This is a genomic window from Pseudomonas sp. IzPS59, assembly GCF_014863505.1.
GTDB lineage: Bacteria > Pseudomonadota > Gammaproteobacteria > Pseudomonadales > Pseudomonadaceae > Aquipseudomonas > Aquipseudomonas kribbensis.
In genome coordinates, this window is the sequence record NZ_CP062251.1 from 2983022 (window position 1) to 3040692 (window position 57671).

Annotated in this window: 51 protein-coding genes and 1 pseudogene (1 of these 52 cut by a window edge); 21 read left to right on the plus strand and 31 right to left on the minus strand. The window is 60.3% G+C overall.

The annotated features are described in order from the left end of the window. Positions 1-46: 46 nt before the first annotated feature. The 3 genes from IF189_RS13330 to IF189_RS13340 all read right to left on the minus strand — a co-directional run bounded on the left by IF189_RS13330 (position 47) and on the right by IF189_RS13340 (position 2847). Entirely contained in the window at positions 47-571 is a 525-nt protein-coding gene (locus IF189_RS13330; RefSeq protein ID WP_134826739.1) for an AAA family ATPase, read from the minus strand. Next, positions 568-1131: a nicotinamide riboside transporter PnuC gene (gene pnuC / locus IF189_RS13335; protein ID WP_119426166.1), complete on the minus strand. Its 564-nt coding sequence runs from the start codon at positions 1129-1131 to the stop codon at positions 568-570. The genes IF189_RS13330 and pnuC overlap by 4 nt, the downstream gene beginning before the upstream one ends. An 81-nt stretch (positions 1132-1212) precedes the next feature. Beyond that, positions 1213-2847, minus strand: a complete 1635-nt coding sequence (locus tag IF189_RS13340) for a methyl-accepting chemotaxis protein (RefSeq protein WP_134826740.1) — start codon at positions 2845-2847, stop codon at positions 1213-1215. A 304-nt stretch (positions 2848-3151) separates the two neighbouring features. On the opposite strand from IF189_RS13340, the gene IF189_RS13345 reads away from it, so the two are divergent. Together IF189_RS13345 and IF189_RS13350 are read left to right on the plus strand one after the other, a co-directional pair. Further along, a complete protein-coding gene (locus IF189_RS13345) occupies positions 3152-3982 on the plus strand; it encodes an undecaprenyl-diphosphate phosphatase (RefSeq protein WP_114882802.1) in 831 nt (276 codons plus the stop codon). Then, entirely contained in the window at positions 3979-4407 is a 429-nt protein-coding gene (locus IF189_RS13350) for a DUF1294 domain-containing protein (RefSeq protein ID WP_134826741.1), read from the plus strand. Before IF189_RS13345 ends, IF189_RS13350 begins: the two co-directional genes overlap by 4 nt. Positions 4408-4409: 2 nt before the next feature. Here the strand turns inward: IF189_RS13350 and IF189_RS13355 are convergent, their stop codons facing one another. Next, positions 4410-4769, minus strand: a complete 360-nt coding sequence (locus tag IF189_RS13355) for an MmcQ/YjbR family DNA-binding protein (protein ID WP_085708154.1) — start codon at positions 4767-4769, stop codon at positions 4410-4412. After that, on the minus strand, positions 4766-5674 hold the full coding sequence (locus tag IF189_RS13360; protein ID WP_119426161.1) for a LysR substrate-binding domain-containing protein: 909 nt from the start codon (positions 5672-5674) through the stop codon (positions 4766-4768). Before IF189_RS13360 ends, IF189_RS13355 begins: the two co-directional genes overlap by 4 nt. A gap of 128 nt (positions 5675-5802) precedes the next feature. Between IF189_RS13360 and IF189_RS13365 the strand changes: the two genes are divergently transcribed. Further along, on the plus strand, positions 5803-6414 hold the full coding sequence (locus tag IF189_RS13365) for an FMN-dependent NADH-azoreductase (protein WP_134826742.1): 612 nt from the start codon (positions 5803-5805) through the stop codon (positions 6412-6414). A gap of 235 nt (positions 6415-6649) precedes the next feature. Next, positions 6650-7687, plus strand: coding sequence for an alpha/beta hydrolase family protein (locus IF189_RS13370; protein WP_114882809.1), 1038 nt, complete (start codon positions 6650-6652; stop codon positions 7685-7687). A gap of 3 nt (positions 7688-7690) precedes the next feature. Here IF189_RS13370 and IF189_RS13375 read toward each other — a convergent pair whose 3' ends face one another. Continuing rightward, entirely contained in the window at positions 7691-8878 is a 1188-nt protein-coding gene (locus IF189_RS13375) for an MFS transporter (protein ID WP_192553474.1), read from the minus strand. A gap of 139 nt (positions 8879-9017) precedes the next feature. Then, positions 9018-10604 (minus strand): ABC-F family ATPase, encoded by a 1587-nt coding sequence (locus tag IF189_RS13380; RefSeq protein WP_085731070.1) that lies wholly within the window; start codon positions 10602-10604, stop codon positions 9018-9020. A 392-nt stretch (positions 10605-10996) separates the two neighbouring features. Between IF189_RS13380 and lpxO the strand changes: the two genes are divergently transcribed. After that, entirely contained in the window at positions 10997-11896 is a 900-nt protein-coding gene (gene lpxO, locus IF189_RS13385; RefSeq protein ID WP_085708729.1) for a lipid A hydroxylase LpxO, read from the plus strand. A 54-nt stretch (positions 11897-11950) separates the two neighbouring features. Here lpxO and IF189_RS13390 read toward each other — a convergent pair whose 3' ends face one another. Further along, complete coding sequence (locus IF189_RS13390) at positions 11951-12811, minus strand: Ku protein (protein ID WP_134826744.1); 861 nt, start codon at positions 12809-12811, stop codon at positions 11951-11953. A 185-nt stretch (positions 12812-12996) separates the two neighbouring features. Between IF189_RS13390 and IF189_RS13395 the strand changes: the two genes are divergently transcribed. Both IF189_RS13395 and IF189_RS13400 read left to right on the plus strand, forming a co-directional pair. Continuing rightward, a complete protein-coding gene (locus IF189_RS13395) occupies positions 12997-13320 on the plus strand; it encodes a hypothetical protein (RefSeq protein ID WP_134826745.1) in 324 nt (107 codons plus the stop codon). A 50-nt stretch (positions 13321-13370) separates the two neighbouring features. Continuing rightward, complete coding sequence (locus IF189_RS13400; protein WP_192553475.1) at positions 13371-14516, plus strand: PQQ-dependent sugar dehydrogenase; 1146 nt, start codon at positions 13371-13373, stop codon at positions 14514-14516. 5 nt (positions 14517-14521) lie between these two features. Here the strand turns inward: IF189_RS13400 and rimI are convergent, their stop codons facing one another. Further along, entirely contained in the window at positions 14522-15625 is a 1104-nt protein-coding gene (gene rimI, locus IF189_RS13405) for a ribosomal protein S18-alanine N-acetyltransferase (RefSeq protein ID WP_192553476.1), read from the minus strand. A 92-nt stretch (positions 15626-15717) separates the two neighbouring features. Here rimI and IF189_RS13410 point away from each other — a divergent pair, with 92 nt between their 5' ends. Together IF189_RS13410 and IF189_RS13415 are read left to right on the plus strand one after the other, a co-directional pair. After that, entirely contained in the window at positions 15718-17292 is a 1575-nt protein-coding gene (locus IF189_RS13410; RefSeq protein ID WP_134826748.1) for a RimK family protein, read from the plus strand. Between the two features lie 7 nt (positions 17293-17299). Next, positions 17300-18223: a magnesium transporter CorA family protein gene (locus IF189_RS13415; protein ID WP_192553477.1), complete on the plus strand. Its 924-nt coding sequence runs from the start codon at positions 17300-17302 to the stop codon at positions 18221-18223. On the opposite strand, the gene IF189_RS13420 is transcribed toward IF189_RS13415, so the two are convergent. Then, positions 18204-18542 (minus strand): DUF2834 domain-containing protein, encoded by a 339-nt coding sequence (locus IF189_RS13420; protein ID WP_134826750.1) that lies wholly within the window; start codon positions 18540-18542, stop codon positions 18204-18206. The two genes, IF189_RS13415 and IF189_RS13420, sit on opposite strands and share 20 nt — an antisense overlap. Before the next feature lie 251 nt (positions 18543-18793). Here IF189_RS13420 and ilvA point away from each other — a divergent pair. After that, positions 18794-19795: pseudogene (ilvA, locus tag IF189_RS13425) on the plus strand (threonine ammonia-lyase, biosynthetic); the annotation flags it as partial. 15 nt (positions 19796-19810) lie between these two features. Here the strand turns inward: ilvA and IF189_RS13430 are convergent. Both IF189_RS13430 and eco read right to left on the minus strand, forming a co-directional pair. Beyond that, positions 19811-20116, minus strand: a complete 306-nt coding sequence (locus IF189_RS13430) for an NIPSNAP family protein (protein WP_134826760.1) — start codon at positions 20114-20116, stop codon at positions 19811-19813. A gap of 20 nt (positions 20117-20136) precedes the next feature. Next, complete coding sequence (gene eco, locus IF189_RS13435) at positions 20137-20622, minus strand: serine protease inhibitor ecotin (protein ID WP_134826761.1); 486 nt, start codon at positions 20620-20622, stop codon at positions 20137-20139. A 371-nt stretch (positions 20623-20993) separates the two neighbouring features. Here eco and IF189_RS13440 point away from each other — a divergent pair, with 371 nt between their 5' ends. Next, positions 20994-21263 (plus strand): DUF1652 domain-containing protein, encoded by a 270-nt coding sequence (locus IF189_RS13440; protein ID WP_085709758.1) that lies wholly within the window; start codon positions 20994-20996, stop codon positions 21261-21263. On the opposite strand, the gene IF189_RS13445 is transcribed toward IF189_RS13440, so the two are convergent. Further along, positions 21260-21658, minus strand: a complete 399-nt coding sequence (locus IF189_RS13445) for a hypothetical protein (protein WP_192553478.1) — start codon at positions 21656-21658, stop codon at positions 21260-21262. The two genes, IF189_RS13440 and IF189_RS13445, sit on opposite strands and share 4 nt — an antisense overlap. A 91-nt stretch (positions 21659-21749) precedes the next feature. After that, positions 21750-22019 carry a DUF2790 domain-containing protein gene (locus IF189_RS13450; RefSeq protein WP_192553479.1) on the minus strand — a complete coding sequence of 90 codons (270 nt, stop codon included), beginning with the start codon at positions 22017-22019 and terminating at the stop codon, positions 21750-21752. Positions 22020-22511: 492 nt separating this feature from the next. Here IF189_RS13450 and IF189_RS13455 point away from each other — a divergent pair, with 492 nt between their 5' ends. After that, entirely contained in the window at positions 22512-22808 is a 297-nt protein-coding gene (locus IF189_RS13455) for a hypothetical protein (RefSeq protein WP_114882838.1), read from the plus strand. A gap of 57 nt (positions 22809-22865) precedes the next feature. Here the strand turns inward: IF189_RS13455 and IF189_RS13460 are convergent, their stop codons facing one another. Then, on the minus strand, positions 22866-24851 hold the full coding sequence (locus IF189_RS13460; RefSeq protein ID WP_192553480.1) for a type VI secretion system tip protein VgrG: 1986 nt from the start codon (positions 24849-24851) through the stop codon (positions 22866-22868). A 361-nt stretch (positions 24852-25212) separates the two neighbouring features. On the opposite strand from IF189_RS13460, the gene IF189_RS13465 reads away from it, so the two are divergent. After that, positions 25213-26514 carry an OprD family porin gene (locus IF189_RS13465; protein ID WP_114882842.1) on the plus strand — a complete coding sequence of 434 codons (1302 nt, stop codon included), beginning with the start codon at positions 25213-25215 and terminating at the stop codon, positions 26512-26514. A gap of 152 nt (positions 26515-26666) precedes the next feature. Here the strand turns inward: IF189_RS13465 and IF189_RS13470 are convergent, their stop codons facing one another. From IF189_RS13470 to IF189_RS13520, 11 genes are all read right to left on the minus strand, one after another. Further along, positions 26667-27287 (minus strand): hypothetical protein, encoded by a 621-nt coding sequence (locus IF189_RS13470; RefSeq protein ID WP_085709768.1) that lies wholly within the window; start codon positions 27285-27287, stop codon positions 26667-26669. A gap of 44 nt (positions 27288-27331) precedes the next feature. Then, entirely contained in the window at positions 27332-28270 is a 939-nt protein-coding gene (locus IF189_RS13475) for a carbohydrate kinase family protein (RefSeq protein ID WP_192553481.1), read from the minus strand. A 13-nt stretch (positions 28271-28283) separates the two neighbouring features. Continuing rightward, entirely contained in the window at positions 28284-29780 is a 1497-nt protein-coding gene (xylB, locus tag IF189_RS13480; RefSeq protein WP_192553482.1) for a xylulokinase, read from the minus strand. A gap of 14 nt (positions 29781-29794) precedes the next feature. Beyond that, positions 29795-31267: a mannitol dehydrogenase family protein gene (locus tag IF189_RS13485; protein WP_134826767.1), complete on the minus strand. Its 1473-nt coding sequence runs from the start codon at positions 31265-31267 to the stop codon at positions 29795-29797. A gap of 16 nt (positions 31268-31283) precedes the next feature. Continuing rightward, positions 31284-32387, minus strand: a complete 1104-nt coding sequence (locus IF189_RS13490; RefSeq protein WP_192553483.1) for an ABC transporter ATP-binding protein — start codon at positions 32385-32387, stop codon at positions 31284-31286. A 23-nt stretch (positions 32388-32410) separates the two neighbouring features. Further along, a complete protein-coding gene (locus IF189_RS13495; protein WP_085709773.1) occupies positions 32411-33241 on the minus strand; it encodes a carbohydrate ABC transporter permease in 831 nt (276 codons plus the stop codon). 8 nt (positions 33242-33249) lie between these two features. After that, the gene (locus IF189_RS13500; RefSeq protein WP_134826769.1) at positions 33250-34176 is read right to left on the minus strand and encodes a carbohydrate ABC transporter permease; all 927 of its coding nucleotides are present in this window, start codon (positions 34174-34176) and stop codon (positions 33250-33252) included. 93 nt (positions 34177-34269) lie between these two features. Next, positions 34270-35580, minus strand: a complete 1311-nt coding sequence (locus IF189_RS13505; RefSeq protein WP_134826770.1) for an ABC transporter substrate-binding protein — start codon at positions 35578-35580, stop codon at positions 34270-34272. Positions 35581-35807: 227 nt separating this feature from the next. Beyond that, positions 35808-36713: an AraC family transcriptional regulator gene (locus IF189_RS13510; protein ID WP_085709776.1), complete on the minus strand. Its 906-nt coding sequence runs from the start codon at positions 36711-36713 to the stop codon at positions 35808-35810. A 109-nt stretch (positions 36714-36822) separates the two neighbouring features. Beyond that, a complete protein-coding gene (locus tag IF189_RS13515) occupies positions 36823-38112 on the minus strand; it encodes a glycosyltransferase (RefSeq protein WP_134826771.1) in 1290 nt (429 codons plus the stop codon). Between the two features lie 93 nt (positions 38113-38205). Continuing rightward, entirely contained in the window at positions 38206-38571 is a 366-nt protein-coding gene (locus IF189_RS13520) for a response regulator (RefSeq protein ID WP_134826772.1), read from the minus strand. A gap of 263 nt (positions 38572-38834) precedes the next feature. Between IF189_RS13520 and IF189_RS13525 the strand changes: the two genes are divergently transcribed. From IF189_RS13525 to IF189_RS13545, 5 genes are read left to right on the plus strand one after another with little or no spacing between them, the layout of a single operon-like run. Continuing rightward, positions 38835-42320 (plus strand): response regulator, encoded by a 3486-nt coding sequence (locus IF189_RS13525; RefSeq protein WP_134826773.1) that lies wholly within the window; start codon positions 38835-38837, stop codon positions 42318-42320. After that, positions 42320-43153, plus strand: coding sequence for a CheR family methyltransferase (locus IF189_RS13530; RefSeq protein WP_007954533.1), 834 nt, complete (start codon positions 42320-42322; stop codon positions 43151-43153). Before IF189_RS13525 ends, IF189_RS13530 begins: the two co-directional genes overlap by 1 nt. Next, positions 43150-43743: a chemotaxis protein CheB gene (locus IF189_RS13535; RefSeq protein ID WP_134826774.1), complete on the plus strand. Its 594-nt coding sequence runs from the start codon at positions 43150-43152 to the stop codon at positions 43741-43743. Before IF189_RS13530 ends, IF189_RS13535 begins: the two co-directional genes overlap by 4 nt. After that, a complete protein-coding gene (locus tag IF189_RS13540; protein WP_134826775.1) occupies positions 43737-44951 on the plus strand; it encodes a hybrid sensor histidine kinase/response regulator in 1215 nt (404 codons plus the stop codon). Before IF189_RS13535 ends, IF189_RS13540 begins: the two co-directional genes overlap by 7 nt. 44 nt (positions 44952-44995) lie before the next feature. Beyond that, positions 44996-45373, plus strand: a complete 378-nt coding sequence (locus tag IF189_RS13545) for a response regulator (RefSeq protein WP_007954537.1) — start codon at positions 44996-44998, stop codon at positions 45371-45373. Between the two features lie 13 nt (positions 45374-45386). Here IF189_RS13545 and IF189_RS13550 read toward each other — a convergent pair whose 3' ends face one another. From IF189_RS13550 to IF189_RS13560, 3 genes are all read right to left on the minus strand, one after another. Then, positions 45387-47057, minus strand: coding sequence for an ATP-binding protein (locus IF189_RS13550; RefSeq protein ID WP_134826776.1), 1671 nt, complete (start codon positions 47055-47057; stop codon positions 45387-45389). Then, positions 47054-48556, minus strand: coding sequence for an ATPase domain-containing protein (locus IF189_RS13555; RefSeq protein ID WP_134826777.1), 1503 nt, complete (start codon positions 48554-48556; stop codon positions 47054-47056). Before IF189_RS13555 ends, IF189_RS13550 begins: the two co-directional genes overlap by 4 nt. A 139-nt stretch (positions 48557-48695) precedes the next feature. Next, positions 48696-49751, minus strand: coding sequence for a tetratricopeptide repeat protein (locus tag IF189_RS13560; protein WP_134826778.1), 1056 nt, complete (start codon positions 49749-49751; stop codon positions 48696-48698). Positions 49752-49942: 191 nt separating this feature from the next. On the opposite strand from IF189_RS13560, the gene IF189_RS13565 reads away from it, so the two are divergent. From IF189_RS13565 to IF189_RS13575, 3 genes are read left to right on the plus strand one after another with little or no spacing between them, the layout of a single operon-like run. Then, complete coding sequence (locus IF189_RS13565; protein WP_134826779.1) at positions 49943-52078, plus strand: FUSC family protein; 2136 nt, start codon at positions 49943-49945, stop codon at positions 52076-52078. After that, positions 52068-52268 (plus strand): DUF1656 domain-containing protein, encoded by a 201-nt coding sequence (locus IF189_RS13570; protein WP_096820375.1) that lies wholly within the window; start codon positions 52068-52070, stop codon positions 52266-52268. The genes IF189_RS13565 and IF189_RS13570 overlap by 11 nt, the downstream gene beginning before the upstream one ends. Positions 52269-52272: 4 nt before the next feature. Beyond that, positions 52273-53253, plus strand: coding sequence for an HlyD family secretion protein (locus IF189_RS13575; RefSeq protein WP_134826780.1), 981 nt, complete (start codon positions 52273-52275; stop codon positions 53251-53253). A gap of 58 nt (positions 53254-53311) precedes the next feature. On the opposite strand, the gene IF189_RS13580 is transcribed toward IF189_RS13575, so the two are convergent. Together IF189_RS13580 and IF189_RS13585 are read right to left on the minus strand one after the other, a co-directional pair. Next, positions 53312-54733 (minus strand): efflux transporter outer membrane subunit, encoded by a 1422-nt coding sequence (locus IF189_RS13580; protein ID WP_114882879.1) that lies wholly within the window; start codon positions 54731-54733, stop codon positions 53312-53314. Continuing rightward, positions 54730-57671, minus strand: partial view of an efflux RND transporter permease subunit gene (locus tag IF189_RS13585; protein WP_085709791.1) — the 3' portion only. It continues 250 nt past the right edge of the window; only the last 2942 of its 3192 coding nucleotides appear in the window; the start codon falls outside the window, past its right edge; its stop codon occupies positions 54730-54732. Before IF189_RS13585 ends, IF189_RS13580 begins: the two co-directional genes overlap by 4 nt.

Below are 57671 nucleotides of genomic sequence, written 5' to 3' on the forward strand. Positions count from 1 at the left end.
CGGACACTTCTGCCCCGGGACGGGGGACATTGACCCGAAAACCGGGTCAGCCTTCCAGCAAGGTCCGTACGGCGTCGAAGGCTTGGGTCTGCCGAGCGGCCCAGTCGCCCTGAATGATCCTGACGGGCTGGTGATGTTGCTCAAGCCAGGCCTTGGTGGCGTTGAAGAACCCCAGTCGTTCACTCAACTGCGGCTGGCAGCGCTGGCCATCGTCGGTCCAGTCGATCTGCTCCGGGGAGAGCAACAGGTGCAGGTCGTAATGACGCGCCAGCAGTTCCGGTTCCAGCCAGTCCGGACAGTCGCCGAACAGCGTCTGACTCCAGAGAATATTGCTCAACAGATGAGTGTCGAGAATCAGCAACGATGGCTGCTGCGCTCGCGCCTCGTCTTCCCACTGCAACTGGTCGCGGGCAATCTCGGGAATGTCTGCGAGGCAGGTGTCCCGAGGATTCTGCTCGATGAACCAGCGCACATATTCATCCACCCGCAAACCGCCGAACTGTTGCTGCAGGCCGGCCGCCAGCCAGCTCTTGCCGGTGGATTCGGGCCCGGTCAGGACAACGACTTTCATGCGCGCAACGCTGGATCGGCGCGCCATTCCCGCCAGCCCTGCACCGCGATCAGGGTGAAGAGGGCGTACAGCGCAGCGGTGAGGTAAAGGCCCTTATAAAGGAACAGGCCGACGAAGATCACATCCAGCACGAACCACAGCGCCCAGCATTGCAGGCGTTTGTGGGCCATCCAGAACTGCGCAACCAGGCTGAAAGCAGTCAGCGCCGCGTCGAGCCAGGGCTGCGCGGCATCGGTCCAGTGCGCCATGGCTGCGCCTAGCAAAAGGCTGCCGGCGGCGCCGATGGCCAGCCCTTGCAGAATCGAACGGGAGTCGAGCCGGCTGACCTCACGCCCGTCATGCATCGTCCCGGCCCGGGTCCATTGCCACCAGCCGTAGACTTGCAACGCGGCGTAAACCACTTGCAGCAACATGTCCGAATACAGCTTCACCTCGAAGAAGATCCAGCTGTAGAGCAGCACCATGACCAGCCCGATCGGCCAGCACCAGGGGTTCTGTTTGACCGTCAGCCAGACGGCGATCACACCGAGGGCGGCGGCAAACAGTTCGAGCCCGGACATGCAAGATCCTTGGAGGGAGTAAAAGAGGGAGCGGATTGTACCCAAAAACCGGTGGGAGTGAGCTCCCACCGGTGACCGGGATCAGACGCGGAACTGGCGCAGCAAACCGTTCAGTTGTTCGCTCAACTGGCCGAGCCGTACGCTGGCGGCGCTCGATTGCTCGGCAGCCAGTGCGGTACTGTGGGACAGGCCGGCAGCCTGGGTGACGTTCTGGTTGATGTCCTCGACCACGTGCGCCTGTTGCAGGGTCGCACTGGCGATCGAGGCGTTCAGGCCATTGAGGTTGCGCAGCGCCTGGCCGATGGCATTGAGGCTGGCGCCGGCCAGTCCGGCCTGCTCGATAGTCAGTTGCGACGCCTTGCTGCTGTCGCCGATCACTTTCACCGCGGCTTCGGAATGATTTTGCAGGCGCTCGATCATCGACTGGATTTCCGCCGTGGATTTCTGCGTGCGTTGCGCCAGCAGACGAACTTCATCGGCCACCACGGCAAACCCCCGGCCCTGTTCGCCGGCCCGGGCGGCTTCGATGGCGGCGTTGAGTGCCAGCAGGTTGGTCTGCTCGGCAATCGAACGGATCACTTCCAGAACGCTGCCGATCTGGGTGCTTTCCGTCGCGAGCGTACGAATAACTTCGACGGCCTGATCGATGGTGCCGGACAGCTTGTCGATCTGTTGCAGGCTGCCGTCGATGTTGATCTGGCCCTGCTGCGCCTGGGCTTCGGCATCGCGCATTTCGCTGGCGGCATGCTCGGCGTTCTTCGCCACATCCTGCACGCCGTAGGTGACTTCGTTGATGGCCGTCGCCACCAGTTCCATCTGCTGTGATTGTTGCTGGCTGCGTTGTTGGGCCTGGCTCGCGTCGTTGCCCAGTTCAGTGGAGGACTGGCCCAGCGCGCTGGCCGACACCTGCAAATCGCCGATCACCCGGCGCAGCTTGGCGGTGAAGGCATTGAAGTGATGCGCCAGTTGCGTGACTTCGTCCTGGCCGTGGGTATCGAGGCTGCGGGTCAGGTCGCTTTCGCCGCTGGCGATGTTGGCCATGGCGTTCACGGTTTCCTGCAACGGGCGGACGATGCTGCGGGCAATCAGAATCACCAGCACGCCCATGATCAGCGCGATGACCAGCCCCACAACGGACGCCTTGATGACCTGGCCCTGAAACTCGGCCTGCACATCGTCGACGTACACACCGGAACCCAACACCCAGCCCCACGGCTCGAACAGTTTCACGTAGGAGGTCTTGGCCACCGGCTCACTGGCACCGGGTTTCGGCCAACGGTAATCGACCATGCCGGCGCCCTTGGCCTTGGCGATGGCGACCATTTCGTTGAACACCGCAAAGCCGTCCGGGTCGCGGATCGCCGAGAGGTTCTGGCCTTCGAGCTTGGGATTGGTCGGGTGCATGACCATCACGGGTGTGAGGTCGTTGATCCAGAAGTAGTCGTTCTGGTCATAACGCAGGCCGCGAATCGCGGTCAGCGCCTGTTTCTGGGCGGCGTCGCGGGTCAGGGTCCCGGCCGCTTCCAGGCCCTGGTAGTAGGTCAGCAAACCGCTGGCGGTCTGCACCACATGCTGGGTTTTCTGGGCCTTGGCGTGATACAGGTCATCGTGGATCTGCTTGAGCATCAACAGGCCCAGGGTCAGCAGCATGACCACCGCCACAATCAAGATGAGCCACAAGCGTCGGCTGATCGACACACTGCGCAAGCTGTTCATAACGCTGTCACTCCGGTTTCTTTTTCTTGTAATAAATCACCGCCAGCATCCAACCACGTTTCAGTGGCCGGGCATACGCGACCCAAGTCGTAGAGCGCGGCAGCGCGATTACGGCTTGTCTGTTAGGATTTCGGCCCCGTGGGTGAAAACCTGAACCCAAGTTGCCATTTCACGGAATTTTGACCGTTTCGTGTGGATCCTTGGCGCGCGGAATCGGTACAGCAACAAACCGCTACGCTGATCGCAGTGAACGTAAAAAAATACTATCGGGGCATGCCTGAGCGCATCGCTCTTTGGGGGATTGATGGACCTTTGGACCGCCTTGCAGGCACTGATTCTTGGAGTTGTAGAAGGGCTGACGGAGTTTTTGCCCATTTCCAGTACCGGACACCAGATCATCGTCGCCGACCTGCTGAATTTCGGCGGCGAACGCGCCATGGCGTTCAACATCATCATCCAGCTCGGCGCGATTCTCGCGGTGGTCTGGGAGTTTCGCCGCAAGATTCTCGACGTGGTCATCGGTTTGCCGACCCAGCCGAGTGCCCGGCGCTTTACCGCCAACCTGCTGATCGCCTTCCTGCCCGCCGTGGTGCTGGGCGTGATCTTTGCCGATCTGATTCACAAATACCTGTTTAACCCGATCACTGTGGCGACGGCGCTGGTGGTTGGCGGGTTCATCATGTTGTGGGCCGAGCGTCGGCAGCATGAAGTGCACGCCGAAACCGTGGACGAAATCACCTGGAAAGATGCGCTGAAGGTCGGCTTCGCCCAATGTCTGGCGATGATCCCGGGCACCTCGCGCTCCGGCTCGACCATCATTGGCGGCCTGTTGTTCGGTCTGTCGCGCAAGACTGCCACCGAGTTTTCGTTCTTCCTGGCGATGCCGACCATGGTTGGCGCGGCGGTCTACTCGGGCTACAAGTACCGCGCGCTGTTCGTGCCGGCGGACTTCCCGGTGTTTGCCATCGGTTTTGTCACCGCATTCGTTTTCGCCATGATCGCCGTGCGCGGTTTGCTGAAGTTCATCGCCAGCCACAGCTACGCGGCATTCGCCTGGTACCGGATCGTGTTCGGCCTGTTGATTCTGGCGACCTGGCAGTTCGGCTGGGTGGACTGGGCGGCGGCCAAGGCATGAGTGACTCCCGCGCACGCCGTCCGGATCGCGGCCCGTCCGGTGGCAGCATCCAGCATTTGAAGTTGAAGCTGGTGGTGCTGCTGATCGTCTGCGCGTTGCCGCTGTTCGGTTCGCTGTCGATGTGGCTGCGCGGGATCTCGTTGGTGCCGCTGGCGGCCTACGGGATTGTCAGTGTGCTGGCCTTCTTCCTGTACTGGGCCGACAAGCGCAAGGCCCGCGCCGACGCCTGGCGCACTCCGGAAAACGTCCTGCACGCCGTGGAACTGGCGGGCGGCTGGCCGGGGGCATTGGTCGCCCAGCAAGTCTTCCGGCACAAGACGCGCAAGGTGTCGTTTCAGATTCTGTTCTGGGTGATCGTCGCGCTGCACCAGGTGTTCTGGATCGATCAGTTGTTCCTCGGTTCGAACCTGTTGGCGCTGGGGTAGGGTTACAGCAGCAAACCCACCTGGGTTTTCTTCGGCAATTTGCTCACCACCAGTTGATGAGAGCGTTGCAGCAATCCTCGCAGTTCCTCGGCGCCCAAGGGGTAGGGCGGGTGCATGATGATCCACTGCGCCCGCGCCAGATACGGCGCCGGGTGAATGCCCGGTCGGTCGCAATGGCCGAGAAACAGATCCTTGTCGACCTTGAACGCCAGCGACTCGCCGCGCAGCCCCTGCAAGGCGAACATCTTGTTGCCGGCAATCGAGAACACCCGCACACCGCCCCATTTGTAGTCTTCCCGGGCGCCGGGTAATGCCAGGCAGAAATCCGCGACGTCCTTCTCGCTCATCTTTCCTTGTTTCATAACAGTCGCTCTCCACAGGCATTGAACGATTCGACCAGATGATCGATCCACGCGCGCACCGCCGGCATCACTCCACGCCGGTGCGGATACACCGCTTGCAGCCAGCCGCCGGGCAATGACCAGTCCGGCAGTAACTGCACCAGCGTGCCGTTGTTCAGCTCCGCTTCGCAATACATCATCGGCAGCAGAGTGAAACCCTGGCCGGCCAGCACGCAAGCCTTGCGCACGATGAAATCGTCGATGCCCAGCCGGGCCTCCAGCGCCAGGTCGCAACTTTTGCCGTGCTGATCGAGCAGGCGCACATGCACCATGCGATCGGCTTCCAGCGCGCCGAGCACCGGCAGGGTTTTCAAGTCCTGCGGATGATTGATTTCCACGCCCTGTATAAAGGAAGGGCTCGCGACCACCACCATTTGCGCCTGACGCAAGCGACGGGTTACCAGCATCGGTTCTTCGTCGCCGTGTTCGCGCACGCGCAGGGCCACGTCGATGCCTTCAGTGATCAGGTCGACCCGGCGATTGATCAGGGTGACTTCCAGTTGCACCTGCGGGTACTTGCCGAGGAAGTTGCTGATCACCACCGGCAGCATTTCATGGGCCAGCCCTGTGGGGCTCGAAACCCGCAGGCGGCCACGGGGTTCGCTGGACATGCTGGCCACCGTCTCGTCCGCCATTTCCGCTTCCAGCAGCATCGCCTGGCAGTGGCGCAGATAGCGTTCGCCAACCGCAGTAAGCTTCAACTGGCGAGTGGTGCGTTGCAGCAAGCGTGCGCCGAGACGTTCTTCCAGTTCGGCAATTCGCCGCGACAGGCGCGACTTGGGAATGCCCAGCAAGCGGCCGGCCGCGGCGAATCCGCCGGCCTCGACCACTTTGGCGAAATAGTAGAGATCGTTGAGGTCTTGCATGGGGAATTCCGACTGTTCTATCAGTGGGACAAACTATCGCATTGTTGCCGTCTAATCAGCTATTGGTTTCGTAGGTAGGATTGTCTCCATTCCGTCGCCACCGGCGATTCTTTCCAGGAGATTCCACTATGAAACTGCTGCACATCGATTCGAGCATTCTGGGCGACAACTCTGCTTCCCGTCAGTTGAGCACCGAAGTCGTCAAAGCCTGGCAAACTGCCGAGCCAAGCGCTGTCGTGACCTACCGCGATCTGGCTGCCGACGCCATCAGCCACTTCTCGTCGACCACTCTGGTTGCCGCCGGCACCACCGCTGAACTGCGCAATGCCGCACAACAGCACGAAGCCGAGCTGAGCGCCAACACCCTGGCCGAATTCATCGCTGCTGACGCCATTGTCGTTGCCGCGCCGATGTACAACTTCACCGTGCCAACCCAGCTCAAGGCCTGGATCGACCGCATCGCCGTCGCCGGCCAGACTTTCCGCTACACCGAAGCCGGCCCTGAAGGCCTGTGCGGTGGCAAGAAAGTGATCATCGTCTCCACCTCGGGCGGCATCCACGCCGGTCAGGCTTCGGGCGTTGCTCACGAAGACTACCTGAAACTGGTCTTCGGCTTCCTCGGCATCACCGATATCGAAATCGTCCGTGCCGAAGGCCTGGCCTACGGTGAGGAAGTTCGCAACAACGCCATGAGCGCGGCCCACGCGCGTATCAGCGAGCAACTGTTCGCCGCTGCGTAAGGCTTTCGTAAAGAACAGCTCTTGTTCAGGCAACACCCAAAAAACTCTGTATTCTGGTTCTGCAAGGGCCAGATACGGAGTTTTTTGTGTCCGACTGTTACATAATCTGGCCCGGGTTATGCAGTCTTACGATCAACGTCTGAGTGCAACGCCGCGCCGGATCACCGAACCACGGAGTTTCGGGCGTCGAACACAACGGATCTTTCGATTGAGTAACAACAGGGTGGGGCATCCCATGATGCGTCTTTGTGCAACGTTACTGATTTGCCTGCTCGGCAGCCTGAATTCAGTGCACGCAGCCCCCGGCCAGCACCCACGCTGGAGCGTCGGTTATCACGAGATGACGTTCCTCGATCCGCTCGACCTGCAACCGATGCGTGCCATCGCGTTCTATCCCTCCAGCGACCGCGAGCACATGAGCCTGCTCGAGGGCTACTCGGTCGAAGCCGGTGAAGACACCAAAATCGCCCTCGGCCGCTTTCCGATGCTGATGCTGTCCCACGGCAATACCGGCACGCCGCTGGCCCTGCACGACCTCGCCACATCGCTGGCCCGCAAGGGCTTTGTGGTGGTGGCGGTGATTCATCCCGGCGACAACTCCAGGGATCACAGCCGCCTCGGCACCTTGAGCAACCTTTATGGGCGCCCGATCCAGATTTCCGAAGCCATAACAGCCACGCTTGGCGACCGCATGCTCGCGCCGTTCGTGAACGCTGATCAGGTCGGCGTGATCGGTTATTCGGCGGGCGGTGAGACCGCGTTGATTCTTTCCGGCGCGCAGCCTGACCTGGATCGCTTGCGCCGTTACTGCCAGGAGCGTCCGGACGACCGCGACGCCTGCAACACACAGGGTGAGTTGATCGTCGATCGCGATGACTTGCAGCCTGTGGCCGATCCGCGCGTGCATGCATTGCTGCTGATGGCGCCGCTGAGCCTCAAGTTTGGTCGTCACACCCTGGCCGACGTGCATGTGCCGGTGCTGCTGTACAGCGGCGACGGCGACAAACTGGTGGCCTTCGACAAGAACGCCGCCGCCCTGGCGCGCAAACTGCCGACTGCGCCGGACTTCAAGTTGCTGGCCGGGGCAGGGCACTTCGTGTTCATGGCGCCGTGCAATGAAGAACAGATCCGTGCGATGCCGGCGCTGTGCACCGATGCTGACGGGGTGGATCGCGAAGACATCCATCGCAACCTGATTTCCGAAGCCGGGCGGTTCTTCTCCCATGCGCTGGGCAAGCCTTCCCGGGCGGGGATGCAGACGGCGGATCAGTAAGCGTCAGGCCATCGCCCGACGCTTGAGCCACAAGGTCAGCGCCAGTCCGGTCGCGGACAACAGCGCCGCGCCGAGGAAAATCCACGAATACCCCAGATTCAACGCCACCGCCCCCATCAACGGCCCGGCAACCGCCAGCGCCAGATCGAAAAACACCGCGTAAGCACTCAACCCGGCACCACGGCTGGAGTTGGGCACCTGCTTGATCGCTTCAACCCCCAGCGCCGGATACACCAGTGACAGCCCGAACCCCGCCAGCCCGGCGCCGATCAGTGCGTAACCGGTCGAGGGGGCGAGCCACAGCAACAACAGCCCGACGGTTTCGATGCTCATGCAGGCGATGGCCGAAGCGAAGCCACCGAATCGGGCGATGGCGGAAATGAACAGCAGCCGCGACAGGATGAAGCACACACCGAATACCGTCAGGCAGTAGGCCGCACCGGTCCAGCCGCGATTGAGGTAATAAAGAGTGATGAACGTGGTCAGGGTGCCGTAACCAATCGAGGCGAGGCTCAAACTGGCACCGAACGGCGCAATCCGCCCGAATACCGCCCAGAACGGCAACCGCTCGCCGCGCACCACCGGCACGGAAGGCTTGTTGCGAATCAGCAGCAGGGCGCCAGCGGCCAATACCGACAGCGCAATACCGAGGCTGGTAAAGCCATAATCGGCCACCATCAGCACGCCCAATGGTGCGCCGATCGCGATGGCGCCATAAGAGGCGATGCCGTTCCAGCCGATGGACCGTGCGGTGTGCTCGGCGCCGACCTGGCCCATGCACCAGCTGATGGTGCCGACACCGATCAAGCCTTGCGCGATCCCGAGCAGTAAACGCCCGGCAATCAGAATGATCAGGCTTGTCAGCGGGAAGTCCTGAAGCAGGGTCGACAGGAATGTCAGCACACCGCTGAGGACGATTCCCAACAGGCCATAAACGATGGCGCGCTTGGTGCCGACGGTGTCCGACATGCGTCCGGCCATGGGGCGGCTGAGCAGGGTGGCCAGGTATTGCGAGCCGATCACCAGACCCGCAACGACGGCACTGAAACCCAGTTGCTCGTGCACATAGCCGGGCAACACCGCAATCGGCAGGCCGATGCAGAGGAAGGCGATAAAGGTGTAGAAAACGATGGAGACGATCTGCAGGGTGATCGCCATGGAGCTTTGCGGTGGCAGTTGCTGCGCAGACATGAGGGCTCGTTCGCGGGCGGCGGTGGGAGAGTCCGCATCATGGCTTGGCGCTGGAATAAAAGAAAGCAGGCTAACTATCTTTCCTGGGCGCAATAAAAAAGCCCCGCCATGGGGCGGGGCTTTCGACTCGAGGCCGCTATCAGAACACGACGCCCTGGCTGCGCAGGTAATCGTCATAGGTGCCGCTGAAGTCGGTCACGCCGTTCGGGCTCAGCTCGATGATGCGCGTGGCCAGGGACGATACGAACTCACGGTCGTGGCTGACGAAAATCAGCGTGCCCGGGTAGTTTTCCAGCGCCAGGTTCAGCGCTTCGATCGATTCCATGTCCAGGTGGTTGGTCGGTTCGTCCATTACCAGTACGTTCGGCTTTTGCAGGATCAGCTTGCCGAACAGCATGCGACCTTGCTCACCACCGGAAATCACCTTCACCGACTTGAGGATCTCGTCGTTGGAGAACAGCATGCGGCCCAGGGTGCCACGAATCACTTGCTCGCCCTGAGTCCACTGACCCATCCAGTCGAACAGGCTCACATCGTCTTCGAAGTCGTGGGCGTGGTCCTGAGCGTAGTAGCCCAGCTCCGCGCTTTCGGTCCACTTCACTGTGCCGGCGTCCGGGGTCAGTTCGCCCATCAGGGTGCGCAGCAGGGTGGTCTTGCCGATACCGTTCGGGCCGATGATCGCCACGCGCTCGCCGGCTTCAACGGTGAAGCTGAAGTTCTTGAACAGGGTCTTGCCGTCGAAGCCTTTGGACATCTGCTCGATGGTCACGGCCTGGCGGTGCAGCTTCTTGGTCTGTTCGAAACGGATGAACGGGCTCACGCGGCTCGATGGCTTGACCTCGGCCAACTGGATCTTGTCGATCTGCTTGGCGCGGGAAGTCGCCTGCTTGGCTTTCGAGGCGTTGGCCGAGAAGCGGCTGACGAACGTTTGCAGTTCGGCAATCTGGGCTTTCTTCTTGGCGTTGTCCGACAGCAGTTGCTCGCGGGACTGGGTCGCCGCGGTCATGTACTCGTCGTAGTTGCCCGGGAACAGACGCAGCTCGCCGTAGTCCAGGTCGGCCATGTGGGTGCAGACGCTGTTCAGGAAGTGACGGTCGTGGGAAATGATGATCATGGTGCTGTTACGCGCCGTCAAAATCGTTTCCAGCCAACGGATGGTGTTGATGTCCAGGTGGTTGGTCGGTTCGTCGAGCAACAGTACTTCCGGATCGGAGAACAGGGCCTGAGCCAGCAGGACACGCAGTTTCCAGCCTGGCGCGACTTCGGTCATCGGGCCGAAATGCTGTTCCAGCGGAATGCCCAGGCCCAGCAGCAGTTCACCGGCACGGGATTCGGCGGTGTAGCCGTCCATCTCGGCGAATTCGGTTTCCAGCTCGGCCACGGCCATGCCGTCTTCTTCGCTCATTTCCGGCAGCGAATAGATGCGATCACGCTCGGCCTTGACCTTCCACAGCTCTTCGTGACCCATGATCACGGTGTCGATCACGGTGAATTCTTCGTAGGCGAACTGATCCTGACGCAGTTTACCGAGGCGAACGTTCGGCTCGAGCATCACCTGGCCGGCGGACGGCTCCAGGTCGCCACCGAGGATTTTCATGAACGTCGACTTGCCGCAACCGTTGGCGCCGATCAGGCCATAACGGTTGCCGTTGTTGAATTTCACCGAAACGTTTTCGAACAGCGGCTTTGCGCCGAACTGCATCGTGATATTAGCTGTAGAAATCAAAGGTTTATCCTGCGAAGCATTCTGAGTAGCGAGGGTGCGGCCGGAGCGCTTGGCCCGAGTCGAAGTGCGCTGAGGCGGGAAATCCCGTCATCAACCAAGGGGGGGCGCGTAAAGTTTGGCGGCGATTGTACTGGTCTGGCTCTTCCAGCGATAGGGCGGTGATCCCCGGAATGCCAATTGGCGCAATCGCGGGACAGTTTTTCACAGATGAAGGTTCACTATTGGTTACAAACTGTGGCTAAAATGCCATCCATTCACCCAATGCCCTTGCCCGGCATGGGCTCAAGGATGTGCCACCGAGACGCTGTTTTGTATCCAGACCACTGCAACAGACCTATGGCCACAGCCAGAAAGGCGCGCAGTTTGTTCACTTTTGACGTGTGACGATTTCCGTGAAACTCATCATTGCTGCTATTTATGTCATTTCCATTGCATACGTTCACCTGCGTGGTCGTGTGCGTCACAAACTGGGCCGTCAGTTGAGCGATCACTCGACGTTTCTCGCGCCGATCAACTGCTTCCTTTATCTGTTTTCGAAGAAACCTAACAAACCCTACCTCGACCCGAAGGACTTTCCCGATCTGAGCCCGTTGCAGGCCCATTGGGAAGAAATCCGCGAGGAAGGTCAGAATCTTCTGCGTGCCGGTGCGATCAAGCGCTCGGACCAGTACGACGACGTCGGTTTCAACTCGTTCTTCAAGACCGGCTGGAAGCGCTTCTACCTGAAATGGTACGGCGACAGCCATCCATCGGCGCTGCAACTGTGCCCGCGCACCACTGAACTGGTGCAGAGCATCGGCTCGATCAAGGCGGCGATGTTCGCCGAACTGCCACCGGGCTCGAAACTGGTGCGTCACCGTGACCCGTATGCCGGTTCCTACCGTTATCACCTGGGCCTGGAAACGCCGAACGACGCCGGTTGCTACATCAACGTCGATGGCGAGAACTATCACTGGCGCGACGGCGAAGCGGTGATGTTCGACGAAACCTACATTCACTACGCGGAAAACACCACCGACAAGAACCGCATCATTCTGTTCTGCGACGTCGAGCGGCCGATGAAATATCGCTGGGCAGCCGCGTTCAACGGCTGGTTCAGTCGTACCGTAATGTCGGCGGCGGGCGCTCCGAACGATGCGGGCGACCGCACCGGCGGTATCAACCGCCTGTTTACCAAAATCTACAAGATCCGCCTGCGCGGCAAAGAGCTGAAAAAGCGCAATCGCGCGCGCTATTACCTGGAAAAGTGGGCGATCTTCGGTGGCCTGCTGGCGATCTTCATTCTGATCTGATGACTGATCTGATAAATCGGGCGACTGTTGAAAGACAGTCGCCCGATTTCATTTTCACGACGCTTTTTTGGTCTTTTTCGCCGGTGTGGCCTTGCTCGCGGCCTTCTTCGCCGGTTTGGCCGGTGATTTCCCGCCAAGACTGCGTTTGAGCAGTTCGGTCAAGTCGATCACATCGGCAGACTTGCGCTCTTCTTCGCCATCCACGGTTTCAACGTCCTCGATCTTGCCTTCATGGGCCTTCTTGTCCACCAGGGCCATGATCTTGTCTTCGAATTCGTCGGTGTAATCTTCTGGCTTCCAGTCAGCGCTCATGTCTTCAACGAGTCGTTTGGCCATGTCCAGCTCGGCTTTCGCCAGTTGCGGCTTGGTCACTTCGCTGCCCAGCGTCAGTTCATCGAGGCTGCGCACTTCCTGTGGCCAGCGCAGTTTGACCAGCACCAATGCAGACTCCAGCGGCATCAGCGCCGCCAGGTACTGACGCGTGTGTAAAACCACACGGGCGAGGGCGACTTTTTTGGTTTTGCTCAGGGTTTCGCGCAGCAATGCGTAAACCTTGCCGCCGCGTTTGTCCGGGGCCAGGTAGTAGGGCGTGTCGATGTTCTGCAGCGGGATCTGCTCGCTGTCGACGAAGGCAAAGATGTCGATGGTCTGGGTCGAGACCGGGTGGGCCGAACGGATTTCTTCCTCGCTGAGCACGACATACCGGCCTTTTTCGAACTGCACGCCTTTGACGATGTGCTCCTTGGTGACTTCCTTGCCGGTGACCTTGTTGACCCGTTTATAGCCCACCGGGTCCATGCTGCGGCTGTCCAGCCAGTCGAAGTCCACGCCCTGGGACGAGGTCGCCGAGACCAGCGCCACGGGGATGTGCACCAGACCGAAACTGATTGCGCCTTTCCAGATTGCCCGAGCCATGGTGCCGTTCTCCGAGTGATGTTCGGGTGACCCGTCGGCATGCGTGAAAGTTTCCGTTGCCAGCCGATGGGTAACTGGTCAAACGGTGTTACACCTTGTTTAGCGATGACGGGTTAACAAATCCGAACCCTCGGCGTAGCGTGGACTCGAAGGCTCTATTCCACGTGCATCGAGAGAGGCCGTCCATGAACCGTTTTCTGCTTGGCATCGCATTGCTGGCCCTTAATGGCGGGCTGGTTCACGCCGATGCCCTGTTGCTGGCGCAAAGTCCGACCGGCAACAGCAGCAATCCCTACAACAGCCCGATTCACCGGGCCAATCCCAACAGCATGCAGGGCACGCAGCCCGCCAATCCGGTGATCCGCGGGCCGAATACGGTGCCAGCGCCTCGCCAGCCCACCATCGAGAACGGCGGCATCGGCAATGGCCAGCCCCTGCGTTCGGTGCCGAGCACGCCGCCGAAATTCATTCCCAACCCACCCGCCCGTGACGGCGACAGCAACCGTTGAATGGCAGAACCGCTTCTGTCAGCCCTTCAAACGAACAAAAGGAATCGTGCATGTTGCGTAAAACCCTTTTAGCCGGCCTGTGTGCCGGCGCTGTTATCAGCAGCCCGGCATTCGCCGCTGCCCCCAAGGAATTGCAAAGCGAGCAGGGCACCCTTGAAGTCACGACGATTACCCAGGGGCTTGCGCACCCGTGGGCGCTGGCGTTCCTGCCGGATCGTCAGGGCATGCTGGTGACCGAGCGTCCGGGCAATCTGCGGGTGGTGGGGGCTGACGGCAAGCTGTCGGCGCCGATCGATGGCGTTCCCAAGGTCTGGGCCAAAGGGCAGGGCGGGTTGCTGGATGTGGTGCTGTCACCGGACTTCAAACAGGATCGGCTGGTGTACCTGTCCTACGCCGAGGGCGGTGGTGCCGGTGACAAGGCCGGGACCGCGGTTGGGCGCGGGCGCCTGTCGGATGATCTGAAAACCCTCAAGGACTTCAACGTGATTTTCCGTCAGGAACCGAAGCTGTCGGTTGGCAATCACTTCGGCTCGCGGCTGGTGTTCGACCGTGACGGTTATCTCTTCATCACCCTCGGCGAAAACAACGACCGCCCGACCGCCCAGGATCTGGACAAGCTGCAAGGCAAGGTCGTGCGGATCTACCCCGACGGCAAGGTGCCGGACGACAACCCGTTTGTCGGTCAGTCCGGTGTGCGCCCGGAGATCTGGTCCTACGGTCATCGCAACCCGCAGGGCGCAGCACTCAACCCATGGACCGGCACATTGTGGGAAAACGAGCACGGCCCTCGCGGTGGCGATGAGGTGAACATCATCGAGCGCGGCAAGAACTACGGCTGGCCACTGGCAACCCACGGCATCAACTACTCGATGCAGCCCATCCCTGAAGCCCAGGGTAAAACCGTCGAAGGCACCGTTGCCCCGCATCACGTCTGGGAAAAATCACCGGGTGTCACCGGCATGGCGTTCTACGATGGCGAACGTTTCAAGCTCTGGCAGCACAACGTGTTCATCGGGGCGCTGGCCACCCAGGAATTGATCCGTTTGCAATTCGACGGTGACAAGGTTGTGCATGAAGAGCGTCTGCTGGGCGATCTGAAGCAGCGGATCCGTGATGTGCGCCAAGGGCCGGACGGCTATCTGTATCTGCTGACGGACGAGTCCGACGGCTCGCTGTACAAGGTCGGACTCAAATAAATGCTTCATGCGGGTGAGCGGGCGTAAAGCACCACCGCTGCCCGTAGTTTGCCGCGTCCGAACCGGCACATCTTCTCGAACTCCCCATGGCTGACCGGCACATGCTGGCAATCCATGGGCTGGCGGTGCTGGCTGTGATCGACATCCGGGTCGTGCAGGTAGACGAAATCCTCGTCGCAATCGGTGACGATCACCCAGTGCGGAGATTTGGAGCGGGTCAGACGATAGCTGCTGATCAGCACCAAAGGTTGCCCGCCAGCGTTTAGCAGACGGGGCAAATCGAGTGTCGTGCCGATGATTTGATCGACGTCGGTGTCGTTTAGCTGTGCCATGAACTCGTCGTGCACCAGGCGCATGACGTCTTTTTTATGCGCGTCGCGCACGCCGTCGAGAAACAGCGGCCCGGTCATGCTCAGTTGCAATCGCACGCGAAACCCTCGGTGCCATGCGGCCAACGCCAGGCCTTGAGGGCTGCAACCGCCATGGCCGGCGGTCATGAACACGGTGGTCGCTTCGCGCCAGAGCTGCAGTTCTTCGCGGCGCTCCAGTAGACGATCAGCCTGCAAGGCGCCCATGGCCATCAGCAAACAGGCCGGACCGCAGGTGAAGTCGGTGGTCTGTCGGTAATAGGGCACCGTGATGCTGCGCGAATCGTGGTGTTGCAGGATGCGCTTTTCCAGACGCAACGCGTCCGCATGGTCCTCGTAATAGTCGTGAATCAACGCAAAGCGCCGATAGCCACTGCGTTCATACAGCGCGATGGCGGTCGGGTTATCGGTGCGCACCTCCAGCCGCAGGTAAGCGCAGTCATGCTCAAGCGCGCAGGCTTCGATGCGCTGGAGCAATTGCTTGCCCAGGCCACCACCCCGGGCTTCGGGGGAAATGGCGATGGAATACAGGCGCGCAAGCGACGTGCCGCGATGGAACAGCACCAGCGCATAACCCAGCAGCTGACCCTCGCGTTCGGCCACCAGCAACTGGGCATGGGCGCGGGTAATCATCCATTGAAAGCTGCGGCGAGTGAGCCGGTCCGTAGTGAAACAGTGCATTTCCAGTGCCAGCAGCGCCGGTAAATCATCAACTGTCGCCAAGCGAAAAACAGTGTTCATATGACCGCCGTAAAAGTTGCGTAACGAAACGGGACTTTCGAAAAAGTTCGTGCTTAATAGAAAAGGTCTTGTTCTCCAACGGATCAATTTCTATGTCAGCGGTACAGGGTCATTGGCGCGAAGTATCCAGTCAAAGTTTGCCACCGGCAACTTATTTAAAACCGCAAATCAGAACTTCCAGTCAAGTGTTGATCATCGTCGAACGCAAGGAAGACTGGGCCTCGTACTTTCCCAGCGAAGACATCCTCACGGCTCAGGAATACCTCGAACAACCGCCCGACAGTGAGCCGGGAAAACGGGTGCAGGTGATCAACCTGTGCCGCAGCTACAAGTATCTGGGGCACGGCTACTACTGCTCTTTGCTGGCCGAAGCCCGGGGTCACAAGGTGATTCCGTCGGTACGAACCATCAGCGAACTGACCCGTAAATCGCTCTATGGCCTGGCGCTGGATGACCTTGATAAAACCCTGGAAAAGGCCCTCAGTCATCATCTCTACAGCGATACCGAAGGTTTTACGCTGACACTTTATTTCGGCAGAACTCATATCGAGCCGTTGCAGGATTTGGCCCGGCAATTGTTTGAAGTGTTTCCGTGCCCGATCCTGTTAGTTGAGTTCCGTCGAACTAACGGTTGGCACATCGAAGGCATAAAGTCCGGCGCCCTGCACAAGTTGCGCGACGACCAGGAAGATCAGTTCGCCAATGCGCTGGACGGTTTCAGCCGCAAGGTCTGGCGTGTACCGCGTTCGCCGCAAGTGGCTCGTTATGACCTGGCGATCCTGCACGATCCGCAGGAAGCGTTGCCGCCGTCCAACGCCCGGGCGCTGGAAAACTTCGTGCGGGTTGGCAAAGGCATGGGGATCGACGTCGAACTGATCGAGCGCAAGGACTACGCAAGGCTGGCCGAGTACGACGGTCTGCTGATTCGTGAGACCACCAGCGTCGACAACCACACCTACCGTTTCGCCAAGAAAGCCGAGAGCGAAGGGCTGGTGGTAATGGACGATCCGACGTCGATCCTGCGCTGCACCAACAAAGTCTATCTAACCGACCTGCTCAACAGCCATCAACTGGGCATGCCGGCCACGGAAATTCTCTACAAGGAACGACCGGAAGACTTCGAACGGGTCGGCGAGCGCCTGGGGTTCCCGCTGGTGCTGAAAATCCCTGACGGCTGCTTCTCCCGTGGCGTGATCAAGGTCGAGAGCCAAGAGGCTTTGCTGGAGGCCACCGCCGAACTCTTCGAACATTCGGTGCTGTTGCTGGCCCAGGAGTTTTTCTACACCGAGTACGACTGGCGCATCGGCGTGCTCAATCGCAAACCGATCTTTGCCTGCCAGTACTTCATGTCCAAGGGCCATTGGCAGATCTACAACCACAAGGCCAAGGGCCAGGACGTCAACGGCGAATGCCGCACGCTGGCAATCCACGAAGCGCCGCGTGCGGTGGTGGAACTGGCAGTGAAAACCGCCAACCTGATCGGCGATGGTCTGTATGGCGTCGATTTGAAACAGGCCGGCGACAAAGTGGTGGTGATCGAGGTCAACGACAACCCGAACCTCGACGCCGGCATCGAAGACGCTTACTTGCAAGACGATCTGTATTCGTTGGTACTGGAGGAGTTCGTGAGGCGTCTGGAACTCAAACGTCGCGGCCAGGCCTGGTGACCGCTCGATGATCAACAGCTTTACACTGAGCCACGGCGCACTGCAGCGGGTCGAACGGCTGGACGCCGAGGTGATGTTGTTCAGCGACCCCGATGCGGCTGAACGCGACCTGCTCCACAGTCACTTCAAACTGGATGAGCATGCTCTGGCCTCGGCGCTGGACCCGGACGAGGTGTCGCGGATTGAATTCCATCCCGATCATCTGTTCCTGATCTGGAAGCGCCCGGAGAACTACTCCGGCGGTGGCAGTCTGGCGTTCGAGGTGTCGTCCTGCGGTTTGCTGTTTTCGCCGGGCCAGTTGCTGGTGATCGCCACCGACGACACGCCGCTGCACGGTCTCGGCACGGGCCGGCCACTCAATACGCCGCTGGATGTGTTGCTGGACCTGCTGTTCAACAACATCCATCACTACCTCGGGCACCTGAAGGTGATCAAACTGGTTGCCCGGGAGTTGCAGCAAAAATTCAACGCCTCGATGCAGAACCAGCATCTGGTGCAGATGTTCAACCTCAGCGAAAGCCTGATCTATTACATCAACGCGCTGCACAGCAATGGCGCGGTACTGACGCGGCTGCGCAACCACGCCGAAAAACAGCATTTCGGCAGCGAAGCCATTGGCCTGATCGACGACCTGATCATCGAAAACAACCAGTGCTACAAGCAGGCGGAAATCTATTCCACGGTGTTTTCCGGGCTGATCGACGCCCGGGGCAACCTCATGAACAACAGCATGAACAACCTGCTGCGCAAGCTGACGCTGATCAACGTGGTGTTCCTGCCGCTCAACCTGATCGCGAGCATTGGCGGCATGTCGGAATTCAGCATGATGACCGCTGGCACGCCTTGGTGGGTGTCGTACCCGTTGTTCCTGGCGGCGATGTTGTTGGGGGCGGGCGGGATGCTGTTCGGGCTCAGGCGTCTGGCGAAATGACGGCGGCCGGGCGTTTGCGATCCTGCAGGCCCCGTACCACCAGGTACAACAGCGGCCCGACCGAAACAAACACCGCTGTCAGCAACAGATACGGCACCACCGACCAACCCGACTGCCCGCGCTTGCGCGCATCCTTGTACATCCAGATGCCGGCCAGGGTCGCCAGCAGATAAAGATCGATCACCACCTGTGCCGTGTCTGGCCGCGACATCAGACTGATACCGAAGTCGATCAGCGATTGCTCGGCTTGCAGCATCACGGAAACGGTGTAGCCGCTGAAGGCGATCAAAGCAGTGAGGGGCAGGGCGATGGACATCATGTATTCCTTCCTTGGTCAGATGAGCGAAAGGCCAGCCTACAGACCCAACGCAAAAATCGCCATTGACTTGCCAGCAATGCCCGGGCTAATTTCGAGCCCATGAATTCCACCGTACTGCGCTGCCAGCCAAGCATTATTACCGCCATTCCTCATTTGGCGGGCTAGCTCACGACTGCAGCACCCAACCCGCCCTAGAGGCGGGTTTTTACTTTCTGTCTCCGGGGTTCTGAATAAAAAGTCAGGAGACGACCATGCGCCACAGCCCCGACCAGCAAGCCTTGCTTGAGCAATACGTAAAAAAAATCCTCGCCGCGCCGGTGTATGAACTGGCGGTGCGCACGCCGCTGCAGCCGGCACCGGCTCTGTCCGAAGCGCTGGGCAACCGGATCCTGCTCAAGCGCGAAGACCTGCAACCGACGTTCTCTTTCAAGATCCGCGGCGCCTACAACAAACTGGTGCAATTGAGCGACGAGCAAAAGGCGCGCGGGGTCATCACGGCATCGGCAGGCAATCACGCTCAAGGTGTTGCGCTGGCAGCCCGTGAGCTGGGGATTGCGGCGACGATCGTGATGCCGGCGACCACGCCTGAGTTGAAAGTACTGGGTGTCAGCAGTCGGGGAGCGGAAGCGCTGTTGCATGGCGAAAGTTTTCCGTTCGCCCTGGCCCATGCACTGCAACTGGCCGAGCAGACCGGGCGAACGTTCGTCTCGCCGTTCGACGATCCTGACGTAATCGCTGGCCAAGGCACGGTTGCAATGGAAATCCTGCGTGAACATCAGGGCGCATTGGACGCCATTTTCGTCCCGGTGGGCGGTGGCGGGTTGATCGCCGGCATCGCCGCGTATGTGAAATACCTGCGGCCGGAGGTGCGGATCATCGGCGTGGAGTCGGAGCACTCGGCCTGCCTGAAAGCTGCGTTGCAAGCGGATGAGCGGGTGGTGTTGCCCAGCGTCGGCACCTTCGCTGACGGCGTGGCAGTGGCGCAGATCGGCGCCTATGGGTTCGAGGTCTGCCGCTTCTGCGTGGATGAAGTGATCACCGTCAGCAATGACGAGCTTTGCGCGGCGATCAAGAACATCTACGACGATACCCGCTCGATCACCGAGCCCTCTGGCGCGCTGGCGGTTGCGGGCATCAAAAAGTACGTGGCGCAGACCGGCGCGCGGAATCAGACACTGATCGCCATCGATTCCGGCGCCAATATCAACTTCGACAGCTTGCGCCACGTCGCCGAGCGCGCTGCGGCCGGCGACGTGGCTTAAGGATGTTCAGGGCAGCAGCGGGCGCAGGAAGCTGCGCTCGTAGCTGAAGATGAACTTCTTTTCGACCAGATCGGCCACCAGTGCCGTGCTTTCCGGGTCGGTCAGTGCAATGTGGCGATAGCTTTCGTAATCCGCCAGGGACGGAAAACTGAACAGGCAGTAAGCGATGTTGCTCGCGCCTTCCGAGGGCAGAAAATAGCCGTGATGCGTCCCGCCCAGCCGTTCGACGATGCCTAGCCACGTCTTGGCATAGGCTTCGAAGGCGTCGAGCTGGTAGGGATCAATCACGTATCTGACGTGGCAGGTAATCAATGCCGCTGCTCCTTGGCGAGTTACTCGGGGATGGCAGTGCCGACCTTGTCCGAAGCCGACCAGATGCGATAACGCACTTCGACGTCGGACGGTGCGTAAACCACGATTGGCAGTTTGCTGTTGTAACGCACGGTGAAGCCGTCACCGATCACAGGGACGAAGGCGCGCTTTTTCTGACTGCCGGGCGGGCAGGCCATCAGCGTGCTCATCGGGCCGCTGACTTTCTCGAGGCGGTAGAACGGATAGCCCCAGCCTTCGAGGTTTTTCTCTTCGAGGGTACCGCCCAGGCGCTGGCGGTTGCAGTCCACCTCGAGGGTCTTGCCGGCGAGGATCTCGACTTTGAAGTTGTCTTCCTGGGCCTGCTGCGGCAGGTGAATGACCTGGCGCGTGAAGCCCGCTTCGGCTTTGGGGTAGGGCGCCGTGTCTTCGAGTTTGGCGGCGTGGGTAAGGGTGGCGACGCTCGCGAGCATCAGGCCGGCCGTCGCGTAAACAGTGAAATTTCCCATTGGAGCCTCCTGGCGGGTGTACGTTGGTAGACGGGCATTCTTACTGTCATGGACGATGAATGCAAACCGCCAGCCGCATGCAAATTGCAGTGCCTGCACGATCGGATCTTGCATTTTGCAACTGGCCAGTTGCCTGCGTTTTCGCCAAGTCATTGATTTGGCAGGAGGTGAAAGCAACCCGATGAAAGGCACGTTTTATGCGTTGATTTGGTGCGGCGCACCGAGTTTGTGCGCCTACACTCCAATGGGCATTTCGCAGTACAACCGCTTGCCATACCCAGGGATTCAGCGGGGATACACCCGCCGGGAATAGTGGCAACGGTCAATGTGAATACTTGATTGGCAGTCTCACAGTAAGGAGAGGGTTCGCCATGTTTCTGTCTGCCTTGGAACTACGCAATATCATTGAAAGCAGCTTTCTGCCGAAACGCTGCCAGTGCACGCTGTCCCCGGATCTGTCGATGACCGTCAAGGTTTATGGCGATCACCGTACCGATCAGGTTGATCTGCTGGTCAGTGGCATCGACGCCAGTCACCTGAACAGCTGTCGCGAAATCAACGGCCTGATCGCCGGGTTGCGCTCCAATCTCGCGCAACACACGGCGACCCATCATTCAGTGCCGCGATCCAAAGTCGTTTAACCGACCGTTTCACCCAGTTCGACCGTTACGCGCCGGGCCTGCACGAAACCAAGGCCCAGCGCGAACTCGACCAGCACCGCGAGCAGAATCCCGGGGCCGGCATGGCCGTTGAGCCATTCAGCAAACCCCAGCACCGCCAGACCAAAACAGCCGACGATAAAACCGTTGTTCATTGCATTGCGCGCGATCGACACCGGCGCGTTGCGCACCAGATAGAACATCACCCCCAACGCTACGAACAGCACCGCCATGCGTCGTGCGACAAATCCTGCTGCCTCGGAGTATTCGATGCTCCAGATCGAAAGCAGTACTTGCGGCACGAGGCCCCAGGCCAGCGCCAACAGAACACACAGGGAAAAGGTGATGGTCGACAACGTGCGAAACGACAACTGCATGGCGAATCCTTGCGGCAGTGAGGAGGGGCTCCGAGCATAACCTTCGAGCCCCTTGCCCGCCTACCGCAAAGCCGCAAATCAGAGCTTTCTGTCAGTTCTGGAAGTCGCAGGCGTCAGACATTTTCCGGTATGTGATTTCCTCGGGTTTGCCTGACGTATCGATGTACTTCATGTCGGCATCAATGACTTTGCAAACCCTTGTTGGCTGCTCGGTCATCGAAACCACCTTCGCCACGTGCAGCGGCATGCCGTACTGGTAGGGCACAGCTTTGGAAGTGGTTGTGGTGTCATTGGCCTGGGTCAGCCCGGCAAACGCGGTGCAGGCGAGGGCGGTGGTGAGCAGGAACGGACGAATGTTCATGGAGAGACTCCCGTGCGACGGAAAGAAAGCCCGGCGTGAAACACGCCAGACCTGCCGCACTGGGCGTCAGCATCGGCTGAGAGCGTGCGGATGTGTAGAGTCTTTGACCACGGCGTTAAGCGAGGGTTAACCCGGCTGAATGCCGGCTGTCTGACGGGGGATTGTTTCTCGGGGGATTCTCGGCGCCTTCCTACAGGAACCGCTGCCTTGTCTGCTTCCGGCGGCTGGAGCGGGCGATTATGGTTTTGGTGTCGCTGCAAAATCAGCGACTTAGGTTTGGTCACCTAAAATAACAGCCCTCACAAGTGTGCCATTATTCGCTCCGTGGACATCTATGTCCTCGAAGTGCATTGCAGTGGCGGCTGTGTGCAGGGTCGCCCTCGGGCGTGCTGAGTTGGGTTGTTCTCGGTTGACCAAGCCTGCGCACAGTCCGCCTCCCCATCGTTTGGTCACGGTGTCGGCGGTTACTTACAACCTAATCGAGTAATCCCAATGCCAATACTGAAACTAAGCTCCGCCCGTTATCTCCCGCTCAACAGCGGTGTCACCGACAGCGCACCGCTGGTCATCGACACCGAAGCCAATCCCCAAGACATCTTCGAAGCCGCCGTCCAGCGCGTACGCGCCGCCGCCGACCTGCTCGAAACCCTGCATTGCCTGTGCTTCAAACACGCCGATGTCCAGGACATTCCCCACATCACCCATGCGCTGTACCTGCTGGCGCAGGATGGCAATGATTTGCTGCAGGTAGCCCAACAGAGAATGTTGAACTGGACCGCACCGGCCTGACATTTCGCCAGCGTTCAACGGGGGACGCGATGGTCCCCTGTTGAACAACGCTTAGCCTCAAGCGGATTTCACCACCTGTTTCGGCGACACGACGGTGCCAGGCTTGTCGTTGGCGGCCGGGGCCGGAATGACCGGCGGCAGAATCGCGATCCCGGTGCCGGCACCCGGTGCACCGCCGGTATTGGCCTTCACCTCCGCACCGCTGATGGTCACGCCACCGGCATCGACCTTGACGAAACTGCCGCCAGCCTTGGCCGTCAGCTCCATGCCGCCCTCGATCACGACTTTGTCGCCGGCGTGGTAGTGAATCTCCGTGCCTGCTTCCACGAACTGCCCGGTGCCGACCTTCACGTGCTGGGTCACGCCCACGGTCAGGTGATCGTTGGCGCGCATTTCGCTCTTGCGGTCCAGGTGAGTGATGCGGTGCTCCTCGACCTTGAATTCGCTCAGGGTATTGGCTTCGACGGTGTCGTGGCGTTCATTGCCGACGCGGATCTTCTGGTCGTGCTCGATGTTTTCGTCCCAGTCGCGCTGGGCGTGGATGTAGATCTGCTCCACACCTTTCTTGTCTTCGATGCGGAACTCGTTGTAGCCCTTGCCGCCTGGGGAACTCAGGGTCTTGAAGGTGCTGCGGGTCTTGTTCGCCGGCAGGTCGTAGGGAACGACGTTTTCCTTGTGGTACAGGCAACCGGTCACCAGCGGTTGGTCGGGGTCGCCCTCAAGGAAGGTCACCAGCACTTCCATGCCGATGCGCGGGATGGCGATGCCGCCGTAGGCCGCGCCGGCCCAGCCGCTGGCGACGCGCAGCCAGCAGGTGGTCTTGTCGTCGGCCTGGCCGTCGCGGTCCCAGTGGAATTGCACTTTTACGCGGCCGTACTGATCGCAGTGGATCTCTTCGCCGCCGGGGCCGGTGACGATGGCGGTCTGGCTGCCGAGGACTTTCGGTTTCGGGTGTTCGAGGGCAGGGCGGTAGTGCGCGTCCCACGGGGTGGCCACGAAGCTGTTGCGGTAGCCCTGGTGGAAATCGCTCTTGTTGTCGGTGACGTCGCTGGTGACGTTCTCGCCCAGCACTTGCGGTTGCTTGCCTTCGTGGAAGACTTCCAGCAGCAGCCACATATCGTTCCATTCGGCGCGAGGATGTTCGGCCAGGGTCAGGAAATGGCCCGTGGTCAGTGTCGGTTCGTCACCCTTGCCTTCGGCGAGTTTGTAGTCGCTGCGATGGCGTTCCAGGGCGCGGGTCGAAAGGAACTTGCCGCGCTCGCGGGTGGTGAAGCGGCCGGGATAATCGTAATCCTCAAGGTCTGGCATGAACGCGGATTTTGCCGCGCCCTCGGGCAGGATCTTCGGTTTTTCGAAATCGTAATCGCGACGGCTGACGCGGCTGGTACGGGTTTCCAGGCGCAGGTTGAAGCGCTTGATCACCGGTTTGTCGGCGGTCATGCCGGAGTCTTGCTGGTAGTTCACCGGTTTCAGTTTGCGAAACACGGTCTGGTCGTCGCCGAACACCAGTTTGTGGCCGCTGCTGCTGTGCTGGAAGTGGAAGTGAATGCCTTCCTCTTCGCACAGGCGCTGGATGAAATGCAGGTCGGATTCGTCGTACTGCACGCAGTAGTCGCGTTCCGGGTACTCGGCGCCGAGCTGGAAGCTGTAAGCGTCGGCCAGGATGCCGCGCTCTTCCAGAACACTGGCGATGATTTTCGGCACGCTGAGGTTCTGGAAGATCTGCTGGTCGTGGTTGTGCCGCAGGTAGGCCAGTTGCGGCACCAGGCTCAGGCTGTAACGGGTCAGGGTCTTGCCGGAATCGCCCTGTTCGATGCGATACACCAGGCCATGGATCTTGCCTTCGCCGGTGGCGCCGAAAGTCAGGCAGCCGGGCTTGTGCAGGAGTTCTTCGAGCTTGAGGTCAGGACGGGCGCTGACCAGTTCAATGTCGAAACGGAACGGTTCGTTGAGGGCTTCGCGACCGGTGAAGCTGAGGACTTGCAGGTCGGCGGAGGCGCCTTCGAGCGTGAGGGTAATGTGGGTAGCGTTGGCGTCCAGCATGCCTTGATTTCCGTCCTTTGGATTAGCGTGGGCGGATGGTGCAGGATTAAACGGCCTCGTTCAAGGCGCAAATGCCGTAGAAGCACAGCCCCGAAGGCATAGGGAAAACCCTTAGAACCCTGGTTTTACTCAGTAAAACCGGCACTTGGCGCTGCCAGTCCCAAGACTTCCGCCTGATTTGGCGCTCAGGAACAATCAGTCAGTTTCAGACTAAAGTCGCCTGTAGCGCGTCAAAGCCATCTGCCATCATGGGCGCTCACCCCCGCGTGTTCACTTCCTCCCGGCTCTTCACTGTCCCGGGACGGGAGCTATTTCTGGTTGTTTGCGCCCCCGCGCAATCGTTGTTCTGTTGGAGTTTTCAATGCGTCCCCCATTTCCCCTCATCACCCCGCGCCAGTCGTTTGGCTTCGGAGCCCTGGTGCTGTGCGCCGGTTTTACCGCGCAGGCTCAGGCCGGCGGTTTCTTTGAAGACACCACGGCGAAGATCGAATCGCGCACGGTGTACTTCAACCGCGATTTCCGTGATGGGCACACCTCCAGCGATCAGGGCGCGTCCAAGCGCGAAGAGTCGGCTCAAGGCTTCATTCTCAATCTGCAATCGGGTTACACCGAAGGCACCGTGGGTTTCGGCATCGATGCGCTGGGTATGGCGGGCTTCCAGCTCGATTCCAGCCCCGACCGCAGCAACAGCGGCCTGCTGCCGTCCAGCGGCGACAACCCGCGCGGTTCGAAAGGTCAGTACGCGAAAATGGGCCTGACTGCCAAAGTGAAAGTTTCGGACACGGTGCTGAAATACGGCGCGTTGCTGCCGGATCTGCCACTGCTCAAGTACAACGACGGCCGTCTGCTGCCGACCATGTTCAATGGCGCGATGCTGACTTCAAAGGAAGTGAAGGACTTGACCTTCATGGCCGCACGCCTGGACAAGTACACCGCCCGGGACTCGACCGACTCCCAGGACATCCGCGTGCACTGCAAGAACAAGCGCTATGCGTGCAATACCACCGCCGATCATTTCGACATGTACGGCTTCGACTACAAGATCAACGACCGCCTGACCGCGCAGTATCACTACGCCGAACTGGAAGACATCTATCGTCAGCACTTCGTGGGTCTGTTGGCCAACCAGCCGCTGGGTGATGGTGTACTGAAAGCGGATCTGCGTTTGCTGAAAAGCGCCGACAGTGGCGATGCAAAAGCCGGCTCCATCGACAACCGCGCCTTGAGCGGCATGCTGTCCTACGGCATCAGCGGCCACACGTTCAGCGCCGGCTGGCAGCGCATGAACGGCGACAATTCGATGCCGTACCTCGATGGCAGCAACCCGTACCTGGTGAACTACGTGCAGGTCAACGATTTCGCTGCCGCTCAGGAGCGTTCCTGGCAGCTGCGTTACGACTACGACTTCAAGGCCATCGGCATCAACGGCCTGAGCTTCCTGACTCGTTACGTGAACGGCGATCACATCAAAGTGCCGGGCAGCGATCAGGAAGGCAAAGAGTGGGAACGCGACAGCGAGCTGAAGTACGTGATCCAGAGCGGCACGTTCAAGGATGTCAGCCTGCGTCTGCGTAACGCGACGTATCGGACGAACTACGAGAAGTTCGCCCGGGATGTGGATGAGACCAGGTTGATCGTGAGCTACAATTTTTCGGTGTTGTAATCCTTAAGCCGGCGGTGCCTGAACTGACGCCATCGCTGGCAAGCCAGCTCCCACAGGTTTACTTGGTGCACACGAAATCGTGGCCACCGCAGATCCCTGTGGGAGCGGGCTTGCCCGCGATGGCGATCTCAATGTTACTGAGATCCTGGCATTTAGAGCCAATGCCAGAACCGGCTCCAGAACCCGCGATTCAAATCATCCTTGCACGCCGCATATTGCTGGCCGTACATGTCCGAGCGGTTCTGCACCTTGCGCGCCACCGGCGGCAGCCACGCCTTGCTGGCGTAGGTCTTCTGCCGGAAACCGCCCCAGCCCTCGTGGTAGTTGAGGTACTGGTTGTAGGCGTCGTACTTGTACACGCCGTTGATCGACGTGGTTTTGTCCATGTACCAGCCGACAAAGTCGATGGCGTCATCGAAGTCTTCACGGTCGGCGCCGTGGCGGCCGGTGCTTTTCTGGTAATCGGCCCAGACTTCATCCTTGGCCTGCGCGTAGCCCGCTGCGGTCGTGACGCGGCCCCACGGGATCACCCACAACAGGTATTTGCGCGGCGTCTTGGCGTCGTAGCGGTAGCCGGACTCCTGATACATGATCGCGAACGGCACCTGGATCGGTACGCCCCAGCGCTTTTGCGTGACTTGCGCGGCGTCGTACCAATCACTTTTCTCGCGGAAAATCTCGCAGAGGTTTTCCGGCGAACGCGGCGGCGATGTTCCGCAACCGCTCAGCAATGCCGCCAATACCAACAGTCCAACCGTGCGCCCCGAATTCAAAAGCCGTCATCCCGTCGTGCAAAAAAGGGCGCCAGTCTACGCGGTCAGGTCAACTGGTGGCGATAAGGCAAATCCGGACCTGTCTTGCTGCACGTCAGGGCGGCCGCCTGTACGGCAAACCCGAGCATGGCGTCGATCTGCTCGCGTTGCAGATGCTGTACGCCGTCCACCGAATCCAGTTCATGTTCGGTCAGCCAGGTGATCAACGCGGCCTGGAAGGTATCGCCGGCGCCGACGGTATCGGCGATTTTTACCGAGCTTGCCGGCATCGACCATGAACCGTGAGCACGGCTGAACACGGTCGCGCCTTCACCGCCACGGGTCAGGAACACCACCTGGCAGCGATGCTGCAACCAGCCTTCGATGACCCGCTGCGGATCCTGCTCGGGGTACAACAGGCTCAAGTCCTCGTCGCTGACCTTGATCAGATCCGCCAGCTCCACCAGCGTGGCGATCCGCTCGCGCCACAGGTCGATGTTCGGTTCGGGGTTGAGGCGCACGTTCGGGTCGAGGCTGATCAGGCGTTTGCCGCTTTCGCGCCGTATCAGGGCGAGCAGGGTATCGGCCACCGGTTGCACCACCAGCGAGAACGAACCGAAGTGCAAGCCGCGCACTTCCGGACCCAGCGCGGGCAGATGCGCCAGGCTCAACTGGCGGTCGGCGCAACCTTCACCGCGGAAGCTGTAATGCGGCGAGCCATTGGCACCCACCGCGACCATCGCCAGCGTGGTCGGTGCGGCGAAATCCACCAGAAAATCCGGGCGAACGCCTTCGTCCTGCAGCACTTGCTGCAAGCGCCGGCCGAGGTAGTCGGTGGACAGTCCGGCGAACAGCGCCGAGTCCACACCGAGGCGACGCAAACCCACCGCCACGTTGAACGGCGAGCCACCGGCAATCGCCTTGAAATTGACTTTCGACGCCTGCCCGCCGGCATCGTCTTCGCTGAAGAAATCGAACAGCGCTTCGCCACACACCAGGTACATAGTTGTTTGCTCTTTATAAGGTTGCGACATGCAGTCGATAGCGTTCATAGGCCTGCTGGAAGGCTGCGACATTGGCGGCAACCGGCAGGGTTTCACTGTTCAGGTCGAGCTTCACGCAGCGCTGGCACAGGTCGGCAAGGGTGTCTTCGTGGCCATTCGACCATGACTTGCACCACGCTGCCTGAATCGCCGCGCCGAGGGCGGCGGCTTCGCTTTGCTCGGTGCAGATCACCGAGGTGTTCATGATATCGGCGACGATCTGCCGCCACACCGCGCTTTTCGAGCCGCCGCCGATCAGGCAAATGCTGCGGCTTTGTAAACCATTCTGGCGCAACAGATCCAGTCCGAAACGCAGGCCGAAGGTGGTGCCTTCGACCGCTGCGCGGCACAGATTGGCTTGCGTCAGGTTATCGATCGTCAGGCCATGCAGGCTGCCGGTGGCATGGGGCAGGGGAGGCACGCGTTCGCCGTTGAGGAACGGCAGCATGCTCACGCCTTCAGCGCCGATCGGTGCTTGGGCGACAAGCGCGTTGAACGACTCAAGATCGAGCTCGAACAGCTCGCGAATCGCCCCGGTGGCGTTGGTCAGGTTCATGGTGCAGATCAACGGCAGCCAGCCGCCGCTGGACGAACAGAAGGTTGCGACCGAAGCATCCGGGCTGACCTTCGGCGCCTCGGCGTAGGCGTACACCGTGCCGGAAGAACCGAGGCTCATGGTAATCGCCCCCGGCTGAATATTGCCGGTGCCGATGGCGCCCATCATGTTGTCGCCGCCACCGCTGGACACCAGTGCGTTGGGGTTGACGCCCAGGTGTTCGGCAATCGCCGGCAGGATCGTGCCCACCGCTTGATGGGCGTCGATCAGCTCCGGCAGCGCCGCTTGCAGGCGGCCGCTGGCGTCGATGTCGCGCAGCAGTTGCAGATCCCATTGGCGGGTGCGCACGTTGAAGTAACCGGTGCCGGATGCGTCGCCGTATTCGCTGCAGCTACGGCCGGTGAGCCAGAAATTCAGGTAATCGTGGGGCAGCAGGATCCTGGCGATCCGTGAGAATACGGCGGGGTGTTGCTCCTTGGTCCACAACAGTTTGGACACGGTGTAGCCCGGCGCAATCACCACGCCGAGGCGTTCCAGCGAGCCTTTTTCGCCGCCCAGGTAAGTCAGCAGGCGGTCGTTTTCTGCCGTGGTTTCGGTGTCGCACCAGAGCTTGGCCGGGCGCAGGACCTGGCCTTGCTCGTCGAGCAGTACCAGACCGTGTTGCTGGCCGGAAACGCCGATGCCGAGGATCGACTGGCCGTCGACATTTGCCGCCAACAAGGCGCGGCGGGTGGCGAGGGCGAAGGCCTCCAGCCATTGTGCGGTGTCCTGTTCGCGACGGCCATTGGCGCCGCTGATCATCGTGTGGGCGGCGGCACCCTGGCCCAACACCTGACCGCTGGTGGCGTCGAGGATGATGGCTTTGGTGCCTTGGGTGCCGCAGTCGATGCCGAGGAAGAGTTGTTGGGTTGTCATGAGTGTTTCACCCGTCAGGACAGAATGCTTTCCAGCGTCCGCGTTACACCTTCCTCACGCAAGCTGTTCAGACACCACTCAAACGCCGCCACAAACTCCGCCGAACGCGGTATCGCCGTACCGAAAATCTCCTCAACCCCCAACAACCGCTCAGTGATCAAGGCATCCTCCGCCACCAACGCCTGACAAAACGCCGCCCGAGGATCCGGAATCGAGTAAGTGTCGCCATTCTCGTCCACGCCCTTCAGATAAAGCGCCCACGCCGCCACCACCAGCGCCGCACGCTTGGTCTCGCGTCCATCGGCAATCAACCGATTGATCGTCGGAATGGTGAACTTGGGAAACTTCGACGAACCATCCGAACACACCCGCTCAAGCTGATCGGCAATCGCCTGATTGGAGAACCGCGCCACCAGCGTGTTCTTGTACTCGGTCAGGTCGATGCCCGGCACCGGCGCCAGTTGCGGAGTCACGTCCAGGTCCATGTAGGCGCGCATGTAGCGCACGAACAGCGGGTCGTTCATGGTTTCGTGGACGAAGCGATATCCCTTCAAAAAGCCCAGATACGTCAGCGCCAGATGACTGCCGTTGAGCAGTTTGATCTTCATCTCTTCGTAGGGCGAAACATCGTCGGTGAACTGCACGCCGACCTTTTCCCAGGCCGGGCGGCCGTTGACGAATTTGTCTTCCAGCACCCATTGCACAAACGGCTCGCACACCACCGGCCACGCGTCGTCGACGGCGTGTTTGTCCGCCAGTTGCAGGCGATGCGCGGTGCTGGTCATCGGCGTGATGCGGTCGACCATGGCGTTGGGAAAGCTGACGTTGGCGTCGATCCAGTCGCGCAGGTCGGGATCGAGTAGCGCGGTGAACGCCAGCAGTGCCTTGCGGGTGACGGCGCCGTTGTGTGGCAGGTTATCGCAGGACATCACGGTGAACGCCGGAATGCCCGCTTTGCGTCGCCTGGACAGCGCTGCACAAAGGAAGCCGAACACGGTTTGCGGCTGTTGCGGGTAGGTCAGGTCGTGCTGAATCTGCGGCAGGTGCGCCATGAACTCGCCGTTGCTGTCATCGATGCAGTAGCCGCCCTCGGTGATGGTCAGCGAGACGATGCGAATCTGCGGATCGGCGAGTTTGTCGATCAGCACCTGGGCGCTGTCGCTGGCCAGCAGCATGTCGCGGATCGCGCCGATGACGCGGACTTCGGTGTCGTCGCTGTCACCCAATTCGAACAGGGTGAACAGGTAATCCTGTTCCTTGAGATCGTCCCGGGCTCGACGGTCTTCGGCGCGCAGGCCGACACCGCAAATGGCCCAGTCCAGCGCTTCGCCGGTGTTCATCAGCGCGTCGGTGTAATACGCCTGATGGGCGCGGTGGAAGCCGCCGACGCCGATGTGGGCGATGCCCTGGCGGGTGTCGCTAAGGCTGTAGGCCGGCAGTTTCACCTCGGCGGCGAGGCGGTTGAGGTTTTGCTTGTTCAGTTTCATCGGGTCAGTCTCGAAATCAGGCGGCGGCGCGCAACGGGCGGGTCAGTGCCACGCCGTCGGCATCGAATAGATGGCAGTGGGTGGCGTCCAGGTGCAGGTTCAGTTGTTCGCCGTAACGGCTCGCCAGATCACCGCGCACGCGCATGGTCAGGGCTTCGCCGGCGTTGGTCTTGACGTGGCAGAAGGTGTCGCTGCCCAGTCGTTCGCTGACGTCGGCGGTGACTTGCAGGGTGCAATCACCCGGCTGCGCCAGTTCCAGATGTTCCGGACGAATACCCAAAGTCACGGCGCTGCCGACGCTCAGGTTCGATGCATTGAACGGCAGGGTGATGCGTGTGCCGGCGTCCAGCGAGACTTCACAGCTCCCACCATCGATTCGGGCGATCTTGCCCTTGAGGAAGCCCATTTTCGGCGTGCCGAGGAACCCGGCGACGAACAGGTTGGCGGGGTTGTGATACAGGTCCAGCGGCGATCCGACCTGCTCGATCTTGCCGCCATTGAGTACCACGACCTTGTCGGCCATGGTCATGGCTTCGACCTGATCGTGGGTCACGTAGATCATGGTCGCCTTGAGGTCCTTGTGCAGGCGCAGCAGCTCCAGGCGCATCTGCACCCGCAGGGCGGCGTCGAGGTTGGACAGCGGTTCGTCGAACAGGAAGATTTTCGGGTTGCGCACGATCGCCCGGCCGATGGCCACGCGCTGACGCTGGCCGCCGGACAGTTGCTTCGGCTTACGTTCCAGCATCGGCCCCAGTTCGAGAATGCGCGCCGCTTCGCCGACTTTTTTCTCGACCTCAGCCTTCGGCACACCGGCCAGGTCGAGGGCGAACGACATGTTCTTCTTCACGGTCATGTGCGGATACAAAGCATAGGTCTGGAACACCATCGCCAGGTCACGCTTGGCCGGGCTGACTTCAGTGATGTCGCGCCCGTCCAGTTCGATGGTGCCGCCGCTGACTTCTTCAAGACCGGCGATCAGTCGCAGCAGGGTGGATTTGCCGCAGCCCGACGGGCCGACGAACACCACGAATTCCTTGTCGTTCACCTCAAGGTCGATGCCCTTGATGATGGAAAAGCCTTCGAAGCCTTTTTGCAGATTCTTGATTTTCAGGTTGGCCATGGTGGCGCTCCTCATGCGAATTCTTATTTGACGGCGCCGAACGACAGGCCGCGCACCAGTTGTTTCTGGCTGATCCAGCCGAAGATCAGGATCGGCGCGCAGGCCAGCGTCGAAACGGCTGACAACTTGGCCCAGAACAAACCTTCGGGGCTTGAGTAGGAGGCGATCAACGCGGTCAGCGGCGCGGCTTTGGACGAGGTCAGGTTCAGCGACCAGAACGCCTCGTTCCAGCACAGGATCAGTGACAGCAGCACGGTTGAAGCGAGGCCTCCCTTGGCGATCGGCAGCAACACGCGGAGCATCTCCTGGGCCAGGGTGGCGCCGTCGAGGCGGGCGGCTTCGAGGATGTCTTTGGGGATGTCCTTGAAGTAGGTGTAAACCATCCAGACCACGATCGGCAGGTTGATCAGCGTGTAGATCACGATCAGTGCGATGCGCGTGTCGAGCAGGCCGAAACTCTTGGCCAGCAGGTAGATCGGCATCAGCACGCCCACCGGCGGCAGCATCTTGGTGGAGAGCATCCACAGCAGCGTGCCTTTGGTGCGCTGGGTTTCGTAGAACGCCATCGAGTAGGCCGCCGGCACCGCGATCAGCAGGCACAGGGCGGTGGCGCTGAAGGAAATCACCACCGAGTTCCAGGCGAAACTGAAGTAATCGCTGCGCTCGTTGATGTGCAGGTAGTTCTCCAGCGTCGGCGTGAAGAACAACTGCGGCGGCGTGGCGAAGGCGTCGATTTCGGTCTTGAAACTGGTCAGCACCATCCAGAAGATCGGGAAGAAAATGATGATCGCGATGGCCCAGGCCAGCGTGCCGAGCAGCAGGCTTTGCAGCCGGCGGGATTGTTGAAGAGTCATGGCGGGCCTCAGGCTTTGTCAGTCAGGTTTTTGCCGATCATCCGCACCAGAATGATCGCGGCGATGTTGGCGATGACCACGGCGATCAGGCCGCCGGCCGAGGCCATGCCGACGTCGAACTGCACCAGCGCCTGGTTGTAGATCAGGTAGGCGAGGTTGGTCGACGCATAGCCGGGGCCGCCGTTGGTGGTGGTGAAGATTTCGGCGAACACCGACAGCAGGAAGATGGTTTCAATCATCACCACCACGGCAATCGGCCGTGCCAGATGCGGCAGGGTCAGGTGCCAGAAGATCGCGACGGGGCCGGCGCCATCGAGGCGGGCGGCTTCTTTCTGTTCCTGGTCGAGGGACTGCATGGCGGTCATCAGGATCAGGATCGCGAAGGGCAGCCATTGCCACGACACAATGATGATGATCGACAGCAGCGGGTAGTGCGCCAGCCAGTCCACCGGTTGCGCGCCGAACAGCTTCCAGATGTAAGCGAGGATCCCGGAGACCGGGTGGAAGATCAGGTTTTTCCAGATCAGTGCACCGACCGTGGGCATAATGAAAAACGGCGAAATCAGCATCACCCGCACGATGCCGCGTCCGAAGAACTCGCTGGCTTCCAGCAACGCACTGATCAACACGCCGAACACCACGCTGATCAGCAGCACGCTGCCCACCAGCAGCAAGGTGTTGGTGGCGCCGGGCAGGAAGCCCGAATCGGTCAGAAAGTAAGTGAAGTTATCCAGCCCTACGAATTCGTTGATGCCCGGGTCGAGCAGGTTGTAGCGGATCATCGAAAAATAGACGGTCATGCCCAGCGGCACGATCATCCACAGCAGCAACAGGGCCACCGAAGGGCTGACCAGAAACCAGCCCGGATTGGCCACGCGGTTTTTGCGCCGGGGTTGCGACAGGTCGATGTGGGCTTTGGCAGTTGAAGTATTCATGGGGATCACAACCGAGTCATACAGACCTATGGAGATACCGTGCTGGAGCGAGCAATCTCGCTCCGGCAGGAGGCAGGAGAGGCTTTCGCAGGATTACTTCGGATAACCCGCGCGCTTCATCTCGCGTTCGGTGGTTTGCTGCGCGGCGGTCAAGGCCTGGTCGACCGTGGTCTGGCCGATCAGCGCGGCCGAAAACAGCTTGCCGACCTGGGTGCCGATGCCCTGGAACTCGGGAATGGTCACCAGTTGAATGCCGATGTAAGGCACGGGCTTGAGGGTCGGTTTGCTCGGGTCAGCCGCCTTCAGCGATTCCAGCGTGACCTTGGCAAACGGCGCTGCGCTCATGTAAGCCTCGCTGTAGGTCGAGGCGCGAGTGCCCGGCGGTACGTTGGCAATGCCGTCGGTCTTGGCGACCAGTTCGCCGTACTCTTTGGACGTGGCCCAGGCACTGAACTCTTTGGCGGCGTCCTTGGCCTTGGAGCTGGTCGGAATCGCCAGCGCCCACGAGTACAGCCACGCCGAGCCTTTATCAGTGACCTGATGCGGCGCGTAAGTGAAGCCGACGTGATCGGCGACCTTGCTTTGAGTCTTGTCGGTGACGAACGAGCCGGCGACGCTGGCATCGACCCACATCGCGCACTTGCCGCTGTTGAACAGGGCGAGGTTTTCGTTGAAACCGTTGCTGGAGGCACCCGGCGGGCCGGACTTCTTCATAGTGTCGACGTAGAAGTTCAGCGCGTTTTTCCACTCAGGACCGCTGAATTCGGGTTTCCACTGCTCATCGAACCAGCGTGCGCCGTAGGCGTTGGCGACGGTGGTGATCAGCGCCATGTTCTCGCCCCAGCCAGCCTTGCCGCGCAGGCAGATGCCGTATTGCTCCTTGTCCTTGTTGGTGAGTTTTTCGGCGAAGCCGGCGATCTGTTCCCAGGTCGGACGCTCCGGCATGGTCAGGCCGGCGTCCTTGAACAGGTCGGTGCGGTAATAGGTGATCGAGCTTTCGGCGTAGAACGGCAGGGCGTACAGCGAACCCTTGACCGACAGGCCTTCACGCACCGATGGGAACACATCGTCGAGGGCGTAGCTGGCCGGCAGATCCTTCATCGGCTCCAGCCAGCCTTTGGCACCCCAGAGTGCGGCTTCGTACATGCCGATGGTCAACACGTCGAACTGACCGCCCTGGGTGGCGATGTCGGTGGTCAGGCGCTGACGCAGGACGTTTTCTTCGAGCACGACCCAGTTCAACTTGATGTCCGGGTGCTCGGTCTCGAAGGTTTTCGAGAGCTTTTGCATGCGGATCATGTCGCTGTTGTTGACGGTGGCGATGGTCAGGGTCTGGGCGCCAAGGCTGACGCTGCTGAGGGTCATGCAGGTGAGGGCAAGCAGAGCTTTTGCAGTGGGTTGCATCGTGCACTCCTTTTCTGCACCCGGAGGGGGACAGAAGGACAGTTATTGTTTTTGTGTCTTCCGGCTGCAGGAAGAATGTGCACTGATTACAGCCTTCAATCGCAGGGCTGACAAATCATCCCTAGCACTTGAATCGATACTTTTTTGCACTCGGGATTGGAGTGATTAACGCAGGGAAGGGGATTCCAGCAGGTCAGCGTTGATGAAACCGTACAGGTTTTCGGAAGTCAGCCGTGGTTCTGCTCGGTCAGGCGCTGCACTACCAGCCGCCGGTAATGCGATGGCGTCATACCTTTGAGCTGCTGAAAGCGCCGGTTGAAATTGGAAATGTTGTTGAAGCCCGACTCGAAACACACCTCGGTTACCGGTTTGTCGCCATCCGCCAGCAGTTCGCAGGATTTGCTGATGCGCAGGCGATTGACGAACTCGATGAAATTGCGCCCCGTGGCCTGCTTGAACACGCGGCTGAAATAGGTGGGTTTCATGCCCAGATGCTCGGCGACTTCCTCCAGCGGCAGTTCGCGGGCGTAGTGGGCGAAGATGTAATCCACCGCACGGTTGGTGCGATCGATGTTGTGTTCGTCGGCCAGTTGCGGGGTGGTTGCGCCGGACAGCAGTTGGTAGTCGTCGGTGGCTGCCAGCAATTCCATCAGGATGAAAAAGTGCCCGAGGCGGGTGATGCCGCTTGAATCGGCGATGCGTTGCATCAGGGTCATGGCCTGACGAATCGTCTGCGGTGAGCGGAATTCGATGCCGTATTGCGCGCGCTCAAGCAATGGCGCCAGGGTTTTGAGTTCGGCGAACACCTGATGGCCGCTTTCGAACAGCTCATCGGTGAAGTTGACCAGCATGTCGCGCTTCTCGACCACTTCGTCTTCGGCCACCTGGCTGATCCAGTTGTGCGGCAGATTGGGGCCGGTCAGGAACAGGGTCTGCGGGTAGAAGTTGCCGATGTAGTCGCCGATGAACACCTTGCCCGAACTGGCCACGATCAAATGCAGTTCGTATTCCTTATGGAAATGCCAGCGCACCAGCGGGCAGGGGAAGCCGTGCTGGCGATAGATGATGGACAACCCGTTGTGGTCATCCATCAATTCATAAGAGGGGTCGGTCACGCGGGCGGTTCGGGTCATGATCGGGTGCTTTTTTTGTTATCGCCCGGCGATCATGCCTCTTTGTGCGCGGGGTGCGCCAGTTCCCATTGCGGCTCAAAGCTTGCGTTGTCGGGCCTTCATCAAGCGATTACTTGTTCTGGTTCTTGGCCTCAATCCACTGCGCCATGTATTGGGTACTTTTGTGTGAGTGGTGGCGCAACATGCTGCCGATAAAGTTTTGGCGTCTTAGTTGAGCAATGTTTTGGCGACACTCCTGCAACTTGTTGATCAATGCCGGTCCATGTATGGCTTGCGGGTAAACGTCGTTGAGCAGTGCTTGTCCCTGAGACTGAGCTGCCTGCCAGCGGGCCTCGTCGCGATAGAGTTCCACGGCGGCATTGGCCAGATCCTGCGCCGTATGACAAATGGCGCCCGGCCAGGGTTGGTCGGTGTGCATGCCTTCCGCACCGATCGGCGTAGTGACACTCGGAGTGCCGCAGAGCATGGCGTCGATCAGTTTGCCCTTGATGCCAGCGCCAAACCGCAGAGGTGCCAGGCAGATGCGCGCATCGGACATCACCTGCAACGCATCTTCGGCCCAGTTCATGATGTGAAAACCCTGCGCGGCATTGTGCAGCGCAGCAGCCTTGGGCGGCGTGTAGGCGCCGTAGATGTGCAATTGAGCTTTCGGAAGTTGCTCGCGGATCAGCGGCCAGACGGCCGATTTCATCCATAACACCGCGTCCCAGTTCGGCGCGTGGCGGAAATTGCCGATACTGAGGAAGTGCGCGCGGTCCTCGAAAGGTTTTGCCGGTGTGCTGGACGGTTCGACCATCAGCGGGCACCAGTGCAGCAACTCGGGCGCCAACTTGAACTGCTGCACCAGCAACTCGATTTCCACCTGCGAAATCATCAGGTTCAGATCGCAGCGAAACAGCGCGGCAATCTCGCGTTTGGCCAGATCGGTATCAGCCATCAGTTCGAATTCTTCGCGCAACGCGGGCGCGAACAACCCATGGAAGTCATTCGCGTCATCGCTGGCTTTCAGCCGATCCTTCAAGCGTTGATGACGAGCGTGCCGCAAACTCTGCAAGTCCGATGTTTCCAGTACGCGCAACGCGTCGGGGCAGTGTTTTTCCACGCGCCAGCCAAACTGTTCTTCAATCATGAATTGATCGAACAGCACGATATCCGGCGCCAGTTCGCTGACGAAGACATCGAAGCTGCTGTTGTTCAATTCGATCGGAACAGTGCGAATGCCCAGTTCGGCAAGATCGGCCGGATGTTCGCCGACACCCGCAGGGCTGGCAAACGTAATGTCCCAGCCCTGTTGCAGGAAGGTCTCGAGAATCTGCATCACATGCCCGCTCGCGGCGGAGGAGCGGGGTTCCGGCCAGACGTAACCAATGACGAGGACTTTGGTTGCGGGCTGACTCATGAAAAAGTGTTTCCTGAAGAACGAGAGGGAAGAAGAAACGCGCGGATTAGAACATATCCTGAGGTTGAATCCGCGCGGGAAAGGCCGCTTGTGTCAGTGTTGACCCAGAACGCTTTTCACCTTGTCGCGCAGTTGATCGATCGAGAAAGGCTTGCCGATCACATGCATGTCAGCCGGCACTTCAATGGTCTCGGCATATCCGCTGGCAAACAGAATCGGCAGTGAAGGGCGGATATTGCGAGCCTCTGTGGCCAGTTGACGGCCATCCATGATCGGCAGCCCGACGTCGGTCATCATCAGATCGATGTGCTGATTTGCATCCTTGATGATTGCCAGGGCCTGTTCGCTGCCGTCCGCCTCCAGCACCTTGAAGTCCAGTTCCTCCAGCACGTCGACGATCAGCATGCGCACGATGGTGTCGTCTTCTACTACAAGGATGGTGGACGTGGTGGTGGACATAGTGGCGGCTCTCAAGAATGGGGGACGGGGCGCCGGTCGATCAAAATTGCCGGGCTCTTGCATGAGTAAGTGGCGCATGGCCACAAGTTCCCGGATGGATATAAAAAAGAATAGGCGCAAACGGGCGGGCAAGGATAACCGTTGGCTGGCGATCCGGCGCAGGCAAATGTGGGAAAACAGTGCTAAGACTGTGAGAAAAATGGATCCATGCCGCCGTTTTGGGGCAAACTCCCTGGTTTTCAACAGTTCGACAAGGCTGCCACATGTCCTCTCCGTCTTCGGTTGATGAATCACGGTTTCGCAAACTGCTGACCCGCAACATCGCGCTGCCACTGGGCGTCGGTGCGATCAGTGCCGTGTTCTTCGTGTCGCTGATCACTTATTTGCTGTCGGTCATCCAGTGGGTGGAGCACACCGACCGGGTGATCAATAACGCCAACGAAGCGGTGAAGCTCACGGTCGATCTGGAAACCGGCATGCGCGGCTTCCTGCTCAGTGGCGACGAGCATTTCCTCGATCCCTATGAAACGGCCAAGCCTCGCATCGCCGTGGCGCTCAACACCTTGCTTGAACTGACCGCCGACAACCCGGTGCAGACCGATCGCTTGCGCCGCCTGCAAGCGTTGCAGACCGAGTGGGCGACCTACGCGCAATCGATGATCGACCTGCAACGCGCCAGCGGCGACTACAAGGCTGCGGTGAAGGCCGGGCGCGGCAAGCGCCTGACCGATGAGATCCGCAAGCAATTCGATGACGTGATCGACACTGAGCAGACATTGCGCACCACGCGCAACGAAGATGTGCGCCGGACCACGATCTGGAGCATCAGCCTCTATCTGTTGTTCATCGCCGGCATCAGCGGTTTGCTGGCCTATATTGGCCGGCGCGATCTGGTCAGTCTTTCCAACAGTTACAGCGCCAACCTGGCCGCACAACTGGCCAGTGCTGAACGCCTCTCGCAGCAAGCCTGGCTACGCACAGGCCAGACCGAACTGGCCGAGCAGGTGCTGGGGCAACTGACGCTCAACCTGTTGGGTCGCAACATCCTGCAATTTTGTGCGCAATACCTGGGCACTGCCGTCGCGGCGTTGTACGTGCGTGAAGAACATGGCGGCCTGAAGCGCGTGGCGACTTACGGTTTCTCTCGCGAGCAGGAACAACAGGAACAATCCCTCTATAGCGACGAAGGCATCGTTGGCCAGGCCGCGCAGCAGGCGCGACTGATTCGCCTCGATTCGGTGCCGGCCGATTACTTCAAGGTCAGCTCCGGTCTGGGTGAAGGCTTGCCGCACAGTGTGCTGGTGGTGCCGACCAGCGATGACGACCGGGTCAACGGCGTGATCGAACTCGGCTTCCTGCGTCCGCTGACCGAGCGTGACGTTGCCTTGCTGGAGCTGATTGCCGGCAACATCGGCACGTCCATCGAAGCGGCGCGTTATCGCCAGCGTCTGCAGGAAGTCCTGGCCGAAACCCAGCAGCTCAACGAAGAGTTGCAGGTGCAGCAGGAAGAACTGAAAACCGCCAACGAAGAACTGGAAGAGCAGTCGCGGATTCTCAAGGAGTCCCAGGCGCATCTGGAAACCCAGCAGGTCGAGCTGGAACAGACCAACGAGCAACTGGCCGAGCAGGCCCAGACCCTGGCCGAGCAACGCGACGCCATGGACCAGAAGAACACCGAACTGAATCAGGCTCAGGTGCAACTGGAAGAGCGCGCCGAAGAGCTGCAGCGCTCGAGCAAGTACAAATCCGAATTCCTCGCCAACATGTCCCACGAACTGCGCACACCGCTGAACAGTTCGCTGATCCTGGCCAAGTTGCTGGCGGAAAACCCGCAGGAAAACCTCAGCGCCGAGCAGGTGAAGTTTGCCGAGTCGATCTATTCCGCCGGCAACGACTTGCTCAACCTGATCAACGACATTCTCGACATTTCCAAAGTCGAAGCCGGCAAACTCGAAGTGGTTCCGGAAAACACCAGCGTGGCACGTCTGGCCGATGGCCTGCGCAGCGTGTTCGAACCCCTGGCTGCGGACAAGAAACTGACGTTCAGCGTCGAGTTGCAACCGGATGCGCCGATCACTCTGTTCACCGACCGCCAGCGTCTGGAGCAGGTGATCAAGAACCTGTTGTCCAACGCCGTGAAGTTCACCGAACACGGCACGGTCAGCCTGACCATTGCCGGCCAGCCGGACGACCGCATTGCCTTTATCGTGCGCGACTCGGGGATCGGGATTGCGCAGGACCAGCAGGAAAGCATTTTCGAGGCCTTCCGCCAGGCTGACGGCACCACCAACCGCAAGTACGGCGGGACCGGTCTGGGGTTGTCGATTTCCCGGGATCTGGCGATGTTGCTGGGCGGTTCAATCAGCGTCAGCAGCGCACCGGGGCAGGGCAGTGTGTTTACCCTCGTCCTGCCACAACAATACAGCGAAGAGGGCGAAACGGCGTTCGCACCGCTGACGTTTACTCCGCCCGCACCGGTTGCCGCGCCGGTCGTGGCGGTTTCGCCGGTGGCCTCCGCGGATATCCCGCGTTTCAATGACGACCGCAACAAGGCTCCGTTCGACACCCGCTGCATTCTGGTGGTGGAAGACGAGCCGAACTTTGCCCACATCCTCTACGACCTGGCCCACGAGCTGGGCTATCAGTGCCTGGTCGCCCACGGTGCCGATGAAGGTTACGACCTGGCGAAAGAGTTCGTGCCGGACGCGATCCTGCTGGACATGCGCCTGCCGGACCACTCGGGCCTGACCGTCCTGCAACGCCTGAAAGAACACGCCGAAACCCGGCACATCCCGGTGCACGTGATTTCGGTCGAGGATCGTGTCGAGGCTGCCATGCACATGGGTGCCATCGGTTACGCGGTCAAACCGACCACCCGCGAAGAGCTCAAAGACGTGTTCGCGCGCCTTGAAGCCAAGCTGACCCAGAAGGTCAAACGCGTGCTGCTGGTCGAGGACGACGATCTGCAACGGGAAAGCATCGCCCGTCTGATTGGTGATGACGACATCGAAATCACCGCCGTCGGTCTGGCGCAGGATGCGCTGGAGCTGCTGCGCACGACGATCTTCGATTGCATGGTCATCGACCTGAAGCTGCCGGACATGCTCGGCAACGATCTGCTCAAGCGCATGTCCACTGAAGACATCTGCTCGTTCCCGCCGGTCATCGTCTACACCGGACGCAACCTGACCCGTGATGAAGAGGCCGATCTGCGCAAGTATTCGCGTTCGATCATCATCAAGGGCGCACGCTCGCCGGAACGCCTTCTGGACGAGGTCACACTCTTTCTGCACAAAGTCGAATCGCAGTTGTCCCATGAACGGCAGAAGATGCTGAAAACCGCGCGTAGCCGCGACAAGGTCTTCGAAGGGCGCAAAGTGCTGCTGGTGGACGACGATGTGCGTAACATTTTCGCCCTGACCAGCGCGCTGGAAACCAAGGGAGCAGTCGTGGTGATCGGCCGGAACGGCCGTGAAGCGATTGAAAAACTGAAAGAAGTCGAGGACATCGATCTGGTGCTGATGGACGTGATGATGCCGGAAATGGATGGTTTTGAAGCCACCATGGAAATCCGCAAGGATCCGCGCTGGCGCAAGCTGCCGATCATCGCGGTGACGGCGAAGGCCATGAAGGACGATCAGGAGCGCTGCCTGCAGGCGGGCGCCAATGATTACCTGGCCAAGCCCATCGATCTGGATCGCCTGTTCTCGCTGATTCGCGTGTGGTTGCCGAAGATGGAACGCATTTAGTGGAACGTAGTAATCACGTTGAACGAAACAGTGAAATCGAACTGCGGTTGCTGATCGAGGCGATTTATCTCAAGTACAGCTACGACTTTCGCGATTATTCCGGCGCATCGATCAAGCGCCGGGTGCAACATGCGCTGAGCCAGTTCGAATGCGCGACCATTTCGGCATTGCAGGAAAAGGTCCTGCATGACCCGACGGCGTTCATGCAATTGCTGCAATTGCTGACGATTCCGGTCAGCGAGATGTTCCGCGATCCGTCGCACTTCCTGGCGATCCGTCAGGAGGTGGTGCCGCTGCTCAAGACCTATCCGTCGATCAAAATCTGGATCGCCGGGTGCAGCACCGGTGAGGAGGTCTACTCGATGGCGATCCTGCTGCGCGAGGAAGGTCTGCTGGATCGCACGATCATCTACGCCACCGACATCAACCCGCGCTCGCTGGACAAGGCCAAGCAGGGGATTTTCTCGATGGAGAACGTGCGCGCCTACACCGCCAACTACCAGCAGGCCGGCGGTCAGCGCTCGTTTGCCGACTACTACACGGCTGCGTATGGTTACGCGATTTTCGACAAGAGCCTGTGCGAGAACGTGACCTTCGCCGATCACAGCCTGGCAACGGATAGCGTATTCTCCGAAACCCAATTAATTTCATGTCGTAACGTGTTGATTTATTTCAATAAAAAACTTCAGGATCGAGCATTTGGGTTGTTCCATGAATCATTGTGCCATCGTGGTTTTCTGGTGCTGGGCAGCAAGGAAACTTTGGATTTTTCCGGCTACTCCAACCAGTTCGAACCCTTGGTGAAACAAGAACGGATCTACCGCAAATCATGAACAGTGCAGCGGATTTGCCTCGGGTCGAGGCGATTGTGGTCGGGGCTTCCGCCGGTGGCGTCGAGGCCTTGCTGACCCTGCTCGGTTCGCTGCGGGCAGGCTTCGGTCTGCCGATCATCATCGTGCTGCATCTGCCGGAAGAACGACGCAGCCAACTCGCCGAGGTGTTCGCCCGGCGCGTGGCGTTACCGGTCACCGAGGCCATCGATAAACAGGACATCAGTCCCGGCACGGTGTATTTCGCCACACCGGGTTATCACCTGTCGGTGGAGCAGGATCGCAGCCTGTCGTTGAGCCTGGAAGACCGTTTGCACCATTCGCGGCCCTCGATCGACTTCCTGTTCGAATCCGCTGCCGATGTCTACGGCCCGACGCTGGCAGCCGTGCTGCTGACCGGGGCCAATCACGATGGCGCAAGAGGACTGGCCCAGGTCAAACGCCAGGGAGGGCTGACCATCGTTCAGGATCCGCAGGACGCGCTGGTGGCGACCATGCCCGAGGCCGCATTGAAGACTCATCAACCGGATCACATACTTTCCATACGCGGCATCGGCCGTCTGCTTGTCGAGCTGGAACGAATCGCATGCTGAGTAATATTCAGGCAAAACTGCTGATCGTCGACGATCTGCCCGAGAACCTGCTGGCTCTCGAAGCGCTGATCAAACGCGAAGACCGCACCGTCTACAAAGCGCTTTCAGCAGACGAAGCGCTGTCGCTGTTGTTGCAACACGAATTCGCCATGGCCATTCTCGATGTGCAGATGCCCGGCATGAACGGCTTCGAACTGGCCGAACTGATGCGCGGCACCGAGAAGACCAAGAACATCCCGATCATTTTCGTCAGCGCCGCCGGCCGTGAACTGAACTACGCGTTCAAGGGCTATGAAAGTGGCGCGGTGGACTTCCTGCACAAGCCGCTGGATATCCATGCGGTGAAGAGCAAGGTCAACGTCTTCGTCGACCTGTATCGCCAGAGCAAGGCGATGAAGCAACAGGTCGAAGCGCTGGAGCAGAGCCGTCGCGAACAGGAAGCGCTGTTGCAGCAACTGCAAAGCACCCAGGGAGAACTGGAGCAGGCCGTGCGCATGCGTGACGATTTCATGTCGATCGTCGCCCACGAAGTGCGCACGCCGCTCAACGGCCTTATCCTCGAAACGCAGCTGCGCAAGATGCACCTGGCCCGGGACAACGCCGCCGCGTTCACCCTCGACAAGATGCACGCCATGGTCGACCGCGACGAGCGTCAGATCAAAAGCCTGATCCGGCTGATCGAGGACATGCTCGACGTGTCGCGGATCCGCACCGGCAAGCTGTCGATCCGACCGAGTCGCTTCGATCTTTCGCAACTGGTGGGCAACCTTCTGCAGAATTTCGCCCAGCAGATCGAAGCGGCCGAGACTGAAGTCAGCTTTACCGCGACGGAGCCGGTGGAAGGGCAGTGGGACGAGTTCCGCATCGAACAAGTGGTGTCGAACCTGCTGACCAACGCCTTGCGGTATGGCGGCAAGAGCCCGGTGCAGGTGCGGGTTTATCGCGAAGGTAAAGAGGCGCGGGTCGAAGTTGCGGATCAGGGCATCGGCATCAGCGAGGAGAACCAGAAACGTATTTTTCAGCAGTTCGAACGGGTTTCCGCCAAGACGGTGGTCGCCGGTCTCGGACTGGGTCTGTTCATTTCCGAGCAGATCGTCGCCGCCCACGGCGGCTCCATCGTCGTCGAAAGCAGGATCAACGAGGGCGCCCTGTTTCGCGTTTGTCTGCCGCTCCAGGAAAACGGCGAAACAAACGCAACCTCTGAGTGACCACACGGTCGTATCAGCAGCTATTGACCGAACAAAGGCTTCCCATGAGCGTAGATGCACAAGATGTAGTACTCGTCGTCGAGGACGAACCGGTGATCCTGATGGTGCTGACAGACTATCTGTCAGGGCAGGGCTATCGCGTATTGCAGGCCGAAAACGGCGAGCAGGCGTTCGAGATTCTGGCGAGCAAGCCGCATCTGGACATGTTGATTACCGATTTCCGCCTGCCGGGCGGAATCTCCGGCGTGCAGATCGCCGAACCCGCCGTCAAATTGCGTCCTGACCTGAAGGTGATCTTCATCAGCGGCTATCCGCAGGAAATCCGCGAGACCGGCAGCCCGATCACCCGCCGGGCACCGATCCTGGAAAAACCGTTCGACCTGGATGTATTGCAGGAAAAGATTCAGGAACTGCTGGCCTGAGGCGTCAACCGCCTCAGCTCTTGATCATCTCCCGCACCTTCGCCGTCAACAGATCGAAGGTGAACGGCTTGGTGATCATCTGCATGCCCGGGTCGAGAAATCCGCCGCGCACCGCAGCGTGCTCGGCATAGCCTGTGATGAACAGCACTTTCAATTCCGGCCGGTATTGTCGACCGATTTCCGCCAGTTGCCGGCCGTTCATGCCCGGCAGACCGACGTCGCTGATCAGCAGATCGATGCGCTGCGCCGAGTCCAGGATGGGCACGGCACCGTCGGCGTCGCTCGCTTCGACAAATCCGTAACCCAACTCACTCAATACGGCGCTGACCAGCACACGTACGGCCGGGTCGTCTTCAACGATCAGCACGGTTTCGCCTTCCAGGGCGTCCGGAGTCTGTTCCGTATCCATCGGGGTATGGGGCAGGGACTCACCCTGAAACCGAGGTAGGTAGAGTTTGACCGTGGTGCCCTGATCGATTTCGCTGTCGATCGACACATGCCCGCCGGACTGCTTGCTGAAGCCATAGATCATCGACAGACCCAGTCCGGTGCCCTGACCGATGGGTTTGGTGGTGAAAAACGGATCGAATGCGCGGTTGATCACGCTCTGCGGCATGCCGCAGCCATTGTCGGTCACGCTTAACACGACGTAATCGCCGGGTTGCAGATTGCTGTAGCTCGCGGTGAAATCACGATCCAGCACCTGATTGCCTGTTTCGACCACCAGATTGCCGCCGTCGGGCATCGCGTCCCGGGCGTTGATCACCAGGTTGAGCAGGGCGCTTTCCAGTTGATTGGGGTCGGCCTCGGCCACCCACAATTGTTCATGCAAACGCATGTCCAGCTGGATGCTTTCATTGAGACTGCGTTGCAGCAGCTCGCCCATCGATTGCACCAGATCATTCATCTGCACCGCTTTGGAGTCCAGCGACTGCCGGCGGGAAAACGCCAGCAAGCGGTGAGTCAGGCCCGCCGCACGGTTGGCTGAGGTCACGCCCAGATCGATCAGGCTGTCGAGATCCTCTGTCCGGCCACGGGCAAGACGCCGGCGCAGCAATTCCAGACTGCCGATGATCCCGGTCAGCATGTTGTTGAAGTCGTGGGCGATCCCGCCGGTGAGCTGACCGACTGCTTCCATCTTCTGCGACTGGCGCAGCGCTTCTTCGTTGTGCCGCAGTTGCGCCGTGCGTTCCTCGACTTGTTGCTCAAGGGTTTCGAGGGTCGATTGCAGACGCCGCTCGCTTTCGCTCAGATCGATCAGACGGTCGCGGGCCTCGTACTGTCGTCGTCGACCGCGCAAGGCTGTAGAAACCAGACTGATCAGGGTCGCCGGATGAAAAGGGCGTTCAAGGAATGTCACGTTGCCCAGCAATTCACTGAGGCGTGAAGACGGACCTTGCTCGGCGCCGCCATGATGGGTGAACAGGACGATTGGCAGATCCGACCATGCCGGCTGTTGCTTCAGATAGGCCAGCAGGCCTTCCAGGTCCGGGCCATTCAGGGCTTCGGCGGCAATCAGCAACAGGCCTGCGCCGGGTTCCAGTTCGGTACACAGGTTTCCCAGGTCGGGGGTGATCAGGCCGCCATACCCGGCCTCGTTGAGGATCATCAGTGCAATCTGGCTGTCGCGACCCAGGGGCGCCAGAATCAGCGCCCGTTCCGACAGCGGGACGGTGACGGTCACAAGTTGTCTTCCTTGAGCAGCGGATTGCTCGCGCCGAGGTACGTGGGCACGCCGCGCAGCACGCCCTGGAAGGCTTCCAGCGGTTCGCCGATGGTCATGCCCTGGGCGGAAATCCGGTATTCACGGATGGTCGATTCGTGGCTGCCGGTGCGTTTCTTGATGATCGAAATCGCCCGGCGCACCTTGCCGAGGGCTTCGAAGTAACGCAGCAGGATGACCGTGTCGGCCAGATAGGTGATGTCCACCGGCGCCTGCATGTCGCCGACCAGGCCGTGCTGGGCGACGGTCATGAAAGTCGCGGCGCCTTTGCGGTTCAGATACAGCAGCAGTTCGTGCATGTGCAGGACCAGCGCGTTTTCTTCCGGCATGGCGGCTTGATAGCCGTTGATACTGTCGATCACCACGGTCTTGATGTCGGCTTCATCGACACAGCGTCGTACCCGGTGGGAGAACTCACCGGGGGACAGTTCGGCCGCGTCGACCTGCTCGATCAGCAGATTACCGGTGGCTTGCAGGGCCTTGAGGTCGATGCCGATGTTTTTCATGCGCTCGAACAGCAGGCCCAGTTCTTCGTCGAAAATGAACAATGCCGCTTTTTCGCCGCGCGTTACCGCTGCGGCAGCGAAGATCATCGAGATCAGCGATTTGCCGGTACCGGCCGGGCCGAGAATCAGCGTGCTGGAGCCGGTCTCGATGCCGCCACCGAGCAGCGCGTCCATTTCGCTGATGCCGCTGGTCAATTGCAGACGTGGGTAATCGCCCCGATGTTCAGCCGCCACCAGACGCGGAAAGACATGCACGCCATCGCCCATGATGGTGAAGTCGTGAAAACCACCGCGATATTTCTGACCGCGATACTTGATCACCCGCACGCGTCGGCGTTCGGCGCCGTAGTTGGGGGTCAGTTCTTCGAGGCGGATGACGCCGTGGGCCACGCTGTGGACGGTCTTGTCGAGGGATTCGGTGGTCAGGTCATCCAGCAGCAACACCGTCGCGTCATAGCGCACGAAGTAATGCTTGATCGCCAGAATCTGCCGGCGATAGCGCAGAGAACTTTGCGCCAGCAGGCGGATCTCCGACAGGCTGTCGAGCACTACCCGGGTCGGTTTGAAGCGCTCGACCACTTCGAAAATCTGTTTGGTGGCTTCACCCAGTTCCAGATCCGAGGAGTACAGCAGGCTTTGCTGATGCTCGGCATTGAGCAGACTTTCCGGCGGTGTCAGCTCGAAAATCTCGATGTTCTCGTTCAACTCCCAGCCGTGGGATGCCGCACCCTGGCGCAATTCGCGCTCGGTTTCGGAGAGTGTGATGTACAGCGAGCGCTCTCCGGCACGGGCACCGGCGAGGAGAAAATGCAACGCCACCGTGGTTTTACCGGTACCGGGCTCGCCCTCCAGCAGGAACACATGACTGCGAGACAGACCACCGGCCAGGATGTCATCCAGACCTTCGATGCCGGTGGCGGCTTTTGCGCTGATCAACTCGTTCGATGTAGACAAAAAATGCCCTCTCATGACTAGGGGAAACGAGGCAGCGGGCGGTGTACGCCTTTGCGGGCTGCCTGTTTACTTGACTCTTTGCCGAGGGGGCGGTTCCGAAATTCTTTCCGGGTATGTCATGGAAGCTGTCAGAAGTCGTTCAAAGACCCTGCTGCAACGAGGGGTCGTCCGGATTCATCTGTTCGAGTTGGGCCAGCAGAACCTGCACGTTCTGTAACTGACCACTTTCTTTCCAGTAACTGATCAGCAGCACCCGTGCCTTGCGGTCGGCGGGGTGGCGCTGAACGATTTCCTGTAACTGTTTCTGCGCCGCTTCGAGTTCCTCGGCGCTGTGCAGCGTGGTGGCGAGGTCGTAGCGATAGTCCTTGTTGTCGGGTTCCAGCTCCACGGCCTTGGACAGACCGAGCAGGGCGAATTCCCGTTGATCGTGATGGAGCAGCCACAAGCCCAGGGCATGTTGCAGGTAGGCGGAGTCGGGTTGGGACTTCAGCTGTCGGGCCAGCAGTTGCCGGGCGGCGTCGCTCTGGCCCTGGCGGTCAAGCACCTCGATCTGCATCACCAGCGCCGGCAGATTGGCGGGATCCAGACGAAGGGTCTGCTCGAGGGCTTCCTGCGCCTGTTTGAGCTCGGCATTGTGCAGGTACAGACGCGCCAGTTGCGCATGGTTGGTGGCGCTTTCCGGCTGATGCTTGAGCGCCTCTTCCCACACGTCGATGCCTTGCTGCAACGGCGCGAAGTACAGGCCCAACTGGTCCGGGGACAGGCCGAGCAGGGCGTTGATCGCGGCAAAACGAACGTTCTGGTCTTCATCGTCGAGCAACGGGCCAAGCAACAGACTGCGCTGGCCGCCCGGCACCAGGCCGGTCACGCTCCTGATCGCCGCCATTCGCACGTCGGGGGACTCGTTCTGCAGATCGGCATCGGCCAGTTTCAACGCTTGCGGGCTCGGGTAGTTCGGCAGTTCGGCATGCAGCCAGACGCGCCGCTTGACTGAAAGATCCGGGCGTCCCAGTTGCTGGTACAAAACCCGCGCCGCGCCCGGCTGGCCGGCCCGGGCGGCGGCCAGCGCTTCACTGTAGCCATGCTTGATGGCTTCCGGCACCACGGGGGCGGTGCTGCGCAGCGACAGCCAGGCAACCAAAAGGACAAGCACGAGGCCAAGACTGATGAACACGTAGCGGCGGGACTGAGGCATGCAGGTATCCGAAGCTTTCATATTGACGCAGAGGGGCAAGCTTCGGTCAGCTGACGCCTTGAGTCAAACACTCTGCCCGATATGTCACGCGACTGAGGATGAATATCCCTACAACATCTGTCGGCCCTGGAAGCCGTCGAGCTTTCGATGCAGTGACTACGCTTGGTGAAGTTCCTTTGACGAGTGCGTTCATGCAAGCCCTGCTCAATTATTTCAGGACAGTGATCCATCCCGGTCAGGCCGTGTTGCTGTTTGCTCTGCGCACCATTGCTGCCGGGCTGCTGACGCTTTATCTGGCGTTCCTGTTCGATCTGGATCAACCCAAATGGTCGATCATGGCAGTGGTCATCATCAGTCAGCCGCTGGCCGGGATGGCGCTGGCCCGCAGTTTCGGTCAGGTCATCGGCACTACGCTGGGTGCTGCGGTGGCGGTGCTGATCATGGCAATTTTCCCTCAGGCGCCTTTGCCGTTCATCACAACCCTGGCGCTGTGGTTGGCACTATGCACGGCCGGCGGCACCTTGCTGCGCTACACCAGTTCCCAGGCGTTCGTGCTCAGTGGCTACACCGCCGTGGTGGTGGCGTTGCTGGCCATTCCGGACCAGGACGGCACCTTCCTGCTGGCGGTTACCCGGGTGACCGAAACCCTGCTGGCGGTGGCCTGCGTCTGTGTCGTCAGCCTGCTGACGGCCCGTCCGGAGGCGGTTTCGCGCAACTACTTCGCCAAAGTCGATCAGGTGATCAAACTGGTCGCCACCCATGCCGCTGCGGTGATTCGCACCGAAGAAAGCGAAACCGAATTCCAGCGCCGGCAAATGCAACTGCTCGGCGAAATCAGCGCCCTGGAAGGCTTGCGCCGTCATCTGTATTTCGATGCTCCGCGCCTGCGCAGTGCCAACAATCTGGTGTTGATGCTGGGCAATCAACTGATGCTGCTGACTTCGCGCCTGACAGCCCTGCGGCATCAGCGGCAGTTGCTGACCGAACGCTGGGACGGGGATCTGCCGCTGGAGGTCCAGCGCTTGCGCGCCGATGAACTGGCGTTTCTCGATCAACTGGCACAGTACGGGCGTTCACTGCCGGAAGACATGAGGCATCAGCTGGTTGTCCTGCAGCAACAATTCGAAGCGCTGGCCTACAGGGCTGAACAGTTGACCGAGGACATGAGCGCAACCCTGCGTTCGCTGGCCTGGGCCCTGCGCTGGGAGCAGGCGCGGCTGCTGCAACAACTGGAGCAGATCCTCGAACTGAGCGAAGCCATACAGGACGGGCGAGAGGCCAGCTGCATGTTTCGCGGCCAGTCCAGCCCGCTGCACCTGGATTTCACTCTGGCGACGATGAATGCCATCCGGGCCTTCAGTGCATTGCTGGTGGCCGGGCTGATCTGGATCGAAACCGCCTGGGACGGTGCCCGTGGCGGGATGATTCTGGTGGGGATTCTGTGTTCGCTGATGGCAACGTTCCCGCGCCCCTTGATCGCCGCGCAGAGCTACGCCCGGGGACTGGGCCTGGCACTGGTGGTTTCGGCGTTGTATCAATTCATGCTGGTACCGGCGGTCAACGACTTCGAATGGCTGGCGTTATTGCTGGCTCCGCTGCTTTACGTCATCGCGGTGGGACTGGCCAGCCCGGCCACGGCGGGCATCGGCATGGGGCTGGGCTTGTCGAGTTTCCTGATGCTCGGCCCGCAGAACGTCGGAACCGGGCAGAACACCGCCATTCAATGGTTCGAGTTTGCCGGTGCCTACGTCAGTGCGGCGATGCTGGCTCTGATCGTTTATGCGTGGATCTTTCCGTTCCGGCCGGTGTTGCGAATCCGTCGGTTCTACAACGAAGCTCGGGAGCAGGTGTATCAACTGACCCAATCGCCCGCCACGGACGCAGAGCAATTCGCGTTCGAAAGCCGCATGGTTGACCGCCTGACCACCATGCTGGGTCTGTTGCCGGCAGCCAATGATCCGGACATGCAACGACGCTATGAAATCAGCCTCGCCTGTGTGGCACTCGGTGTCGCCATTCACCAGCTCAGGCAACAGGTGCAGGGCAACGCTTTGCTGACGGACGCTTTCGGCCGGCAACTGATGGCCGCCTTGCGCCAGACCGGCCGCTTCGTCGCTGGCCGCCCGGATGTGCACTTGCCAGCCTTGCTGACTACGCTGCATGCGCTCGGTGACGAGCTGGATGAGCTGCATGCCGCCACACACGAGCACCTGTGGTCAGTGTTCCGCATGCGTGTGGCGCTGTTGATCGTCGTCTCGTTCCTTGAGCGTCACGGTGAATATCTGCAACACAATGCCCCTGAAGGAGACCCTGTCCTTGCCCATTGATTTCGAGGTCGGCGGCGTCTACCTGCCGCCAATTGCTCAGGCCCTGATTCTGGCCATACCGGTCTTTCTATTGCTGGACTGGGTATTGCGCCGCCTCGGTGTGCTGCGGCTGGTCTGGCATGAAGCGCTGTTCGAGGGCGCGCTGTACGCCTGTGTCTGCGCCACATTGATTCTGTTGATGGGAGCCTGATGCCTTGAAGACGTTGCTCACTCGATTGACGACATTGGCCGTGGTGCTGCTGGCCATCGTGCTCGGCTGGTTCGCCTGGGAGCATTACACCCGCGCACCCTGGACGCGGGATGCGCGGGTGAGGGCAGATGTGGTGACCCTGTCGGCGGATGTCTCGGGACGCATCGTCAGTCTGGCGGTGCAGGACAACCAGCATGTCGAGAAAGGCCAATTGCTGCTGGAGATCGATCCGGCTCGCTACAGTCTGGCGGTTGAACATGCCAGACGTTCGGTAGAAGTGGCGAAGGCAACACTCGGCCAATCCCGGGCGTCCATCGTGGCCAGCGAGGCCTTGCTGAAACAGCGCGAGAGTGAGGAGCGACGCAGACGCACACTCAAACAGGGCTTCGCGATTTCCGGTGAAGAGTGGGAAAAGTCCAGCACCGACGTGGCTGTGGCCCAGGCTGATCTGCTGCGTAATCAAGCGAATCTGGGATTGGCTGAAGCCAACGTTCAACTGGCTATTGCGGCACTGACCCAGGCCGAGTTGGATTTGCAGCGTACCCGTGTCGAATCGCCGGTGAGCGGTTATGTCACCAACCTGTTGACCCGGCAGGGCGACTACGCAGTGGCCGGCGGCGCATTGCTGGCACTGGTGGACAGCGACTCGTTCTACGTCAGTGGCTATTTCGAGGAAACCAAGCTGCCACGGATCGAGGAGGGCGACAGGGTACGGATCGAGTTGATGAGCGGTGAGAAGTTTGGCGGCACGGTACAAAGCATCGCCTTCGCCATCGCCGACCGGGAAAACGCGCCGGGCAGTCGATTGCTGGCCAACATCAACCCCAGTTACACCTGGGTAAAACTGGCGCAGCGGGTCCCGGTGCGAATTGGCATCGACCCCGACTATGCAGGCAAGGATCGCCTCAGGGCAGGCACCACAGCGACCGTCACCGTTCTGGAAAACCACGAAAGACAGGCACAAAAAAGCCCCGCGACCGAATGATACGCGGGGCAAAAAATTGGTTGGTTGCGGCCAACCAAAGGAGCTCTTTAAAAAACTGTTACTTGCTGGCGACCGTTTCCGGTTGCCAGCCACCACCGAGAGCCTTGTAGATCGCGACGATGCCGCGATACAGCTCGACTTCGGCCTGGGCCTGGCTGTCTTCGGCGTTCAAGCGTTCACGCTGGGCGTCGAGCAGCACCAGGAAATCCGTGGTGCCTTCGCGGTAGCGGATCTCAGCCAGGTCGGCAGCCTTGCGGCTGGATTCGCTCTGGCGGATTAGCGAGATCAAGCGTTGCTGACGTTTGCCGTAATCACTGAAGGCGTTTTCCGACTCTTCCAGAGCCAGCAGCACTTGTTGCTCGTAGGTTGCCAGTGCGCCTTCGGCATCGGCGTCGGCACCGCGCAAACGGGCACGCACGCTACCGAGGTCGAACGCCGCCCAGGTGATGCTCGGACCCAGCGCCCAGGCGTTGGCCGCCGAGGAACCGATCTGCGAACCACGCCCGGCGGTCCAGCCGAGGAAGCCGCTGAGGCTGACCCGTGGGAACAGGTCGGCCTTGGCCACACCGATACGTGCCGTGGCGGAAGCCAGTTTGCGTTCGGCGCTGAGGATATCCGGGCGACGTTGCAGCAGTTCGCCCGGGTTACCGATCGGCAATGCCTTGGCAATGGCTGGCAAGTCTTTCGGGCTCAGGTCGACGGTCAGCTTGTCCGGACGTTCACCCAGCAGGGTGGCGATGCGGTTTTTCTGCCGAACCTGCTCCGCCTGCAATTGCGGCACGCTGGCTTCCACCGAGGCCAGACGGGCATCGGCGCGCTCGACATCGAGCTGATCGCCGACGCCGGCGTCACGCAGGCTGATGGTGATCTTGCGCGACTCCTGCTGGTTTTCCAGGTTGGCCACGGCGATCTTTTCCCGCAGCTGGGCGCCACGCAGTTGACCGTACGCGTCCACCAGTTCGGCAATCATGGTGACTTGCAGCTGGTACAGATCGGCTTCGGCAGCCTGCTGATCGGCTTCGCTGGCTTCCAGGTTGCGCTGGATGCGACCAAACAGATCGACCTCCCAGGCCATGTCCAGACCCAGGTCATAGCGTTCGCTGTTGACCCGTTGGGTGGTCTGGCCGGGAATCTGTCCCTTGCCCAGATTGCTGCTGGCGCGGCTGGTGATGGTCGGCATCGCATCGTTGCTGACGTCGTCGCGGATTGCCCGGGCCGCTTTCCAGCGAGCAAAGGCGACGCGCAGTTGACGGTTGCCTTGCAGCGATTGAGTCACCAACTGGTTGAGGGTCGGATCGTCGAACTGCTGCCACCAGATGCCTTCGAATTTCGAACGGTCAAAGTTCTTCTGGCCGGCGGCGCCGTCGGTGGCGGCCGTGATGTTGGCCGCCTCCGTGGCTGGGGTCTTGTAGTCAGGGCCGACTGCACAGGCGCTCAGGGCCAGTACCAGCAGGCTCGGCAGGAAGACTTTCAGACTCATTGGTGCGCCTCCAGTTGCTGTGGAAGATTCTGCGCCTTGGCCGCTTTGCGGGCTTCACTGCGTTCCACGAAGTTGCGGATCAGTACGTAGAACACTGGCGTCAGCAGCAGACCGAAGAAGGTCACCCCAAGCATGCCGGAGAACACCGCCACACCCATGGCGTGACGCATCTCGGCACCGGCACCGCTGGAGAACACCAGTGGCACCACACCCATGATGAACGCGAACGAGGTCATCAGGATCGGCCGCAGACGCAGGCGGCAGGCTTCCAGTACCGCGGCCAGCGGATCGAGACCTTCCTGCTGTTTGTCCTTGGCGAACTCGACGATCAGAATCGCGTTCTTACAGGCCAGGCCCACCAGTACGATCAAACCGATCTGGGTGAAGATGTTGTTGTCGCCGCCGGAGATGATCACGCCGGTGATGGCCGACAGCAGGGTCATCGGTACGATCAGGATCACCGCCAGTGGCAGGCTCCAGCTTTCGTATTGAGCGGCGAGCACCAGGAACGCCAGCAGTACGCAGAGCGGGAACACGAACAGCGCGGTGTTGCCGGACAGAATCTGCTGGTAGGTCAGGTCGGTCCACTCGTAGGTCATGCCGTTCGGGAGTTCATCCTTGAGCAGTTTCTCGATGGCTTTTTCGGCCTGGCCGGAGCTGTAGCCCGGGGCTGCGGCACCGTTGATTTCAGCAGTGATGAAGCCGTTGTAGTGCATCACGCGATCCGGGCCCGAGGTGTCGCTGACCTTGATGAAGGTCGCCAGCGGGATCATTTCGCCCTTGTTGTTGCGCACTTTCAGCTGGCCGATCTGGTCGGATTCGAGGCGGAACTGCTGCTCGGCCTGAACGTTGACCTGATAGGTACGACCGAAGCGGTTGAAGTCGTTGGCATACAGCGAACCCAGGTAGATCTGCAGGGTGTCGAAGATGTCGCTGACGGCCACGCCGTGGGTCTTGGCTTTTTCCCGGTCGATGGCGGCATCGACCTGCGGCACGTTCACGGTGTAGCTGGTGAACAGGTTGGCCAGTTCCGGAACGTTATGGCTCTTGGCAATGATGTTCATGGTTTCCTTGTACAGCTCTTCGTAACCCAGGTTGCCCCGGTCTTCGATTTGCAGGCGGAAACCACCGATGGTGCCCAGACCTTGTACCGGCGGCGGCGGGAAGATCGCCATGTACGCTTCCTGGATGTTCGCGTATTGGCCGTTCAGGGCCCCGGCAATTGCACCGGCGGACATGCTCGGGTCTTTACGCTCGTCGAACGGTTTCAGGGTCACGAACACGATGCCGGCGTTCGGGCTGTTGGTGAAGCCGTTGATCGACAGGCCCGGGAACGCTACGGCACTTTCCACGCCAGGTTGTTTCAGTGCCAGGTCGGACATGCGCTTGATCACGTCTTCGGTACGGTCCAGGCTCGCGGCGTCCGGCAGTTGCGCGAAGGCCACCAGGTATTGCTTGTCCTGGCCGGGTACGAAACCGGTCGGCGTGCTGGAGAAACCGAAGAAGGTCAGCACCATCAGGCCTGCGTACAGGAAGAGGGCGATGCCGCTGCCACGGATGACCCGGCGCACGGTGCCGACGTAGCCATGACTGGCGCGGTCGAAGAAGCGGTTGAACGGACGGAACAGCCAGCCACCGAAGATCTTGTCCAGCACCCGCGAGAAGCGGTCTTTCGGTGCGTCGTGACCTTTGAGCAACACAGCGGCCAGCGCCGGCGACAGGGTCAGCGAGTTGAAGGCCGAGATCACTGTAGAGATCGCGATGGTCAGTGCGAACTGCTTGTAGAACTGACCCGTCAGGCCCGAGATGAATGCCGCCGGTACGAACACCGCACACAGCACCAGCGCCGTGGCAATGATCGGGCCGGTCACTTCACCCATGGCCTTTTTGGTCGCATCGAAGGGATTGAGCCCCAGTTCGATGTTCCGCTCGACGTTCTCCACCACCACGATGGCGTCGTCCACCACGATACCGATCGCCAGTACCAGACCGAACAGCGACAGGGCGTTGAGAGAGAAGCCGAACAGGTGCATCACCGCAAACGTACCGATCAACGATACCGGCACCGCTACCAACGGAATGATCGAGGCGCGCCAGGTCTGCAGGAACAGGATCACCACCAGAACCACGAGGATCAGTGCTTCGAAGAGGGTGTGAACCACCGCTTCGATGGAGCCGCGCACGAAGATCGTCGGGTCATAGACGATGCTGTAGTCCATGCCTTGCGGGAAGCTTTTCTTCAGCTCTTCCATCTTGCCGCGAACTTCGTTCGAGATTTCGATGGCGTTGGAGCCTGGACGCTGGAAGATCGGGATCGCCACGGCCGGCTGGTTGTTCAGCAACGAACGCAGGGCATATTGGCTGGAACCCAGTTCAACGCGGGCGATGTCCTTCAGGCGAGTGATTTCACCGTTGTCGCCGGCGCGAATGATGATGTTCTCGAACTCTTCCTCGGAAACCAGACGGCCCTGAGTGTTGACCGACAACTGGAAGCTCTGGGCATTCGGGGCAGGGGGAGCGCCCAGTTGGCCGGCGGCCACTTGACGGTTCTGCTCGCGAATCGCGGTGACCACATCAGTGGCGGTCAGATTACGCGAAGCGGTCTTGTTCGGATCGAGCCATACACGCAGCGAGTAATCGCCCATGCCGAACAGCTGCACGTCACCGACACCACCGAGGCGAGCGAGCTCATCCTTGATGTTGAGGATTGCGTAGTTGGACAGGTACAGCATGTCGTAGCGTTTGTCCGGCGAGGTCAAGTGCACAACCATGGTCAGGTCGGGCGAAGCCTTGTCGACGGTGATACCGATCCGTGTCACTTCCTCTGGAAGTTTCGGCTCGGTCCGGGTCACGCGGTTCTGCACCTGCACCTGCGCGTTGTCCAGGTCGGTACCCAGGGCGAAGGTGATGGTCAGGGTGATCTTGCCGTCAGCGGTGG

What these genes read in the sequence shown, in the direction of transcription:
- IF189_RS13485 (WP_134826767.1), bottom strand. Translation starts at nt 31,267, where the DNA reads ATGAAACTGAACAAGCAAAACCTCAACCGCCTCGCCGCCGAGGTGAAA.
- IF189_RS13475 (WP_192553481.1), bottom strand. Translation starts at nt 28,270, where the DNA reads ATGTACCTGGTGTGTGGCGAAGCGCTGTTCGATTTCTTCAGCGAAGAC.
- IF189_RS13420 (WP_134826750.1), bottom strand. Translation starts at nt 18,542, where the DNA reads ATGATGTCCATCGCCCTGCCCCTCACTGCTTTGATCGCCTTCAGCGGC.
- IF189_RS13355 (WP_085708154.1), bottom strand. Translation starts at nt 4,769, where the DNA reads ATGAAACAAGGAAAGATGAGCGAGAAGGACGTCGCGGATTTCTGCCTG.
- IF189_RS13545 (WP_007954537.1), top strand. Translation starts at nt 44,996, where the DNA reads ATGAGCGTAGATGCACAAGATGTAGTACTCGTCGTCGAGGACGAACCG.
- IF189_RS13540 (WP_134826775.1), top strand. Translation starts at nt 43,737, where the DNA reads ATGCTGAGTAATATTCAGGCAAAACTGCTGATCGTCGACGATCTGCCC.
- IF189_RS13365 (WP_134826742.1), top strand. Translation starts at nt 5,803, where the DNA reads ATGAAACTGCTGCACATCGATTCGAGCATTCTGGGCGACAACTCTGCT.
- IF189_RS13455 (WP_114882838.1), top strand. Translation starts at nt 22,512, where the DNA reads ATGCCAATACTGAAACTAAGCTCCGCCCGTTATCTCCCGCTCAACAGC.
- IF189_RS13440 (WP_085709758.1), top strand. Translation starts at nt 20,994, where the DNA reads ATGTTTCTGTCTGCCTTGGAACTACGCAATATCATTGAAAGCAGCTTT.
- pnuC (WP_119426166.1), bottom strand. Translation starts at nt 1,131, where the DNA reads ATGTCCGGGCTCGAACTGTTTGCCGCCGCCCTCGGTGTGATCGCCGTC.
- IF189_RS13510 (WP_085709776.1), bottom strand. Translation starts at nt 36,713, where the DNA reads ATGACCCGAACCGCCCGCGTGACCGACCCCTCTTATGAATTGATGGAT.
- IF189_RS13490 (WP_192553483.1), bottom strand. Translation starts at nt 32,387, where the DNA reads ATGGCCAACCTGAAAATCAAGAATCTGCAAAAAGGCTTCGAAGGCTTT.
- IF189_RS13370 (WP_114882809.1), top strand. Translation starts at nt 6,650, where the DNA reads ATGATGCGTCTTTGTGCAACGTTACTGATTTGCCTGCTCGGCAGCCTG.
- IF189_RS13375 (WP_192553474.1), bottom strand. Translation starts at nt 8,878, where the DNA reads ATGTCTGCGCAGCAACTGCCACCGCAAAGCTCCATGGCGATCACCCTG.
- IF189_RS13565 (WP_134826779.1), top strand. Translation starts at nt 49,943, where the DNA reads ATGCAAGCCCTGCTCAATTATTTCAGGACAGTGATCCATCCCGGTCAG.
- IF189_RS13395 (WP_134826745.1), top strand. Translation starts at nt 12,997, where the DNA reads ATGAACCGTTTTCTGCTTGGCATCGCATTGCTGGCCCTTAATGGCGGG.
- IF189_RS13525 (WP_134826773.1), top strand. Translation starts at nt 38,835, where the DNA reads ATGTCCTCTCCGTCTTCGGTTGATGAATCACGGTTTCGCAAACTGCTG.
- IF189_RS13345 (WP_114882802.1), top strand. Translation starts at nt 3,152, where the DNA reads ATGGACCTTTGGACCGCCTTGCAGGCACTGATTCTTGGAGTTGTAGAA.
- IF189_RS13505 (WP_134826770.1), bottom strand. Translation starts at nt 35,580, where the DNA reads ATGCAACCCACTGCAAAAGCTCTGCTTGCCCTCACCTGCATGACCCTC.
- IF189_RS13580 (WP_114882879.1), bottom strand. Translation starts at nt 54,733, where the DNA reads ATGAGTCTGAAAGTCTTCCTGCCGAGCCTGCTGGTACTGGCCCTGAGC.
- IF189_RS13560 (WP_134826778.1), bottom strand. Translation starts at nt 49,751, where the DNA reads ATGCCTCAGTCCCGCCGCTACGTGTTCATCAGTCTTGGCCTCGTGCTT.
- IF189_RS13445 (WP_192553478.1), bottom strand. Translation starts at nt 21,658, where the DNA reads ATGCAGTTGTCGTTTCGCACGTTGTCGACCATCACCTTTTCCCTGTGT.
- IF189_RS13515 (WP_134826771.1), bottom strand. Translation starts at nt 38,112, where the DNA reads ATGAGTCAGCCCGCAACCAAAGTCCTCGTCATTGGTTACGTCTGGCCG.
- IF189_RS13465 (WP_114882842.1), top strand. Translation starts at nt 25,213, where the DNA reads ATGCGTCCCCCATTTCCCCTCATCACCCCGCGCCAGTCGTTTGGCTTC.
- IF189_RS13410 (WP_134826748.1), top strand. Translation starts at nt 15,718, where the DNA reads ATGTCAGCGGTACAGGGTCATTGGCGCGAAGTATCCAGTCAAAGTTTG.
- IF189_RS13340 (WP_134826740.1), bottom strand. Translation starts at nt 2,847, where the DNA reads ATGAACAGCTTGCGCAGTGTGTCGATCAGCCGACGCTTGTGGCTCATC.
- IF189_RS13360 (WP_119426161.1), bottom strand. Translation starts at nt 5,674, where the DNA reads ATGCAAGACCTCAACGATCTCTACTATTTCGCCAAAGTGGTCGAGGCC.
- IF189_RS13535 (WP_134826774.1), top strand. Translation starts at nt 43,150, where the DNA reads ATGAACAGTGCAGCGGATTTGCCTCGGGTCGAGGCGATTGTGGTCGGG.
- IF189_RS13390 (WP_134826744.1), bottom strand. Translation starts at nt 12,811, where the DNA reads ATGGCTCGGGCAATCTGGAAAGGCGCAATCAGTTTCGGTCTGGTGCAC.
- IF189_RS13350 (WP_134826741.1), top strand. Translation starts at nt 3,979, where the DNA reads ATGAGTGACTCCCGCGCACGCCGTCCGGATCGCGGCCCGTCCGGTGGC.
- IF189_RS13520 (WP_134826772.1), bottom strand. Translation starts at nt 38,571, where the DNA reads ATGTCCACCACCACGTCCACCATCCTTGTAGTAGAAGACGACACCATC.
- IF189_RS13460 (WP_192553480.1), bottom strand. Translation starts at nt 24,851, where the DNA reads ATGCTGGACGCCAACGCTACCCACATTACCCTCACGCTCGAAGGCGCC.
- IF189_RS13450 (WP_192553479.1), bottom strand. Translation starts at nt 22,019, where the DNA reads ATGAACATTCGTCCGTTCCTGCTCACCACCGCCCTCGCCTGCACCGCG.
- rimI (WP_192553476.1), bottom strand. Translation starts at nt 15,625, where the DNA reads ATGAACACTGTTTTTCGCTTGGCGACAGTTGATGATTTACCGGCGCTG.
- IF189_RS13400 (WP_192553475.1), top strand. Translation starts at nt 13,371, where the DNA reads ATGTTGCGTAAAACCCTTTTAGCCGGCCTGTGTGCCGGCGCTGTTATC.
- IF189_RS13495 (WP_085709773.1), bottom strand. Translation starts at nt 33,241, where the DNA reads ATGACTCTTCAACAATCCCGCCGGCTGCAAAGCCTGCTGCTCGGCACG.
- IF189_RS13415 (WP_192553477.1), top strand. Translation starts at nt 17,300, where the DNA reads ATGATCAACAGCTTTACACTGAGCCACGGCGCACTGCAGCGGGTCGAA.
- xylB (WP_192553482.1), bottom strand. Translation starts at nt 29,780, where the DNA reads ATGACAACCCAACAACTCTTCCTCGGCATCGACTGCGGCACCCAAGGC.
- eco (WP_134826761.1), bottom strand. Translation starts at nt 20,622, where the DNA reads ATGGGAAATTTCACTGTTTACGCGACGGCCGGCCTGATGCTCGCGAGC.
- IF189_RS13330 (WP_134826739.1), bottom strand. Translation starts at nt 571, where the DNA reads ATGAAAGTCGTTGTCCTGACCGGGCCCGAATCCACCGGCAAGAGCTGG.
- IF189_RS13500 (WP_134826769.1), bottom strand. Translation starts at nt 34,176, where the DNA reads ATGAATACTTCAACTGCCAAAGCCCACATCGACCTGTCGCAACCCCGG.